Consider the following 54,090-nt stretch of genomic DNA (forward strand, 5'->3'; position numbering starts at 1 on the left):
GTAAATATAATTGTTCAGTTTATTGATAATAATTTACTTGTGCCATTAATCATTAATTCTAAGGTAGAAATAAACGCCTTCGTTTCAATCATGGGAATTATTGTTGGAGGCGCCGCTGCTGGAATTGCAGGAATGTTTTTAGCCATTCCTCTCTTGGCTATTCTTAAAATTATTTTTGACCGAATTGATTCGCTCTCCGCTTGTGGTTATCTCATGGGAAATCATGTTCCAAGGAAATTTGTCTGGAGAAAAAGAAAAATTACAACAGAAAATTAAAAATAACGTTATGCTAGCATAGCATTTATTAATTCCTTATATTCATAAAGCTTAAAAACTATTAGAAGAAAACTACCGAATGTCTTTATACAAAAAAATACTATTTTTTATTTTGCTGTGCTTCTGTTTACAAAGCGGATATGCTCAGGCAGATCAAAGTAAAAAAGAGCCAAAACAGCAAAAAGACACTACGGAAATCTATACTAAAATTAGAAATTATTCTAAAAAAAATAAATTTACGCAGACGATGCATAAATTGTTTTTTAGATCTAAAAAACCAAAGAAAAAAGAAGAACTGCTTGTACCTATAGATTCTACGAATTACGAAGGAAAAATTATTCGAAAAATCAATATTATCACTTTAGATCCTTTTGGACATTCTGTTGCTGATACAACACAAATGCCTAAAAACTGGGGAGAAAGAATGGGTAATCGACTTCACTTGAAAACTAAAAAATTTGCTATTTATAATTTATTGCTTTTTAAGAAAAACACTCCTTACAATACCTATAAAGTTCTCGAAACCGAGCGTTTGATTCGTGCTCAACGCTATGTTACTGCGGTTCGAATTTCCAATCAAAGTGTTGGACAAGCTTCAGATTCTGTAGATGTTACGATTCGTGTTTTAGATTCATGGAGTACTATTCCAAGATTTTCGATTTCTAGTAACCAAATGTCAATCGGTTTTAAAGAAAAAGACTTTTTTGGAACTGGACAGCAATTAGAATATCGTTTCACCAATCGTTTTGATGATGGACGAAATGCTAATGAAGCAACATATACAGTTCCAAATATTAAAAATACTTACATCGGTACGGTATTTCATTACAATATGGATTTGGACAATAATTATATTAAAAGTATAGATATTGAGCGAGACTTCTACTCTCCTTTGACTAAGTGGGCGGGCGGATTTTATATTGATGAAAGTTTTAGAAAAGACACTCTACAAGCGCCTGATCTGACATTTGCCTATCAACCAAAAAAATATACGTCTCAAGATCTTTGGGCCGGATATGCTTTTAAAATGTTTGAAGATCAAAATAAAGCGATAACAAACTTAATCACGACAGCACGTTTTCTAAATGTAAATTACAGCGAAACGCCTTCAGAAATTTATGACCCCGACCATTTTTATTCTTCCGAAAAACTAATCCTCAGCGGAATTGGATTGAATACTCGTAGATTTATAAAAGACAGCTATATTTTTAGGAATGGACAGACAGAAGACGTTCCTATAGGACGAATTTACGGAGTAACTTTTGGCTATCAGTATAAAAACACTTTTTGGAGGCCTTATGTTGGGGCACAGTTTTCTTTTGGAAATTATTATCGTTTAGGTTTTCTGAGTATGAATTTTGAAGCAGGAACTTTTTTTCATCAATCTAAAACCTATCAAACCTCATTTTTGTTTGAATCAAATTATTTCACAAAATTATACAGTATCGGAAATTGGAAAATTAGACAATTCGTAAATCCGAAATTAGTAATTGGAATAAACCGCGATGATATAATTGGAGATCAGTTGAATATAAATGAAGAAAACGGAATACCAGGATTTAACAGTTATCTGTACGGAACCAGCAAAGCTGTCTTGTCATTGCAGACACAAACATATTCTCCTCATTCCTTATTAGGATTCCGTATAAACCCATTTTTCAATTATTCTATTGCGGTATTAGGAAGTCCAGAAGTGGCAATGACTAAGAGTAAACCCTATTCTAAACTTACTGTAGGGCTTTTAATCAGTAATGACTATTTGGTTTTCAGTTCATTTCAGCTATCACTTTCTTATTATCCTAGTATTCCGCAACAAGGAGATAATGTTTTCAAAACAAATACTTTTGAAACCACCGATTACGGACTCCAAAGTTTTGAACTTGCTAAGCCTAGAGTAGTCAATTACAAGTAATTTTTTTTGTTTTTTTTATAAATCAACAAAAACATCAAAACATCTAGATATCAATAAATTAATCCTATTTACATTCTTAATTTATTCGACGAAATGCATTTTTACTCGACAAAATACATCTCTTTATTTTTTTTGGCACAGTATATGAATATCCCTTCAAGATTAACATTTAAAAAAACAAAAAAGATGAAAACGATAAAATTAGCAATCGCCGGATTATTTCTACTGGTTGCAAACGCCACACAAGCCCAAGTATCGATAAACGTGAATATTGGAAACCCACCTGCTTGGGGACCAGTAGGATATACAGAAATGGAATATTATTATCTTCCAGATATTGAAGCTTACTACGATGTTCGTGCCGCTCAATTTATCTATTTCGGAGGAGGAAGATGGGTAAGAACAACGTACTTGCCTAGACAATATAGAAACTATGATTTGTATGGAGGATATAAAGTAGTTTTGACAGATTATCACGGTAGAACTCCTTATACTTACTTTGATCGTCATAAAGTAAAATACTATAGAGGATATCACGGAGCTCCACAAAGACCTTACAAGCCAAGACCTGTATATGGATACAATGACAGAAGAGATTACAAACGTTACGACAAACACGATAAACACTACGACAAACACCATGACAAACACGATCGTCATGATCACGATGATGATCACGACCACGGACACGGACATGGAAGAAGATAATTGCTAAATTATTAGTAATCAGCTCAAGAGAGTATCAAAAAAATGATACTCTCTTTTTTTTTGATTATTTAACTTTGAAGTTTTGTTAAAAATTTGTAATTTGTATATAAATCATTGTAAAACAGACGGTTTTAACAAAATTAACCTTTGTTTAATGTGATTATGATATATATTTGCGCCGAATTTTAAAATCCAAAAAAGAAATTTATGAAAAAGAATGTTTATTTGCTTTCATTTTTAGCAATGTCACTGTTAATAGGTTGTGACGATAACAATGACAACAAAAACGATGGACAATCGTCAAATAACATTACCATTACCTCAGATCAATCTACTTTAAACCAAAGACTTGACCTAACTAATTCTGGGGTAATTTCGATCGAAAATGGTTCTCTCACAGGAAAAGCTGCAGAGACTGCCAACACTTCTTTTCCTTTAGTTCAAATTGCTGAAGTAAAACCGCCAGTTGATGCTAACGGGAGAACACTTCAAGCGAGCCATGTTACTGTAAACGGAAATTACGCTTATGTTTCTTATATCATGAGAGGCGATGCTTATTCTGGAGCTATTGATGTAATTGATGTTTCAGATCCATATAAGCCAAAATTGGTTACTTCTGCCCTTATTCCAAATACTGATATTACATCTCTGACTTTGTCTGGATCAAATTTAATTATTGGAGCCGCAAAAGATGTCGATAAAGACACACAACTTGCAGGGAATCCAGCAATTGTGTTTAACATGGCGTTAAGTTCTGGATTACTTACAGATAAATTTACTAACAATTATTTAGATAGTAGAGTTACAACAGATGTTGCTGCTAATGCTTCTAATTATTTTGCAGTAACGGGAGATAACGGAAGTTTATTCAAAATAAACAGTTCTACAAAAGTAATTGCAGGAAAAGTGGCTATGGCCGATTTGCGTTCTATTGCTTTAACAAGTGATAAAGTTGTAACTTTAAGTGGAACTAAAGGTGTTAACATTTATAATCAGTCAACTCTTGCTTTGCAAAAAAGTTTTACAACTTCTACTGATGTGAGTGGTGCAAAAAGAACAATGGATATTGATGGAACAAAACTTTTTGTTTCTGAAGGCCCGAACGGTCTTGGCATATATGATATCAACAGCGGATCTAAATTGCAGAGCATTGCAATTGCAACAGCTGGAGAAGATAATGTAACAAATGCCGTTTCTTTTAATGATGGTTACGCTTTTGTAGCAAACGGAGCTCTTGGCTTAAATGTTTATCAATCTGCAACACAGCTAAACTTATTAGGTTCTGTAGGAATTGCTGGTTCATCAAACTATGTAAAATCTAGCGGTAATTATATTTATGTTGCAAGTGGTACAGGTGGTTTGAAAATTATTAAAATGGAAAAACCAAATACAACTTTTGCAAACTGTACATCTTACATCATATACAATCAAGGTAAAGATCTGATTTTAAATTCTAACGACATAAAATCATACCAGGGAGCAACTGCTATTAATTCGGCAATTATTAATTCTGGTGCTGTTTTAACACATTGCGGTTCAATTGCAATTCTTAACAATTTGACTTTAAATAGTGGTGGTACTTTCAACATGACAGGAAGTTTGTCTCAAGGAAAATACCAGCAATCTAATCCAACAGAGTTGACTATCAATAGTAATGCTCTTCTGCAAATTGAAGGTTCTGTTGTAATCTGGGGAGATTTAAGATTAAATAGTGGTGCTAAAATCAATTTCATTGGAAATAATTCTTCTATAACTATTTACGGAAAAGTTACCAAAGGTAGTAATGTGACTATTACAGGAAGTTACAAAGATACTGAGAACAAACTGAAATAAAATTTCAAAATACTTATATAAAAGCTGTTAGATTAGTTTCTAACAGCTTTTTTTGTTGCACCAAACCAAAGAAAGGTATAATTATTGAGCGTTAACAATTCATTTAAATAATCTTACATAAAATAATTACTATTTTTGGAATGATTTCCAAAAAACACCTAACATTTACCATGCGAAAAATACAGATTCAGATCTTTCTTTTATTTTTTATCGGTTTTCAGGTTTCATTTGCACAGCAGCCACAAAAACCAAATTCTGTTGAAATTTACAATCAAATCAAAAAGCTAAACTTTTTAGGTTCTGTATTGTATGTTGCGGCACATCCTGATGATGAAAATACTAGAATGATTTCGTATTTGGCTAATGATATGAATGCCAGAACCGGTTATTTATCATTGACGCGAGGTGACGGGGGGCAAAACTTAATTGGACCACAATTACGTGAATTACTAGGAGTTATAAGAACGCAAGAATTGATCGAAGCTAGAAAAATTGATGGCGGAGAACAGTTTTTCTCAAGAGCAAATGATTTTGGTTTTTCTAAGAATCCAGACGAAACTTTAGATATTTGGGACAAAGACAAAGTTCTTGCCGATGTAGTTTGGACAATCAGAAAATTCCAACCAGACATAATCATCAATCGTTTTGACCACCGTTCTCCAGGTACGACTCACGGACATCATACGTCTTCTGCGATGCTGAGCGTTGAAAGTTTCAAATTAACAAACGATCCAAAAATTTATCCTGAACAATTAAAATATGTTTCACCCTGGCAGGTAAAACGCCAATTCTTTAATCCGTCTTGGTGGTTTTACGGAAGCCAAGAAAAATTTGATGCTGCCAATAAATCTAAATTTACAAAGCTAGAAACTGGTGTTTACTACACAGGAATCGGAAAATCAAACCAAGAAATCGCTGCTTTAAGCCGAAGCCGTCATCAATCGCAAGGTTTTGGAAGCACAGGTGTTCGCGGTGAAGAAACGGAATATTTGGAACTTATAAATGGCGAAACTCCAAAAGAACGTGATAATTTATTTGACGGAATTGACACAAGCTGGAACCGTGTTAAAAACGGAAAACCTGTCGGAGACTTAATTTCTTCAATCATTTCAAAATATGATTTTAGCCATCCATCTGCAAGTATTCCAGATTTAGTTAAAGCTTATTCTATGATTCAAGCTTTAGACGATACACATTGGAAAGAGATTAAATCAACAGCAATAAAAAATATCATCGCATCTTGTTCTGGTTTGTATCTTGAAGCTGTTGCAAATGAACAAGAAGCAACTCCAGGAAGCACAATCAAACTTAGTCTTGAAGCCATCAACAGATGTTCTGTTGGAATGGAATTAATGAGTGTAACTACGCTACCAAACAATCAGACAACGGCTCAAAATATTGTTTTAAAAAACAACAACGATCAAAAAATCAATTTGCAATTACAGCTTCCAAACAATATTGAATACACACAGCCATATTGGTTAAAAGAAAAAGCAACAGTTGGAATGTACACGGTTTCAAATCAAGAAAACATTGGTATTCCTGACATCATAAGAGAGACAAAAGTTATTTTTAACGTAAAGATCAATGATGTAGAAATTCCGTTTGAGCGTATTGTTGTATACAAATACAATGACGGTGTAAAAGGCGAAATGTATAATTTTCTTGATATTGTGCCAGAAGTAACTACTTCTATTTTGGAGAGAGTTTTAATTTTTGGAAATACAAAAAGTAAAATGGTTCCAGTGAAAGTTCGCGCTGGAAAAGACAATGTAAAAGGAAATCTACAATTAGAATTACCTAAAAGCTGGAATGTTTCTCCAAAAGAAATTCCGTTTACTTTGGACAAAAAAGGGAACGAACAAATCTTTTATTTTGAAGTAACACCTCCTGTAAATCCCGAAGAAGTTATTATAAAAAGCGTAGCAATTGTTGACAACAAACGTTTTGACAAAGACCAAACAATTATCGATTTTCCTCATATTACCAAACAAATGGTCTTAAAACCAGCCGAATCAAAATGTATTAGAATAGATTTAAAAATTTCTGGTGATACTATTGCTTACATCATGGGTGCTGGAGACGAAGTTCCAGAGAGTTTGACTCAAATGGGGTATAAAGTTTCAGTTTTAAAACCTGAAGAAATTACACCAGAAAAATTAGATTCTTTCAGTACTGTAATTACTGGAATTCGTGCATATAATACTGTAAATGCTTTGGCAAACAAACAAAACATTCTTTTCAATTTTGTCAAAAGTGGTAAAAACATGATTGTCCAATACAACACAAACGGAAAATTGGTAACTGATAAAATTGCTCCTTATCCTTTAAAATTATCAAATGATCGCGTAACGGAAGAAAATGCTAAAATTACTTTCTTGGCTCCAAATCATCCTGTTTTAAATACACCAAATAAAATCTCTGAAAAAGATTTTCAAGGTTGGACACAAGAACAAGGTTTATATTATCCAAACGAATATGATCCTGCCTTCACTCCTATTATTTCGTCTCATGACAAAGGAGAATCTGCAAAAGATGGCGCTTTACTAGTTGCACCGTATGGTAAAGGATATTACATTTACACCGGTTTGAGTTTCTTTAGAGAATTACCAGAAGGTGTTTCTGGAGCGTATCGATTATTATCGAATATTATTTCTCTAAAACAGCCAATTGAAGCTCCAAAACAAGATTTAAAGCAATAAAATATGGAAGCTAAAAAAACAAAAAAATGGAAAAAAAGCTATACCTACGTTTTGGTCGCTAATGCAATTTATATTGCTATCTTTTTCTTAATCATGCAATTATACTCATAACCTATGCAGCTATTTGACTGGATCGTACTTATTGTTACACTATTGTTTATTGTTGGATACGGCTCTTGGAAAACCCGAGGCAGTAAAAACGTAGAAGATTTCATTTTAGGAAACAATGAAACACCTTGGTATACTGTAGGGCTTTCTGTAATGGCAACGCAAGCCAGCGCCATTACATTTTTATCTACACCTGGACAAGCATATCATGACGGAATGGGTTTTGTGCAATTTTATTTTGGTCTGCCAATTGCCATGATTGTCATTTGTTTGACTTTTATTCCGTTATATCATAAAAGTAAAGTTTTTACAGCTTACGAATTTCTAGAAAGAAGGTTTGACGTTAAAACCCGTTCGCTTGCTGCAATTTTGTTTTTGGTTCAAAGAGGTTTAGGAACTGGTTTGACTATTTATGCGCCAGCCATTATTTTGTCTGCACTTCTAGGATGGAATTTAACTGTAATGAACATCATCATTGGAGTTATGGTAATTATATATACTTTTTCTGGTGGTACAAAAGCAGTTAACGTTACACAAAAACAGCAGATGTTTGTCATTATGTCTGGAATGTTTATTACGTTTTTCCTAATTCTGCACTATCTTCCAAACGATATGACTTTCAACAGCGCATTGCACATTGCTGGTGCTAATGATAAAATGAATATTGTTGATTTTTCTTTTAATCCTGAAGAAAAATATACTTTTTGGAGTGGTATTACAGGAGGTTTCTTTTTGGCTCTAGCCTATTTTGGCACAGACCAATCTCAAGTTGGGCGTTATTTATCTGGAAAATCAGTTCGCGAAAGCCAGATGGGATTAATCATGAACGGATTATTGAAAGTACCAATGCAGTTCTTTATTCTTTTGACTGGAGTTATGGTTTTTGTATTTTTTCAATTCAATCCAGTGCCGTTAAATTTTAATCCGAATAATAAAATTGCTATTGAAAAATCAGCTTTTAAACAAGAATATCATGTTTTAGAAGAAAAGCTGGTGAAACTTTCGGAAGACAAAAAAGTGATTAACTTATTATATATAGATCAGCTGAATCAAGATTACGACAATCCTATTTTACGTAAAGAATTGGTTGCATTATCAAATAAAGAAAAAGATCTTCGCGATAAAGCCAAAGAAATTATTTCGAGAGCCGACAGTAATTCAGAAACAAATGACAAAGATTATGTATTCTTTCATTTCATTTTGCATTATTTGCCAAAAGGTCTAATCGGATTGCTATTGGCCGTTATTCTTTCGGCTGCGATGTCTTCTACAGCTTCTGGGTTAACCGCTTTGGCTTCTACAACAGCAATTGATATTTACAAACGAAATCAGAAAGAAGAAAAATCAGAAAAACATTATTTGCATGTTACTAAGTTTTTTACTCTTTTCTGGGGAATTGTAGCGATACTTTTTGCTTGTGTCGGAACTTTATTTGAAAATTTAATTCAGCTTGTAAATATTATTGGCTCAATTTTTTACGGAACTGTTCTAGGAATATTCCTTGTGGCTTTTTATACTAAAAAAGTTCAAGCAAAACCAATGTTTATAAGCGCTATCATAAGTCAGCTTACTATTTTTGTGATCTATTATTTTATGATTTATAGCCAGGAAAAATTGGGTTATTTATGGCTTAATTTCATTGGAGCTATTTTGACAATTGTATTAGCGCTTTTACTTCAGTTTTTGTTTTTCAGAGGAAAATCAGATGATAATGAATTAATTCTTGAATAAATTATAAATAAGGATATTTGTTAATTAAAATGGATTCTTCCAAAAAAATGCTGATGCCCTAGCGGCATCCTTTTGTGGTGGCGTTCACCACAAAAGATATAGCGTACAGCAGGAATTAGCTCCAAAAAATTTATAAAAGCAATTTCATTAGAATATAATTCTCCATTTATTGTAAGTAAAAAAGACTATTTTAGTAAGTTGTAAGACTGACCAAAACTAAACCAATCTTAAACTAGATAAATGAAGATTTCAGACGACTTAGAAAAGCTATTGCCTTTTGGATATCTATTTCTGATTTTAATGGGAATCCTAAAGGATAGTATATTTTATTACCAATTCGGGATTAATATATTGAGGTATTCTACAATAATGGATATATTAATTAGTCCAATTGCTGAATTCACTTCAAATCCGATTATTTTAGCAGCAATCACAATACTTTTTTTAGTTCATTTTTATCTTCCTTCCTTCTTGGCGAAGAATAAAGATTTGGCATTTGTAAAAAGATCTTTCGAATTAAAATCAACTGACGAATTATCTCCAGAAGAAACTAAAAGCTACTATAATGGTATTGCCATAAAATCTCTTGTAGTTTTTCTATTGTCCTTTTTTTTAGGTTACGGATTAGCTGGCGGATACTTTACTACGAAAAAGCTAAAAGAAAACAGATTAGATTACAGCTATCAGCTGGATTTTAATGAAGGCGAATCTAAAAATGTTTTTATCATTGGAAATAATAGCTTGTATTATTTCTACCTTGTTAAGGGAGACAAAAAAATAAAAATTACTCCTTTAGCATCCATAAAAAACATTGCGCTCAACGAGAACAAAATGATTGACTAAATTTTAGTTTCCTAAAAACGTTATGAAAGATCAAAAAAGATACAGCAACAAAACCAAAGCTGCTTTTATATTACTAATCGTAATGCTTATCATTCTGCTTGGTAACTTTAATACGCTGCGAAATTCCAAAAATGTGAACGATAATATCAATGCGATTTACAAAGACCGATTGGTTGTTGCGCATTATATTTTTCAATATTCAAAAGAACTTCATTTTATAAAGGCTGAAGCTGAAAAGTTGAATTTGAGCGACGTTATCAAAAAAGATGAAATTATTCAAACTCTTGATATTATTCATAACATTGACGATTTATACGCTAAAACAGTTTTAACAGACAAAGAAAAACAGTATTTTGATGCATTTTTACTTTCCTGCAAAGAAATAAACAAGCAAGTCGAAAACAAAAATTGGGGTAAAATTGCCTTTTCTAGCGCTGAAGCTTTAAAAACGCTTGAATCTCTTTCAGAAATTCAGATTGAAGAAGGAAAAGCGAAACTTGCAGTTGCAAATGCGATGTATAGCAGAAATAATGTACTAGGCCAGCTCCAGATTGCACTTCTTATTATTTTAGGAGGAATTACTTTCTATCTTTTGATTGTAAAGAAAATTAAGCAAAAAATTAAGATTCCAGAACCGCCTAGCATGAATTAGTTTAAGGGTTTATTTAAATTTCCTAGTTTCTTCTGAGATAAGAAGATCGTTTATGCTGGCAAATCTTTTCTGCATTAATCCATTTGCATCAAATTCCCAGTTTTCATTCCCATAGGCTCTAAACCAGTTTCCTTCAACATCCTGATATTCATACTCAAATCGTACAGCAATTCTATTATCGGCATGAGCCCAATATTCCTTTTTTAATTTGTAATTTTTCTCTTTTTTCCATTTTTCAGTTAAAAAAAGAATGATTTCATCACGCCCGTTTACAAACTTATCTCTGTTTCTCCATTCGCTGTCTATTGTGTAAGCTTTTGAAACCCTTTCTGGATCCTGACTGTTCCAAGCGTCTTCTGCTAATTGAATTTTTTCTATTGCTGTTTCATATGAGAAAGGTGGCAATGGTAATTTCTGTTCCATAATAATTAGATTAAAGTTTGAATAATTTTCTTAGTTTGCTCAATAAGCTGATTTGATTTAAAAAGTTGACTTTCTATAATGCAACTCTCAAAAAGCAGATATACGTGGTCTGACAAAAGATTATCATTTAAAATTTCATTAAAATAAACACGTAGATCAGCTTTATGGTTCTGAATTACGTCTAAAATTTTAATATTATCTGATTGAATTTCCGATAGAATATTTAGAAAACTGCAACCTCTATAATTTTCCTTTTTATTCATATAAATTAAGAAATCAAAAGAAGCTAAAATTTTTAGTTTCGTATCCTCTTCTTTTGAAGCAAACTTTTGTAATTCTTCAAACCAAAAGAAATGACGCTGATTCAAAAAGGCGACACACAAATCTTCCTTAGATTTAAAATGCTGATAAAAACTTGCCTTTGCCACTTTTGCCTCTTCAATAATTTGATTGATGCCCGTGGTATTATAGCCTTGCTTGTGAAATAAAATAAATGTTTTTTCGAGTATTCTTTCTTTTGGCAACATAGCATCTTAATTTATATCTTCAAAGGTAAAACATTTTTCATACAAACAGACAAGTCTGTCTGTGTTTATTGCAAAAAAAAATTCCAAAACCCGAAAGTATTGGAATTTAAAATTTTTTATATTGAAAATTTAACAACTTATCTGCTCCACTCAGCAATGCTATCTTTATTCAATTTTACGTAATCAGCATTATTTGCAGCTTCAGCAGATGCAAGAGATGCTTTTGCTGTTTCGATTGCGCCTTTTTTATCACCTTGTTTTGCTTGGATTAATGCTTTTAATCTTGATACATAATAAGGTTTATCTGAGCTCATATCAAGAGCCTTGTCTACATAATTTCTAGCAGTTTCGATATTTCCGTTTGATTGGAATAAATATTGAGATGCAGCAAAATAATCGTTCCAAGTTGGACCTGCTAAAGCTTTATCGATACTTGCAGTAGCAATTTTAGCAGTCGGAACTTCAAATTTTAAAGCAACATGAGAGTTTTCCCAAGCAATATCTATGTAACCAAAATTTGGATCTAAACCATTAATTCCTATTGTAAATGTTTCAACCGGCGTTGGCAATGCTTCTTCTTTTACTGTAGTTTTTAAAGCTACATAAGAATCGCTCCAGTTTTCTGGTAATCCCCAGTTGTCTGTAGAAAGATAGAAAATGATGTCCCAGCTTTCGATTCTAGGAACTGTGTAAATTGCATATTTTCCTTTCTTCAACGTTTTTCCGTCAATGATAACATCGTCGCTAAAGTTTATGATTGTATTTTCGTTAGCTCCTGTTCTCCATAGTTTCCCAAACGGAACTAGATTTCCAAACACAGCTCTCCCTCTTGCTCCAGGTCTTGAATATGTAACTTCAACATCTGTTAAACCAACAGTTTGTTTAATATATCCTTTTGGACTTGCCTGCGGAGTTTTTACTTGCGCTTCTGATGCTAATGGTGCTAAGATCAGAGCTAAAGCAATAAGTAATTTCTTCATTATTTTAAGTTTTTATTTTATTCAAATTTACAAATTCAATCAGCTAACAAATGTTAAATTTAATATAATTCAAGGACTAAACTGTGATATTTTTTCTGCATTTAATTCACTAAAATGATCGATAACCAAGTCTGCTTCAGACAAATCCTGAAGATGTGAATGCTCGCTCTTATATCCTACACAGAAAATTCCTGCACCTTTTGCCGCTTTCACTCCATTTGTACTGTCTTCAATAATGATGCATTCTTCTTTAGGCGCAATCGACAATGAAGCTGCATGGATAAAAATAGCAGGATTTGGTTTTGATTGTGGAAAATCTTCACCGCTTACAATATGCGTAAAATATTGGTGAAGCTTAAATCTTGTAAAAACGCGATCGATAGTAACTTTTGAAGCCGAAGAAGCTAAAATCAATTGCATTCCGTTGTTGTACAAATCTTTAATTAAATCTTCAACACCATCTAAAAGATGCAAATCTTCCTTAGTATCAAAAGCATTATTAAAAATAGTCCTTTTTCGCTGAATCAAATCTTCGACTTCTTGTTCTACAGCTGGAAAATAACTTTTTAAGGTTTGAAATGTATTTCTAGTAGAAAATCCTGTAAATGTGGTATACATTTCTTCAGGAACTTCGATATTCAATTCTGAAAATTGTAAATAATAAGCATAACGATGAACAGGTTCCGTGTCAACAATTACGCCGTCCATATCAAAAATTACTGTTTTAATCATTTTTTTTTAAGTTTCTGAGATACTAAGATTCTAAGGTTTCTCTCTTTTGCTTTTAACTTTGAGTTGTATTATTTAAGGTTCAGAAACATAAGATTCAGTCTAGCAACTAAAAAAAACTTAGTACCTTAGAATCTTAGCATCTTAAAACCTTATTTTTTAAGCAAATATCTAATCACCGTTTCTGCAGCGTGCAAACCAAATAATCCTGGCATATAGCTATTTGTTCCGTAAAACGATTTTTTGAAATTTTTCCCATCTGTAAGTTTTAAGCTTTTTTCATCTTGAATTTCAGAAGAGAAAACCACTTTAAGTTTATTAATTTTTACTTCTTTTAAACGCTTACGGATTGTTTTAGAAAAATAGCAATTTATTGTTTTTGAAATATCTGCTACTTTTACTTTAGAAGCCAACATTTTTCCGCCAGCTCCCATACTGCTGATAATTTTTACTCTTTTGCGTTTTGCAGCAATAATCAGATTTAATTTTGGAGTAATACTATCAATGCAGTCTAAAACATAATCAAATTCTGGAGAAACAATCTCAAAAGCACGTTCTGGAGAAAGAAATTCTTGAACGCGAGTTAGATTTAATTCTGGATTAATATCCATCAAACGATCGCCTACAATTTTAATTTTCGGCTGACCAACTGTTGAATGCAAAGCTGGTAATTGACGGTTAATATTGGTGATATCTACAACGTCTCCGTCTACAATTGTCATATTCCCTACTCCTGCTCTCGCTAAAAATTCAGCTGCAAAAGATCCAACTCCTCCTAGTCCAACGACTAAAACATTAGATTTTTGCAAATTTTCTAATCCTTCTTTAGTAAACAAAAGCTCAGCTCTTTCTGTCCATTCTGCCATATATTCTTATTTGTTGTTTTATTTTTTTGTTTCAAGTTTCGTTTTACTCATTTGTCAGGCTGAGCGGAGTCGAAGCCCATTATCAATTGTAGCGCCCTTCGACTTCGCTCAGGGTTCTTTTCGTCAAAAACACATTTAACTACTTAAAAACACTTTTATAATTACTTGAAATAACACCTTCTAATTCTTTTAAATTTAATTCTTTATATTCAGAAGCTAATTCATAAACTTGCTTAATCGATTCTTCAATAGTATCTGTTTCTAAGAAAAAACGATCATTTGGAACATTCTGAAAAACAGTTTTTAAATCTGGATTTTTTATTAAATATTTTCCAAACGAAAGATAAAATCCAGCCGCAATTAATTGTTCAGCCAATTGATTATTTTTTGAAAAACCATGAATAATCATTGGAACATTTATCTTCATTTTTTTCTTAATCGCCATGACTTCCTGAAAAGCAGCGACACAATGAATTACTACAGGCTTCTTATATTTTTCTGCTAATTCCAATTGTTTTTCAAAAACAGAAACTTGTAAATCAAAAGGAATTTCTATCCTTTTATCCAAACCGCATTCTCCTATAGCTAAACAATTTTGAGCTTGCAGTTTCTCTTCAATAATTTTCAAATCTTCATCAAGTCCATTTTCATCAATATACCAAGGATGAATTCCGATGGAATAAAACGGAATAGTAGCATCAAAATCTTTTGGATATTGATTAACCAATTCTAAAACATCTGATTGATTGGTAAATTGATGCGTATGAAAATTAAAATATTCCATTAATGAAAAGCTTTTACACCTGCTTTGATTTCAATTTTTAAATCATTTTCCTGTGGCACAAGCGGACAAGAATACTTGTAGTTATAAGCACAATACGGATTATAAGCTTGATTAAAATCAATTGCTATTGTATTTCCTTTCGGAATTTCTAAATCAATATAACGGCCGCCAATATAACTCTGTTTTCCGCTTGTTAAATCTGAGAAAGGTAAGAAAAGATGATTTTTATACTTTTCCTGAACTATAAGTTCTAAACTTTGATAAACAGACAACTGAAAAGCTTTCCCATTTATTTTAAAATTTAAAGTGCCATATTTTATATACTTTGGAGTATAGTTCCCAGAAGTTTTCATTTCAAAAACCTTCCCACCTTTAGCTTTCACCAAAGTAGCATTCACAAAATAAGTTTCAGAAATTGGAAAAAAATCTAAGCTTTTAAAAGTTTTTAAATCTTCAGCCATTAACGGACTTGTCTTAGAATCAGCAAATTCCGAATTGATTTTCTTTTGGAACTTTTGTGCATCAGCTTTATTAAACTTTTTTTGTGCAAAAGCAAAATTAAAAACCAACAATAAAGCTAGGACGTTTATAGTTTTCATCTTAGAAATTTTCTGCAAAAATAGTTCAAAAGTAACAAAACAACAACCACTTAACGAGACAAAGTTTCCTAACTTTGTGACGATAATTTATCAAACAAAATGCTCAAAACCGCTTTAACCCACTACATTAATAACTTTCGAGGTTTTACCAGAGAAGTTTGGATCCTTGCTATCATCACTTTTATCAACCGCGCTGGAACAATGGTTCTTCCTTTTTTATCTAAATATTTAAAAGAAGATCTTCATTTTACATACAATCAAGTTGGATGGATTATGGTAGCTTTTGGTTTTGGATCAATGCTTGGTTCTTGGCTTGGCGGAAAATTATCAGATAAAATCGGGTTTTACAAAATCATGATTTTTAGTTTATTTACTAGTGGAGTTTCTCTTTTCTTTGTACAATATATTACCACTTTCTGGGCACTTTGCGCTGCGATGTTTGTCCTTATGACCATTGCAGATATGTTTCGTCCTGCCATGTTTGTGTCTTTAGGAGCTTATGCCAAACCAGAAAATCGAACTCGCGCGTTAACATTGGTGCGTCTTGCCGTAAATTTAGGTTTTGCTGCTGGTCCGGCACTTGGTGGTTTAATTATTATGGGAATGGGGTATTCTGGTTTATTTTGGGTTGACGGAGCTTCATGTATCATTTCGATTTCAATTTTTGCTCTATTGGTAAAAGAAAAGAAAAAAGCAACTCATGACGACAAAACAGAAAGTGCTTCAGATGTAAAATCGGTTTTTCATGATAAGATTTTCTGGGTTTTCTTATTTGTGAGTTTTATCACGGCGATGATTTTCTTTCAGCTATTTACTACTCTGCCTTTATATCATAATGAAAAATTTGGCTTAAGCGAATTCCAAACCGGTCTTCTTATGACTTTGAACGGGTTATTGATCTTCTCTCTCGAAATGCCAACAGTTGGTTTTTTAGAACGAAAAGCTTTTCCGAAGATCCGAATCATTATAGTTGGGTCTTTTGTAATGGCAAGTAGTTTCTTTTTACTTCTTATTAACTTCTGGGCAGGAATTCTTGTTGTTAGTATGGTTTGTATCTCTATTGGTGAAGTTCTTACTTTTCCTTTCTCTAATGCATTTGCTTTAAGTCGTGCGCCTCGCGGACAAGAAGGACGATATATGGCGCTTTATACTATGAGTTTTAGTCTTGCTCATATTATAAGTTCTAAACTTGGCTTTGAGATTATCACAAGATTTGGCTACCAAATTAATTGGCTTTTTATGGCCTGCATTGGAGTTCTTGCAACTGGATGCTGCATTTGGATTAAAAATGCTTTAATCAACGAAAAAGCTTTATAAACAACTTTTAACTTTTTAAAACCTTATTATTCAATTTATTACCATTAAATTTGAATAGCTTTTTTGCGTCCGAAACTTAAATCAAACTTAATTTTTAGTTAAATAACTATTTTTATAGTTGTGTAACTAAAAAAATAGTTGTACGTTTGAATTAAAATTAGAGAAGATGCAGAAGTTAACAAACAAAGAAGAAGAAATTATGATGATTTTATGGAAGCTAAAGAAAGCTTTTGTAAAAGAAATTCAAGCTGAAATAACCGAAGATCAGCCACATTACAATACATTATCTACTATTGTACGTAATCTGGAAGAGAAGGGATATGTTGGACACAATGCATTCGGAAACACACATCAATACTTTCCTATTGTGCCGATTGAAGATTACAGAAAAGGATTTATGAAAACCGCTATTGATAATTACTTTAATAGTTCTTATAAAAGCATGGTTTCCTTTTTTGCTAAAGAAGAGAAAATTTCAGCAGATGAATTGCGCGAAATTTTATCGATGATCGAAAATAAAAAAGAAGACAAATAATTCGGATTATGGAAGCACTTTTCATTTACATTATCAAATCAAGTGGCTTAATGCTTTTGTTCTATTGCGCTTACTTTTTCTTATTGCGCAAAGAAACATTCTTTAACAGCAACAGATGGTTTCTTTTGTCTGGTTTAATTGTATCGGCAATTTTACCGTTACTCACTTACACAAAGGTAATATGGATAAATGCTGCTCCCGAATTTAATACCGATTTTCAGAATATTGTATCAAACGCATCTCCAGACGAATCTTCAGAATTTAATTGGAACTATTTCCTTCTTGGACTTTACGCTTTGGGCCTTTTGATTTTTCTAATAAAATTGGGAATCGATTTTTATAGTTTGAATTCCATTATTAAAGGAAAAAAAATCAAACAGCAAGCCGATTTTAAATTCATAGATATAAACGAAAATATTGCTCCTTTCTCCTATTTTGAATATATCGTGTACAACTCATCACTGTATACAGCTTCAGAATTAGAAAGCATAATTGAACACGAAAAAGTGCACAGCGATCAAAATCATACATTCGACGTTTTGATTTCGAGAATATTCAGCATTATTTTCTGGTTTAATCCGATTGTCTGGTTTTACAAAAAAGCAATAACTCAAAACTTAGAATTTATTGCCGACAGCGAGGCTGCGAAAAAACTTTTAGATAAAAAAGCTTATCAATACACGCTTTTAAAAATAACAACACACGAAAACTGTGTTGCAATCACTAATCATTTTTATCAATCATTAATCAAAAAACGAATCGTCATGTTAAACAAAAATCAATCAAACAAAAGAAATTCTTGGAAGTATTATGTTGTAATACCAGCTCTTGCTGCATTTGTACTATTATTTCAAATTGAAGTAATTGCAAAAGAGAGGCCACAAACTTTAAAAACAGTTTCGAACGAAATTGAATCTGTTGATATTTACAAAATCCAAAAAAACACTACAGATTTAGAATTAAAAAGAATCAAAGAGCAATTAAAATCGATTCATAATGTTGATTTTGAAACTTCTAGAGTTAAAAGAAACTCAGCGAATCAGTTAACTTCCCTTAGAGTTGATGTTAGTTATGAAAATCAAAAATCTCAATCTATCCAAACAGGTGGAAAAGTTGCCATAAAAGATTTTGGGGTAGTTGTTGTTACAGGAAAAAATGGTGCAAAAAGAGCGGGCATTAAAACGTATGATGAAAAAATCACCGTAAACAAAGTCACTATGGATGATAAAGCTAAAAACGCTACAGAAATTAAAAATACAATTACTAATACAGAAACCCATGTTAACACTAATTCTATTACTAGTACAAAAACTGACAGTGATACTAATTCAGATATTAGCACTACTGTAATAATAAACAAAGACAATAACACTAAAGTTATTACAACCGGCACAGCAGTTACTGTTTCTAATGGCACAAAAACGAATGTAAAAATATCTAGCCCACTGATAATTGTGAATGGAGAAGAAATGCCTTCTAGTTTTGATTATAACAGTATTAAACCAACTGATATTGAATCTGTAAATGTTTTAAATGGAGCTAATGCGACTGGACAATATGGAGATAAAGCTTCAAACGGAGTAATTGAAATTGTAACCAAGAAATAACACGTTTCTAATTTTAAATAGAAAAAAATGCAAAAACTAACCAACAAAGAAGAAGAAATCATGCATATTTTATGGAAGCTTAAAAAAGCTTTTGTAAAAGAAATCCAAGCAGAGATTTTAGAAGATCAGCCACATTACAATACTTTGTCGACTATTGTTCGTAATCTGGAAGAGAAAGGTTATGTTGCTCACAATGCTTTTGGAAACACACATCAATATTATCCAGCTGTAAGCATCGAAGATTATAGAAAAGGCTTTATGAGTACTGCAATTGACAATTATTTTAATAGTTCTTATAAAAGTATGGTTTCGTTTTTTGCTAAAGAAGAAAAAATTTCGGCAGACGAACTACGTGAAATATTAAATATGATCGAAAATCCAAAAGAAGGTAAATAACCAGAATATTATGGAAGCACTTTTTATTTTTATCTTAAAATCAAGCGGGTTACTAGCAATGTTTTATTTTGCTTACATTTTTTTACTTCGCAAAGAGACTTTTTTTAATAGTAGTCGTTGGTTTTTAATCGCTGGGTTAATTACTTCTGTTGCACTTCCTTTCGTCGTTTATACCAAAGTAATATGGGTTGAAGCTCCGCCTGCGCTTGCTCCTACTCCAATTATTACAACTACGGAAAATGCTGTAAAAAACATTCCAACTTCTAGTCAAGACGCCATTGCTTACACACATCAATATAAACCAACAACGGTTACGATTGTTGAGGATGAAAATTTTGAAATCAACTGGAGTTTAGTTCTAGCTGTAGTATACGGAACTGGCTTCTTGGCTTTTATGATCAAATTTGCTCTTGATTTTTACAGTTTAAACGCTGTTTTGAAAGGAAAGAAAATTGAACAGCAAAATGATTTTAAATTCATTGATGTAGATGAAAACATTGCTCCCTTCTCCTATTTCGATTACATTGTATATAACTCATCACTATATACAGCTGCAGAATTGGAGAACATTTTAGAACACGAAAAAGTGCACAGCGATCAAAAACATACTATAGATGTTTTAATCTCTAGAATTTTCTGTATACTATTTTGGTTCAATCCAATTGTTTGGCTTTACAAAAAAGCAATTTTGCAAAACCTAGAATTTATTGCTGATAGCGAAGCTTCTAAAAAAATTGCAGACAAAAAAGCCTATCAGTACACACTTTTAAAAATCACAACGCATGAAACTTGTGTTGCAATCACCAATCATTTTTATCAATCATTAATCAAAAAACGAATTGTTATGTTAAACAAAAATCAATCAAACAAAAGGAATTACTGGAAATATTCGGCAGTAATTCCTGCTCTTGGCGCATTTGTTCTTTTATTTCAAATAAAAACCATTGCACAAGAAAAGAAACAAAATGAAGCTGCTGTTCAAAGAGATACAATCAAAGATTCTGATGAAACAATCAAAATAACAAAAAATACAACCGACAAGGAATTAAACGAACTTCCTGGAAAGTTAAAAGCAAATCATAATCTTGACGTTGAGATTTCGGATGTAAAACGAAATACCAAAGAAGAATTGACTGCGATTCAGATCAAAGTAAAATCTGATTCTGGTAAAAAACAGACTATCAAAATTGATGGAGATGAAGCTATAAAAGATTGCGAACTGGCAATTGGAACAGATGAAAATGGAGCAAAATCAATCAACATTAACACAGACAAAAACTTTAAAGTACCTGTAATAATTAGAAACGAAAGAGTTATTGTTCGTAATCATGAAGATTCTGATGTAGCGGCTCCGGTTCCTCCAACGCCACCAACATTTCCTTCAGGGCCACTACCTCCTGCTCCTGCTGTTGACATGTCAAAAATGCCAAAACCTCCTGTTGCTCCTAGAAATCCAAAAGATAAAGTAGCTATGCAGAAGTTTGAAAAAGAAATGGAGGAATTTGAAAAGAAAATGGAAAAATTCCAGCCAAACATTGATGCTATGTCTGCTTACGGAGATGCCGTTAGCGAAATCATGTCTAAACGTGAAGCTATTTTTGAAAAAGAAATGGAAAAGTATCAGGTCGCAATGGAAAAATTCAATGCTCAAATGGGAAAATTCAGCTATGACTTTAAATTTAACTTCGGAGACGATTCACAAGACTACGAAAGTAATATGAAGCAATACGAACAAGATATGAAACAGTATGAGCTTGATATGAAACAGCATGCAAAAGACATGAAGCAACATGCGAAAGACATGAAACAACATGAAAAAGATATGAAGCAGCATGAAAAAGACATGAAAGAAATGGAAAAGCAAAACAAAAAACCGTAATTGCATCATTTTGAAAATGTAAAAAAACCAGTGTTTAGGCACTGGTTTTTCTATTTAAAACTTCATTTAATATGTAAAAATCTCGCAAATGAAAAAATATACTTTAATTTTCCTTTTGGGCATTAGTTTTTCAATTTGGGCACAAAAGAATGCTACTGAAAAAAATATTTTTATTGCTATGGATAAGTCAGCTTCTATCCTTTCTGGTAAATCAAAAGCAAATTCAATTTCCATCGGTATTGTCAAAAACGGCAAAACATATACAAGACATTACGGCGAAATTGATAAAGGAAAAGAAAACACTGCCAATAATAATACTGTTTTTGAAGTTGCATCTATAACCAAATTATTTACAGGCTTACTTGCTGCACAAGCAGTTTTAGAAGGAAAATTAAATCCTGACGATGATATTAGAAAATATATTACTGGCTCTTATCCGAATTTAGAATACAATGGAACACCAATTAGAATTAAAGATTTAGTTTCGTTTAGAACTGGTTTTGACAAAGATCTTCCAGATAACTCTGAATTACGAAAAAATCGAAATGATAGCAACTATCTAGCTTTCAAAAAAATGGATGAATCCTATAGCCGTGAAAAATTCTTTGAAGATCTTAAAACCATAAAATTAGACACTTTACCTGGAAGTAAATTTAAATATAGCAACGGAAGTCTTAATTTGACAGCGCATATTTTAGAAAATGTTTACCAGAAAAGTTACGAAACACTTTTAAAGGAAAATATTTTTTCAAAATTAAACATGCAATCAAGCGGTATAAATTTAAATCCTAATACTGCAATCGCCAATGGTTATAATTTAAAAGAAGTTTTAATGCCAACTATTTCAGATCATCTTTGGGGAGCTGCAGGAATGCTAAAATCTACTTTAGGTGATTTAACCAAATTCATTGCTTATGAATTAAATACAAAAAATAAAATTGTGCAGGAATCCCAACGGAATTTATTAAACAGTCTAACAACTTGGAATGGTTATTTTTGGGATTACATTCAGGTTGATGAAAATGGGAAAAACTGCTGGAAGCATGGTGGCGCATTTGGGACTCAAAATATGCTGGTTATTTATCCAGAACGTCAGTTAGGAATTTCAATTATTGTAAACATAAGTGACGAAAATACCGCAAATGCACTAGGCGAGGCAATTGTTAAGCTTTCTAATGATTTATTGAGTGAAAACAAAAAGCAAACTGGTATCTATGGCTACAAAATTATCGATGACAATGTTGTTTTTGTTTATGAACATGACAAAAAATTAGATCCTAATTTAGTAAAAAGTGTCTCAATTGCAGGTTCGTTTGACAAATGGAATCCAAATGACCAAAATTTTCAAATGATTCAGAAAAACAAAAATGCATTTGAATTGTTGGTTCCTAAATCACAATTTGAAAAAGACAAAATGCATCTTTTTAAATTCGTTATCAATAAAACGGGATGGATAGAAGCGCCCAAAAAGGCTATAAATCGTGAAACTGATGGCGACGAAAACCTGATTCTCAGAATTTAAATACTTTCTTCATTTTACTGCCAAAAGACTTTGTTTCAACCACAAAGTCTTTTTTTTGTATCTTTGCCGAAACAAATCTACTATGTATAAATTATTAGCCAAACTAAATAAACTACTTTTGCCAAGCTTTACCAAACAAGGTTTAGATATTTCTAAAGCAAAGAAATGGCAAATGGCAATTATTGGTTATCGAGCCTATGTTACAAAAAAAGCTTTAGGCAATTAATTTAGAATACATTTTATTTATCCGACAGAAGCAAAACTTTTTATGATTCTGTCATACTTTTTATGAAAAACAGAGACATCAGCTTATCTCCTGTTCCAGCAGTATTATTAGCAATTATCAGCGTGCAATTCGGAGCCGCGATTGCGAAGACACTTTTCCCTACAATCGGAGCAGCAGGCACAGCATCCATGCGTATTGGCATTTCGGCAATAATTTTATTATTAGCTTATCGAACTAATTTAAAAACCATAACAGCAAAACAATGGAAACTTGTAATTCCTTATGGTTTATCATTAGGAGCTATGAATTTAATCTATTATTTCGCAATAGAAAGAATTCCAATTGGTCTGGCTGTAACCTTAGAATTTGTTGGTCCATTAATACTTGCAATAGCAGGTTCTAAACGTTTGGTTGATTATTGCTGGGTATTGCTTGCTGCCATCGGTATTTTGTTAATTGCTCCATGGTCAAGTAACCGCTTGGATCCTGTCGGAATTATATGCGCTCTTTTAGCAGGAGCTTTCTGGAGTGCTTATATTGTTTTAGGAGGCAAAGTTTCTAAAATTATGAATGATGGAGATGCAGTAACTATAGGAATGTTATTTGCGGCACTTTTGGTTTTGCCTTTTGGTTTCTTAGAAAGTGGCTTAAATAATCTTACACCAAAACTATTCGGAATGGGCGTCGCTCTTGCCCTTTTATCGAGTGCAATTCCGTTTACCTTAGAAATGAAAGCTTTAGGAAAACTTCCGCCACGAACTTTTAGCATTTTAATGAGCTTAGAACCAGCAGCAGCTTCTATCTGTGCTTTTATTTTTCTAAAAGAGAGTTTAAATTTTAACGAAATTATCGCTGTAGTCTGCGTTGTTATCGCTTCTGCAGGAAGCACTTTGACTGCAAAAAAATAAGATTAAAAAATCTCAAAATTAAAATTCCAAATCCCAATTTGCTTGGAATTTGGAATTTTCAAATTGGAATTTAAGTCACTTATTTTTTAGGAAGTAAAACCGCATTAATAACATGAATAACACCATTTGACTGATTTACATCGGCAATAGTAACTTTTGCTTTATTACCGCTCTCGTCGCTAATATATAAGTCATTTCCCTTCATCCAAGCTGTTAATGTTCCGCCATTTACCGCTTTTATAGTTGCTTTACCTTTGCCTTCTTTTATTGCTTTTGCAATATCAGAAGCATTCCATTTTCCCGAAACAACATGATAAGTTAGAATGTTTTGAAGCATTTTTTTATTCTCTGGTTTAAGTAATGTTTCAACGGTTCCTTTTGGCAATTTATTAAAAGCTTCGTTTGTTGGAGCAAAAACGGTAAAAGGACCTTTTCCTTCTAAAGTCGTAACTAAATCGGCCGCTTTTACTGCAGCTACTAATGTTGTGTGATCTTTCGAATTAACAGCATTTTCAATTATGTTTTTATTTGGATACATTGCTGCACCACCAACCATTACCGATTTTTGCGCATTTGATGTAAATGCAAATCCTAAAGCTAAAATTGCTGCAGCTAAAAATTTTCTAGTTTTCATATATAAATGATTTTAAGTTATAAGCTCATTTACGGTGATAAACTTGTTTTGGTTTTCATATAAAAATTAATCATAGATCAAAAAACGCTGATTTTCTATTAAATCATCAGCAAAACAAGTACTTAAAGTATTCTTATACTTTTTTATAATTTTCTAAAGACATCTAACTTTTGTTTCTATTTTATTATTAAATTTAAAATCAAAACTTACTAATCATGAAAAATTTACCTCAAAAAATCAGAAGTAAAAAACTAAGTTCGAGAGTTGATTTAACCGCAATGGTCAGTGTTTCTTTTTTGCTGGTTGTATTTTTTATGGGTTTTAAGGAATTATCAAAGTCTGAAACATTGAGCCTTTCTTTTCCTGAAAACTATGTATACATAGAAGATATTGGATGTGTCAAAACTGATCGATTATATACAATATTATTAGATAAAAACAATAAAATTATAACGTATTCTGGAATATTAGAATTTCCAATTGAAGAACCAAAAGAATTTGAATCTGGGAAAAATGAAATTCGTCAAGAAGTCTTCCGTAAGAAGAAAGAAGTTCGTGAACATATGATTTCCGTGGGAAACCCTAATAACGATGTAATAGTAATTATCAAACCAAGCAAAAACTCAAACTATGGTAGTTTAGTAAATATAGTGGATGAAATGAAAATTGCCAATATCGAAAACTATTCAATAGTAAATGAATTCACACTAAAAGAGTCAAAATTATTGGCTTCAAATTAATTTTACTGTGTTGCAACTATAAATCAGAAAAATTATGAAAAACCTACCTCAAAAAGTCAGAAGCAGAAAGTTAAATTCGAAAGTAGATCTAACTGCAATGGTTAGTGTTTCTTTTTTACTGATTATATTTTTTATGGTCGCTCTCGAGTTACAAAAATCTAAAGTTATGGATTTAAGCCTGCCGTATTATGATCCAAAATGGGATAATACTATTGTTTGTGGCAGTGGAACAGAAAACAGAACCATTACAGTTTTATTAGATGACAATAATGAAATTGTTACTTATTCTGGACTTTTATTTTATACCACAAAAGCTCCAAAAAAACTTAGTTATGGAAAAGATGGAATTCGTAAAGAATTAAGAATAAGAAAAAAAAATATTCTTGAGTATTCTGCCTCACTGGGAAAACCAATGAATGGACCAATTGTGATTATAAAACCAAGTAAAAAGTCCAATTTTAAAAACCTCGTAGATATCTTAGATGAAATAGCAATAGCAAAAATTGAGACATATGTCATTGTTAATGATTTTACTCCAGAAGAAGCAAAATTACTAGCTTCAAATTAATACCAGTAAATATTATTTTTAAAAAGATTCTCGAGTCCGCTCGAATTGACAATAGTGAAATAACTCGAATCTAAAACATTACAAACAAAAAAATCCCACATTTCTGTGGGACTACCTGTTTAATTCTTAATAAATTTCATACTTGAGCTTCCTTTGTCAGATTTTACCCTTATAAAGTAATTACCTACTCTAAGTTTAGAAATATCAATATTTGAAGCTGTTTTTGCATTTGGAACCGCAAGTACTATTTGTCCTAAAACATCATAAATTTCAAATGATAGTATTTCGATATTTAGGTTCTGTGAAATATTTAAAAACTGATTTGCCGGATTTGGATATAAACTTAAATATCTCGAGAAATCAAAATCCTGAGTCGCCAAAGTACTTTTAAAAGTTGAAGTTGCTTTATTAGTTAAAATTGGAAAATTATAATCAAAATAAATATTCGCATCATTAGTAAACGAATCTCCAACTTTTAATGTCGGGTTTGTTTTTATTTTAAAAGCGATATACCCATCATTAATAGCGTCATCAAAAGGCAGATTAATATTTTCAAAAATAAATTCAACTTTATTTCCTTCTGAAATTTTAGTCACAAAAGAATGGCTAGAACTTGTTGGAATCAAAGTTGATATATCAAATTTAGATAAATCAATCATATCTTTTACTACGATGTTTTGAGCCGCGTATGTACCTGTATTTTCAAAGCGAATCATGTAATGAACATACTTTCCTATTAGATCTGGAGTTATAACAGAACCCTCTAAGCAGATTTTATCGTTTGGATCAAGTGAGCCCAATACAGTTTGATATAAAGTAAAGGTGTTATCTTCTGGTATATCGTCATTGTTCTGAGAATTAATTGAAGCAATAAATTTTAAAACATCCCCATTATTAACAGAAGGAACATCTGTTGGTTTATTGGTAACTAAACTAAATATTATTTCTCTCCTTTCAAATGGCTTTAAATTCGTAAAACTCCACTCCATATTATCCACAGATTTCACTGTAAAAACTGGATTTGAAGAAGAATATTCTAATATTCTATCATCAAAAATCAGCTTTATTAAACCTGACTGCGTCATAGTCCCTTTATTGCTATAAACTAATTTATACTTAGCTGTAAAACCAGGACGAGCAGCTTCAATAGGAATCAGGACAATCTCTAAATCCGGATGCATACCATTTGCTGTAATACATAGCTCCTGAGTTAACGGGCTTGTCAAATCTTTAGAAAAAGTTATATTAAGTTCTGCAGGATTTACTGTATAATAATCTGGTTTTTCTAATTTTGGTGTTACTGTATAATTTCCTTCAGCAAGAGAGATAGAATAAGAGCCAAAATCATTAGATATTACTTCTCCGACAATATTGCCGCTAACAGCCAATCTTAAATTCGGAAACAGAACATCATCCAAACCGCAGCCATTCGTATTTTCGTCATAGCGACTCACTCCATTTATAGTGTAAAAATCTCCCCCAGGGACAAAAGAACAATAACTGTTTACATTACAATTTATATAACCAAGCTGATTTACTAAGTCCTGAGTTGTTTTTAACTTAAAATCATCTGTGCATATATATTTCAGATTAGGGCATTTCGAAATATCCAAATATAATTTCTTATCTGGTGATCCATTCTTTAATGACAAATTTATTAAATCTGAATTTTCGCTTATACTTAAACTTGTAAGCTTCTTAAATTGATTTACATCAAGTGAAATTAGTTTATTTCCATATAAAACCAATACTTCAAGATTTGGACAATCTATTATATCTATAGCTGGCAGTATATTGTTTTCAGCCTGTATCGAAACTAGCTTAGATAAGTTATTTAACTTCAAAACAGTTAATTGGTTACCAGCTACACCTAAAAATTCAAGTTTTAAAAGATTACTTAAATCTAAAGAAGCAATCTTATTATAATTGAGACTAAGAGATTCTAAATTGTCTAATCCCGTAGATTCAAATGAAGTAATTTGATTTGCAAAGCAATATAATTTTTTAAGTTTAGGCAAAACTCCAAATTTTATTGTCGCCAATTTATTATAGGAGCAGTCCAACTGTTCAAGATTTACTAAATTACTCACATCTAAAGCTGTAAGTGCGCTTTCACTACAAATAACTGATGTCAATCCAGTTAAGCCGTTAACATCCAGAGAAGTAAGTTTTGTTTCTCCGCAATCCAATGTTTTGAGATTAACTAACCCTCTTAAATTTAAATTATATAACGAAGAATTTGTACCGCAATTAACATCTGTAAGTTTAATTGAAGAACTTAGATCTAAAAGATTTATATAATTATATGAACAATTTAGTGTCGTAAGTTCAGTTTGACTACTAATATTTAAAGACGTTAAATTATTGTTATTACATATTAATGTCTCTAATTTTCTTAAAGTTGCTAAATTTAAACTTGAAATCTTATGCTTGGAACATATTAATGTTTTAAGATTAGTGAATTTAGATATACCTTCTAATGACATAATAAATCCATTAGCTCCATCACCGTGAACATCAATATAACTTATTTGAAGAGCTTCACTTTCTTGTATTTCACCATCATTATTCGCGTCAATTTTTATGATATTGCCATCTAGATCTCTGATAATTGCTGTATTATTAATTATACCAGGAGTTCTTAATAGCATATTTTTAAACCTCAGATCAGGAATATTAACATTTTGAGCATTGAAAATATTAGAGAAGAATAAAAAAAGAATTAAAAAGTAAAGTTTTTTCATATTAAGAAATTTTGAAACAAAAATAGTTTTTTAACAGACTTATACAACTTTGATTGTTAAAATTTCTCGAACAAATTAAAAATAAACAAAAAAAGTCCCACATTTCTGTGGGACTTTCTATTTATAAAAAAGCTAAGAATTATTTTTTCTCAGTTTTTTCCATTTTAGCTTTTAAAGCAGCTAATACATCATTGTTATCACCTAAAGTCGCAGCTGGTGCGTTAGTAGATGCAGATGCAGTAGTTTCAGCAGCAGCTTTCACGTTTTTCTCTTCTTCTTCTCTGAAGATAGCAGTGTGAGAAGCAACTACTCTCTTGAATTCTTTGTTGAACTCAATTACTTTGAAATCAGCTGTATCACCTTTTTTCAATTTCTTTCCGTCTTCTTTTTCAAGGTGACGAGTAGGAATGAAAGCAACGATATCATCTCCGAATTCTACAGTAGCTCCTTTGTCAACGATTTCAGAAATCTCACCGTTGTGGATAGTTCCTACAGCGAAAGAATCTTCGTATTGATCCCAAGGATTAGCAGTAGTTTGTTTGTGACCTAAAGATAATTTACGTCCTTCAACATCTAACTCTAATACAACAACATCAAGTTTTTCACCAACGTTTACAAACTCAGATGGGTGTTTGATTTTCTTAGTCCAAGAAAGGTCAGAAATGTAGATTAATCCATCAATTCCTTCTTCTAATTCTACGAAGATACCAAAGTTTGTAAAGTTTCTAACGATACCTGTATGTTTAGAACCTACTGGGTATTTAGAAGTAATGTCAGTCCATGGATCTTGAGTCAATTGTTTGATACCTAATGACATCTTACGATCTTCTCTGTCTAGAGTTAAGATAACTGCTTCAACAACATCTCCAACTTTCACGAAGTCCTGAGCAGAACGTAAGTGAGTTGACCATGACATTTCAGAAACGTGGATTAAACCTTCAACACCTTCAGCAACTTCGATAAATGCACCGTAATCAGCGATTACAACTACTTTACCTTTAACTTTATCACCAACAGTTAAGTTAGCATCTAAAGCATCCCATGGGTGAGCGTTTAATTGTTTCAATCCTAATTGAATTCTTGTTTTCTCATCATCGAAATCAAGGATTACAACGTTTAATTTTTGGTCTAATTCAAGAACTTCACTTGGGTGGTTGATTCTACTCCAAGAAAGGTCAGTAATGTGAATTAATCCGTCAACACCACCTAAGTCAATGAACACACCATAAGAAGTAATGTTTTTAACAACACCTTCTAATACTTGTCCTTTTTGTAATTGACCGATGATCTCTTTTTTCTGTACTTCAATATCAGCCTCGATAAGCGCTTTATGAGATACAACAACGTTTTTGAATTCGTGGTTGATTTTTACCACTTTGAATTCCATCATTTTGTTTACATATACATCGTAGTCTCTAATTGGCTTAACGTCAATTTGAGATCCAGGTAAGAACGCTTCGATACCGAATACGTCAACAATCATACCTCCTTTAGTTCTACATTTAACAAAACCATTAACGATTTCTCCAGTTTCATTAGCTGCAATAACTCTATCCCAAGATTTGATAGTACGTGCTTTTCTGTGAGATAATACTAATTGACCTGTTTTATCCTCACGGATGTCGATTAATACTTCTACTTTGTCACCTACTTTTAAGTTTGGGTTGTAACGAAATTCGTTTAAAGAAATAACACCTTCAGATTTAGCATTGATATCAACGATAACGTCTCTATCTGTAATTCTAACTACAACTCCTTCAACTACTTCTTCTTGATCTGTAGCGATGAAAGTTTTTGATACTAGTTCTTCAAACTCTTGTAAGTTTTTTTCATCTACTGCATCGATTCCTTCTTGGAAGTTGTGCCAGTTAAAATTTGCTAAAAACTCTTCTTGTGATTTTGTTTGTTCAGACATGCTGATAAAAAAATTTGTATTCTGTTTTTCTCGAGTTTCTCTATGCGATAGAAAATACAGAAGTTGTTTTACATAAATGGTTGATTCCTAATGGAAACTCTTCTCTGCCAAAAGGACTGCAAAATTAATACTTTTTTCTGAATTAACAAAACAAAACCGATATGATTATCAGTTGATTATTAAGAAGCAGAAGATTTGAGGTTTCAAAAGACGTTTAGTCCCGCTATCCGTTGCAATCTTTTGTGCCGAACCCCGTCACAAAAGGATTTCCACTTCTATCGGGGCTAGGTTAGGAAGTCTCGTTTTCATAAGAGCCTTGAAAAGCGAAACCCGACAGGTTTTAAAAACCTGTCGGGTTTACTATGTGTAACTATCTTTGTCAAAATTCAAAAATTTATCAAAGATTACTTTAAATCTTAATGACTCAAATTCTCAATCTCCTTAGGATCATGTTTGTGCTTAAACAAAACAGCAAAAGCAATAGCAATTACCAAAGCATAAAGTGCAAACGAAAGCCAGATAGTATGCCAGTCTTTCATTAAAACTGGATTTGTAAAAATTCCATCTGTAGAAATTGAATTTCCTTGGCTCTTTACAAATTCTACCATCTTTTCATTTGAAGCGTCTGTTTGCAAAAATCCAGCTAATTCTGTTGTATTAGCAAACGATTTTGTAAAAAAACGATCAATTGCCCAACCAGAAGTCAAACTTCCTAAGACTGCTCCTACTCCATTGGTCATCATCATAAATAAACCTTGCGCAGAAGAACGAATTTTAGAATCAGTATTACTTTCTACGAATAGTGAACCTGAAATATTAAAGAAATCAAATGCCATTCCGTAAACGATACAAGAAAGGATAATCATCCATAAACCATTTACAGGATCTCCAAAAGCAAATAATCCAAAACGTAAAACCCAAGCCAGCATACTAATCAACATAACTTGTTTGATTCCGAAACGTCTCAAGAAAAACGGGATTGCGAGAATAAACAATGTCTCAGAAACTTGAGAAATCGACATAATAATAGTCGAATATTTAATTACAAATGAATCTGCATATTTTGGAAAGTGCTTAAATTCATCTAAAAACACATCCCCATAAGCATTTGTCAATTGCAGTGCTCCTCCTAAAAACATAGAGAAAACAAAAAATAAAGCCATTTTGTAGTTAGCAAAAAGCTTAAATGATTCTAAACCGAAAGTTTCAATCCAAGTTGCGTTTTCCTTGATCAAACGCTGTGGCTCACATTTAGGTAATGTAAAAGCATAAATCCCCAAAATTAAAGCTCCAACTCCAGCAATATAAAACTGATATTCTGTTGCTTTACTTCCGCTTAGATTAGTAATCCACATCGCTACAATAAAACCGATTGTTCCCCAAACACGAATTGGAGGAAAATCTTTTACAATATTTTTGTTGTTTAACTTAAGTGAAGTATAAGAAATAGAGTTACTCAAAGCAATTGTTGGCATATAACAGCACATTGCCAAAAGCATTACAATAATAAAAGTATCTGGCGTTGTAACTTGTGCAATTCCAAATAAAACGGCTGCATACAAAATATGAAGAATTCCATATAGTTTTTCAGCGTTTACCCATCTGTCGGCAATAATCCCAGTTAATGTAGGCATAAATAAAGAAGCAATTCCCATGGTTCCAAATACTAAACCAAATTGTGTTCCTTCCCAATTTTTGGTTCCAAACCAATAATTTCCAATTGTGATAAGCCAAGCTCCCCAAACAAAAAATTGAAGAAAGCTCATAAAAATTAACCTGTTTTTAATTCCCATATAGTGAAATTGTCTTTAAAGTAAAAATGAAGCGGTAAAACTACCATTAAAAATAATATCTACAAAAAATTATATTGTTTTAACAACATCATTCACTAATTCTAAAACAGCTGCAAATTGTTCTTCTTTATTTAAGTAAGAATTATCAATTTCTATTGCATCATCAGCAATTACCAAAGGAGAATCTTCGCGATGCGTATCCATATAATCTCTATCCACAACATTTTTTAAGACTTCTTCATAAGAAACATTATCACCTTTTTGCTGTAACTCATCAAAACGTCTTTGTGCGCGAGTTTCTGCACTTGCAGTCATAAATATTTTAAGTTCTGCATTAGGAAAAACTACAGTACCAATATCACGACCATCCATAACAATAGCTTTATTTGTTCCCATTTCCTGCTGTTGCTCTACTAACTTAGCACGAACTTCTGAAACCGCAGCTACTTTGCTCACAAAATTAGAAACTTCGATAGTTCTAATCTGTTTCTCTACATTTTCACCATTTAAATACATCTCTGCAAAACCTAATTCAGCATTAAATCTAAATTCAAGTTTAATATCTGCTAATGCCTCAATCAAAGCTTCTTTCTTAAAAAAATCAGCTCCAATCAAATTATGTTGCATGGCAAAATAAGCAACAGCACGATACATCGCTCCTGTATCTACGTAAACATATTCTAATTCTTTTGCTAATTGTTTTGCAAGAGTACTTTTGCCTGTAGATGAAAATCCGTCGATAGCAATGGTAATTTTTTTCAATTTTTAATTTTTAAATTTCTATTCTTTTAAAGCTTCCTTGTTCTAATAATAAATACTCATTAAAATATCCGATTTAGAACTATCTATTAATTGAGCTATTCTTTCAAAATATTTCTTATTCACCATTGGGCAGCCATAACTATTGCAAATGTAGCCATCTTTCTCTTTATATGGAACATCATAATAGTAATGAAAAACAATATCTCGTTTGAAAGCATTATTATTTGTTTCATCTAATCCATATAACCTATAAGCCTTTCCAAACTTTCCGTAATAATGATTTCCAATAGAATATCTACCTAATGAAGTACTTAATGAATTTGGAATATTGCTAAAGCGAAGTTTTCCTTTTGTCCCAGTTTCAGAACCAGATCCATGCGCAACCAAACCTTTATCAATAATTTTATCTGCTTTTAAATCATAGACAAAAAAACGGTTCTTTCCCGAAGGAATTTTCATATCTATAAAAAAAGCAATCTTATCATTGTATTTTGAATCCTTACGAATTAGCTTTTTTATATCGGCAACATGAGTTTCAATTCTCTTATAGTCAGAAGATGATAACTTAACTTTATTTTTATCAGAAACAATAAAATATACAACTAGAATTGCAAGAACAAAAAGGAATATGACAATTACTTTTTTCATTGAATAATGATTCAGAAAAATTTCGAATTAATAGTAAATATCCATAAGAATATTTGACTTAGAACCGTCAATTATCTTTTCAATTCTTTTAAAGAACTGTTCATTGATCATAGGACATCCATGACTGTTGCTAATGTAATACTCTTGTTCTCCATAAGGAACTGCAGAATAATGATGCAGCACAATAGCTCTTTTTAAAGCATTATTATTACTTTCTTCTAAACCAGCCAATCTATAGGCTTTTCCAAAAATACCTTTATAAGTTTTTCCTACTGCATACCTTCCTAAAGCCGTGCAATTAGAATTTGGAGCATTACTAAATCTAAGCATTCCTTTAATTCCAGTTTCAGAACCAGAACCATGAGCCACAAGCCCTTGGTCTACAACTTCATTTTTTTTTAAATCGTAAACAAAAAAGCGATTCTTGCCAGAAGGAATCTTCATATCAATAAGAAAAACGGTTTTAGTATTATACTTATGATCAACACCAATCATTTCTTTTATACCCGCAATTCTGTTATTAATTCTTTCCATTTCTATTGTAGAAATAGTTTCCTCTTCTTTAAAAGAAAATTTTGATCCGGTAAAGATGCTTACTGTTATGAATAAAGCAATATAGAACAGCTTCATGCAATTATTGAAAATTTAATGTTAAACCAAAAAGACTTGTGTTAGCGGCCAATGTATATCTCGAATATGAATAATTAAATTTTAACTTATTCATTCTTAAACCAAAACCTAATGAAACACCCGAAAAATTACGCTGCTCATCAACTCTTAATTCTTCACCTCTTCTAAAATTATATCCTAAACGAAAATTGAATGCTTTTTTTGGAAAAAGCTCCACTCCAAATGCCACGTGCCTCAAAGCATTGTTTACAAATGAAACTTTTTCTGGACTTGTACTTCCGTCAATATTAGTTTCTCCTCGATTGGGATTAGAGAAAGAGATGTTCCATTGTTGAAGATTTTCCAACGAAAGATGCCAGCGAATTGGCACATGTTCTAATTCTTGCGAAATACCAGCAACGATTTCAAAAGGAAGATTCTCTTTAATTCCTGAATAAGTTGTAAACTGCGTTCCCATATTTCTAAACACAAGAGCAAAATTCAAATCATTCATTTCATTTACATATAGAAAACCCAAATCAACCGCTCCACCAATCGAATTATAGCTTTCAAGAGATGATGTTATCAATTTAGCACTTGCTCCAATGTAAAAATCGGTATAAGGAACATTGTATGCATAACCTAATGACAGAGCGCCTTCACTTCCTGTAAAGTTAGAAGTAGCTTGCCCGTTTTCATCATAACCTTCAAATGTTCCGTAGTTTACATAAGTGACACCGGCATAAAAAGTCTGAACATGCCTATCATAAGTATACGCATACGATGCAGTACCATAAGAAGCTTCACCGTAATAACTTCCGTAATTTAGTGCCAAATGATTATCCATGTCTGCATTTATAAGTGCGGGATTCGACATGGCCTGATTAACATCTTCGTCATATATCGTAATTATATCTCCTCCTAATGCTGCCTGTCTCGGCGAAGTAGTAAGATTTAAGAATTGATAAGTGTAACGCCCTCCAACTTGTCCGAAAGAACACGAACAAATTAAGATTATAAAAAATAAAACAACTTTTTTAAGCATTTGTTTTGGGCGCACCTATATGGGAATAACGTAACTGCAAATATAAAATTATATAACTCTTAAAATAAAACTATACACTAAATAAATTCCAATAAAAAAAAATTCCAAACTCCAATGGAAAAATTGGAATTTGGAATTTAAATATTTAAAAATTTAATTGACGTTTATTTCAATTCTTTAGCATTTTTAACTTTTTGATCAGTCAGAGCTATTGCTAAAACTTCGCTCATTTCCTTCACATAATGAAAAGAAAGGCCTTCTAAGTACTCCGCTTTAATTTCATCAATATCGCTTTTGTTTTCGTGGCAAAGAATAATTTCTTTAATTCCAGCTCTTTTGGCAGCTAATATTTTCTCTTTGATTCCGCCAACTGGAAGCACTTTTCCACGTAAAGTGATTTCTCCTGTCATAGCTAAACTTTTCTTCACTTTTTTCTGAGTTAAAAGCGAAACTAATGAAGTAAGCATTGCAATACCAGCACTTGGTCCATCTTTTGGAGTTGCTCCTTCTGGAACGTGTAAATGGATATTATATTTCTGAAACAATTCTGTACTAATACCTAATTTCTTAGCATTTGCTTTAATATATTCTAATGCAATTGTAGCAGATTCTTTCATTACAGTTCCAAGATTTCCTGTAATAGTCAATGAACCTTTTCCTTCAGAAATTAAAGATTCAATAAACAGAATATCTCCACCAACGCTTGTCCAAGCTAAACCTGTTACAACACCAGCAACATCATTATTTTCGTATTTATCACGCTCTAATCTTGGTACTCCCAAAATTGCTACAATATCTTCATCTGTAACTTTTTTGTTGTACTCCTCTTCCATAGCAACAGATTTCGCTGCATTTCTGATAACTTGAGCAATTTTAGTTTCTAAATTACGAACACCAGATTCTCTTGTATAGCCTTCAATGATTTTTTCTAATTGCTTTTTGCCAATAGTCAAATCTTTTGCAGTTAAACCGTGAGCTTCTAATTGTTTTGGAAATAAATGCCTTTTAGCAATTTCTACTTTTTCTTCGATAGTGTAGCCTGACATTTTAATTACTTCCATTCTGTCACGCAAAGCAGGCTGAATTGCCGCCATATTATTTGACGTCGCAATAAACATCACTTTAGACAAATCATATCCCATTTCAAGGAAATTATCGTAGAAAGCACTGTTTTGCTCTGGATCTAAAACTTCTAATAATGCTGAAGATGGATCACCGCTATTTCCGTTTGACAGTTTATCAATCTCATCTAAAATAAATACCGGATTTGATGTCCCTGCCTTTTTTAAACTCTGAATAATACGTCCAGGCATTGCTCCAATATAAGTTTTTCTGTGTCCGCGAATTTCTGCTTCATCACGTAAACCTCCTAAAGAAATACGAACATACTCACGTCCTAAAGCTTCAGCAACAGAACGACCAATAGAAGTTTTACCAACTCCCGGAGGCCCTGTTAAACATATAATTGGTGATTTCATGTCATTTCGCAATTTTAAAACCGCCAAATGCTCAATCATTCTTTTCTTTACTTCATCAAGTCCGAAATGGTCTTTATCTAAAACTTTCTGCGCATGTTTTAAATCAAATTTATCTTTAGAAAATTCGCCCCAAGGTAATTCTAAAAACAGCTCCAAATAATTACGCTGAATTCCGAAATCTGGCGATTGCGGATTCATACGACGCATTTTAGATAATTCTTTTTCGAAATGTTTCTGCGTTTTTTCGTCCCATTTTTTGGTTTTCGCTTTCTGTCCCATTTCGTCCATTTCCTCTTCCTGAGAAACGCCACCCAATTCTTCTTGAATGGTTTTCATTTGCTGGTGAAGGAAATATTCTCTTTGTTGCTGGTCTAAATCAAAACGAACTTTTGACTGGATGTCGTTCTTCAATTCTAATTTTTGAAGCTCAACATTCATGTAACGTAAAGTCTCTAAAGCACGTTCTTTTAATCCATTTATCGATAAAAGTCCTTGTTTCTCTTTTACGGATAAATTCATGTTTGAAGACACGAAATTGATCAAAAATGATTGGCTCTCAATGTTTTTAATAGCAAAAGTAGCTTCCGAAGGAATGTTTGGGCTTTCTTTTATGATTTGAATCGCTAATTCTTTTACAGAATCTAAAATCGCTGTAAATTCAGTATCATTTTCGTCTGGACGTTCTTCTGCAACTTCTTTGATGGTTGCTGTCAAATAAGGCTCTTCTAAAACAACTTCGTCAATTTCAAAGCGTTTTTTACCCTGAAGAATAACCGTAACATTTCCGTCTGGCATTTTAAGCACACGTAAAATACGCGCTACAGTTCCTATTTTATGAATATCATCTTTTGACGGATCTTCGTCTTCTTCATTAATTTGAGATACAACACCAATAATTTTCCCTCCTGCATTGGCGTCGTTAATTAGTTTGATAGACTTATCTCTTCCCGCAGAAATCGGAATAACAACTCCAGGAAACAATACAGTATTGCGTAAAGGTAAAATTGGAAGAGAAACAGGAAGCTCTTCATTATTCATTTCCTCCTCGTCTTCTGGCGTCAATAATGGAATTAATTCTGCCTCTGAGTCAAATTCTTGAAGTGACAGATTGTCAATAGTAAGTATTTTATGGTTTGACATAATAAAATATAAGTCGTTTTGTCATTAAAATTGTTGTGCTATCTGTAAAAGGAGTATTGCTTATTGAAGTTTTTACTGAAAACAAGTTTCGTTTTTCGATTACAAGATAGGGCATAAAAATAGACAATCATTATGCCAAAACCAAAAGAAGTCAGTTTTAAAAAATTATATTTTCACTTTTGGTGGGATCAAATTAAAAAAAAATAAAATTAATTTTATAAAAGTGTAACAAACAAAAAAAGGCACAGTCCTTTATAAAAACCAAAAGCCATTACTTGAGTCAAAACAACCAAAATATCGAAGAACTAATTGCGCTTTGTAAAAGCAACAATCAAAAAGCGCAATTTGAAATATACAATCGCTATTGTAAGGCGATGTATAACGTGGCTTTTCGTATTGTAAAAGACGAACATTTTGCACAAGACGTCATGCAGGAAGGTTTCTTAAAAGCTTTTACGAAAATCAATGACTATAAACAAGAAGTGGCTTTTGGAGCATGGTTAAAAAAAATAATCATCAATTATAGCATCGATTTTTATAAGAAAAACAACTCTTTTCAAGTAGAAGATTTAAGTAAACAGCTTTATAAAATCGAAGAAAACGATGGAATAATTTCTGAAAATATTGACTTAAACTCTTTAAAAGTAAAACAGGTTTTAGATACAATTCTGCAGCTGAAAGATAATTACAGAATGGTGCTGACACTTTTTTACATTGAAGGCTATGATCAAGAAGAAATCTGCGAAATTTTAAACATTACTTATGCAAATTGCAGAACGACTTTGAGCAGAGCCAAAGATAGTTTGAGAAAAAAATTGGAAGAGATATAAAATGAATTGGAATTATGAAAAATGAAAAAGACAACTTAGACGAATTATTCAGCAAGTTTGAAAATCAATGGGATGTTGAGGAATTAAATTCTGATCATCAGATGGATTTTCTTCAAAAGCTAAACAAAAAAGAGCCTAAGAAACGATATTGGTTCGTAACTGCTATTGCCGCTTCGATTGTATTGATGCTTGGAGTCTCTCTTTTTTATAAAAATGAAAAACCAAAAGAATTCAAATTTGCTTCTAAAGAGACTAAACGCACCGATTCTATTTTCAATATTCTAATTGACAACGAATTGGTTAAACTAAAAGAGAAAAATTCGCCAGAGAATCAGCAGATTATTGATGATGCGATGAAACAGATGAAAACTTTTGACGCTGATTATCAAAAAATCATAAATGAACTGCAAAAGAATGGTGAAAACAAACAGATTATTTATGCGATGATTAGTAATCTACAAACGCGCATCTCTTTTTTGCAAACCGTTCTAAAAAGAATTGAAGACAACGAAAAACTAAAAAACACCTCTAATGAAAAAACACTATAACTTACTCATCTTATTTCTTTTGATTCCTTTCTTTGGATTTTCAAATGATGACTCTTTTATAACAAAACAAAAAAATATTAAAAAAACCTATATCGTAAATTCGAATGCAGGAATTGATATTGACAACAAATACGGAAGCATCACTGTGACAACTTGGGACGAAGATAAAATTGATCTGGACATTACCATAAAAGTGAATGGCCCTAACGAAAATTGGGTAAACGAACGATTAAATAGCATTGATGTAGATATCACAGCTCTTAAAAGCATGGTTACTGCTGTAACTTCACTAGGAAGTTCTAATATTAAAAGCAAAGGAAGCAATAATAGTTTTGAAATCAACTATATTATTAAAATTCCAAAAAACGGAACAATTAAACTAGCCAATAAATACGGAAATATTTCTATTCCAAGTGCAGAATCTTCTACAGATATTGAATGTAAATACGGAAAAGTTACTTTGGGAAAATTAAACGGATCCAATAATCAAATTTCTATTCAGTATTGTCAGAATTCAAGTATTGATTTTATAAAAGCAGGAAATATTGACGCTAGATATTCTGGTCTAAAAATTAATGATTCTGGAAATTTGAATATAAATGCAAGTTATACAGATGTTAATCTAAATGACGGTCAAAATATTAAAGCGGACTGTAATTATGGAACATTTAAATTTCAAAAAATCAATTCTTTAAGCGGTTCAGGAAATTATTTGACTTTTGTTATTGGAGAAGTTTCAAGCAACTTTAGCTATGATACCAATTACAGTAAAATCAATATCGGAACAGTAACCGAAAAAGCCGGTAACATTGCAATAAACTCAGGATATACAGATATTTCAATTGGTTATATGCCAAACTATGCTTTTGACTTTGACATTTCGGCGAGATATTCGAATATTAAACATGATAATTCTCTAGAAGTTTCAGTTTCTGAAGTCAAAAGCAACAGCAAAAGAATTGCCGGTTTTTACAAGAAAAAAGGTCAAAACAAAATCAATATCAATTCCAACTATGGAAATATTTCGCTAACAAAAAATTAATCATCTAAAAATCAAATCAATGAAAAAGTCAATTTTACTATTCGCGCTAGCTGTATTTTTTACAAATAACACAGTTAATGCACAAAACAAAGTACAAGGTAACGGAAAGATAGTTACCGAAACAAGATCTACTGGAGATTATGACGGCATAAAAATAGCAGGTTCTTTTGATGTAGATTTAGTGTCTGGTAAAGAAGGAAAAATCACGATCAAGGGAGAAGAAAATTTATTAGCCGTTATCAAAGTTGAAGTTGAAGATAATTCACTAAAAATTTATGTAGAAAAAGGCACTCAAATCCGTACAAGTAATGGTAAAATTCAAGTTACCGTTACATTTGAAAAAATTTCTGAATTAAGTTTAGCTGGTTCAGGAGATATTAAGTCGAAAGACGTAATTAAAAATGATAATCTTGCAGTAAAATTGTCTGGTTCAGGAAATTTCAATCTGCCAGTTGACACAAATAACTTAGAATTGCATGTAAGCGGATCTGGAAATATCCATTTAAAAGGAACTGCAGATAAACTTACAACTAAACTTTCTGGTTCTGGCGATATTGACGCTTCGGCCTTAAAATCTAAAATTGTAGAAGCAAACGTTTCTGGTTCTGGAAATAGCAAAGTGACTTGTGCCGAAAGTATTACAGCAAGAGTTGCTGGTTCAGGAAATATAAAATACATAGGAAATCCTGAGAAAAGAGATGTAAAAGTTTCTGGCTCTGGAACTATTACAAAAGGTTAATTATTTAAAAAAATATCACGAATTACAAAAAAATCATCAATCAAATAAAATCCTTGCAATTCGTGATATTGTTTGTTAGAAAAGACGTTTCGATTAATTTGAAACGTCTTTTTTATGCACTCTTCTTAAAAGGAATATTGACGTTATAAAGAAAATTGCTAAAATCACAATTGCCGCACGCGGACTTCCTGTAATCTGATCAATAATTCCGTAAACACACATTCCTATTACAATTCCAATTTTTTCTGCTACATCATAAAAACTAAAGAATGATGCCGTATCTTCTGTTTCTGGCAATAATTTGGAATAGGTAGAACGAGACAGAGCCTGAATTCCTCCCATTACAAATCCAGCAACCGTTGCCATTACATAAAAATGCGTTGGCAATGTAATAAAATATGCCAAAGCACAAAAAACTGCCCAAATCGCATTTATAAAAATTAAAGTTGGAACGTTGCCAAACTTTTCAGAAGCTCTAGAAGTTAAAACCGCACCAACTACAGCTACCAATTGAATTATTAAAATACAAATAATCAAACCTATTGTGCTTTGCTCTTTGGTTTCCCATTGAATTTCTTGAGCTCCAAAATAAGTTGCTACAAGCATAACAGTTTGAACAGCCATACTAGAAACAAAAAAACCTCCTAAATAACGTCTTAACGGAATATTATCTTGTAATAAACCCCAAACCTTTTTTAACTCTTTAAATCCATTAAATATTACAGATTTTGTTAGCTTCTGTCCAGTTTCTTTGCTTCCTTTTGGCAAATAGTAATAAGTATATTGGCTGAATAAAATCCACCAAACACCAACCATTATAAAAGAATATCGCATAGCTTTCATTGCCGCTTCCCCTTCAGTGCCTGATATTCCAAAAAGTTTTGGCTTCATTATCATTGCTAAGTTGATGATTAACAAAATAACGCTTCCTATATATCCTAAAGAATATCCTTTAGCACTAATTCTGTCTTGCTGTTCTTCAAAAGCGATATCTGGCAAATAAGAATTATAAAAAACCAAACTTCCCCAATATCCTAACAATCCTAGAAAATAAAATGCTAATCCAACGTAAATATTTTCAAGATCAAACCAATACAATCCCATACATGATAAAGCCCCCATATAACAGAAAAATTTCATGAAGGATTTTTTGTTTCCGACATAATCGGCAATTCCAGATAATAATGGAGAAATGAAGGAAACTACTAAAAACGCAGCAGCTGTAATAAAACTAATTAAAGCCGAATTTTTAAGATGCATTCCGAAAACATCAATATAATGATCGCGATCACTGAACAAAGCTTCATAAAAAATTGGAAATACAGCAGAAGCAATCGTCAAAGTGTAAACCGAATTGGCCCAGTCATAAAATGCCCAAGCATTTAAAAGCTTCTTATCTCCTTTTTGTAGGTTTTTCATAGAAATGGTTTTGTTAATAGGCTACGAATTTATCTAATTTTTATCATAATCAAATAGAAATTATCTAATTCGTTCATTAATAAATTATAAACAAAAAAAGCTATTCGAGATGAATAGCTTTTTATTAGTGTAAAAATATATTTATTTGATAGTTCCTACTTTTAACGCAATTGCTTTTGCTTCTGGAATTAAAGCTTTAATATTTGCAATCCTTGTAGCATCAGAAGGGTGTGTACTCATAAATTCTGGTGAAGAAGATCCTCCAGATTTGGCAGCCATTCTGCTCCAGAAAGCAACAGCATCATCTGGATTGTAACCTGCGATTGCCATTAAAGTCAAACCAATTTTGTCAGCCTCACTTTCGTTGCTTCTGCTAAATGGAAGCATAACTCCTACTTCAGAACCAATTCCGTACGCTTGTGCAAATATTTGTTGTGTTGCTTCAGATTTTCCGCTTGTTGCTGCCCCTAAGGCTGCTCCACCAATTTGCTGCAATTGTGCTGCAGACATTCTTTGTGCTCCATGGTTTGCTAAAGCGTGAGAAACTTCATGTCCCATTACAGTTGCCAAACCAGATTCGTTTTGAGTAACTGGCAGAATTCCAGAATACACTACAATTTTTCCTCCTGGAAGGCACCACGCATTTACTTCTTTATTATCAACTAATTTATATTCCCAGCGATAATCTTTTAAGTATTGCGTCTGACCTAAATAATTTAAATATTTTTCTGCTGCAGCTTTTATCTTAAACCCTACAGTTTCTACAAGTTTTGCATCTGCTGTTCCCGTAATAACCTTATTCTCAGTTAAAAACTGGCTATATTGCTGAAAAGAAGATGGAAATAATTCGCTATTCGAAACAAAATTCAAGTTTTGTTTCCCAGTAATTGGATTTGTTGCACACCCTATCATAAGTGCTCCAAAAACCCCTAAAAACACATACTTTTTCATAATTTGAGCTATTTTAGTAACAAAAATACGATTAAAAAAGATAAAATGTTTTATACATTACGGCAAAAAAATATCAAAATTTAACTAGTCTCCAATAATATGCAGCTCATTAAACTCTTTATCAACAATCAGGAAATTATTTATATCAAAATTAATTTTATCAAATTCAATTTTTTCATTGTCAATTTCAATTTCCTTAACTTTAAATGGAAGTCCTATTAAATTGATTTTATATTTAGAATACGGAGTTTCGTATTTTCCTTCTTTGTGAAGCTGAATAATTAGCTCTTTTTCTTTCCCAATATTTCTCAGTGACAAATAGCTGTAACGTCCCTTCTTATAATCATAACCATCTTGGGCGTCTTCATAAACTGCCGACTGTTCTTTGCCGTTTTTATAATAAACATCAAGTGTAAGCTCATCAAATTCTAATTCGCCTACATATTGCTGAACCGGATATTTAGGAATAATAGCACCAGCTTTTACAAAAACCGGAATCTCATCAAATTTACTATCAATCCAAATTTCTCTTCCACCAATAAAAAGCTCATTTGTCCAATAGTTATACCATTCTCCTCTAGGAATATACATACGTCTACCTACAGCGTTAGGTTCAAGAATTGGGCAGACCAAAATTTGGTTTCCAAAGATAAATTCATCATTACGGTAATGTGTCTGCGTATCGTCCTGATCAAAATAAACTAATGGTTTTAGCATCGGAACTCCTTCTTCAATATATTGCCAAAACATGGTATATAAATAAGGAAGCAATTGATAGCGAAGGCTAACAAATTTTCTAGTGATATTAATTACTTCTTCGTCAAAAGACCATGGTTCTTGATTTCCGTGATCTCCTGAAGAGTGTGTTCTACAAAACGGATGAAAAACGCCTAATTGAATCCAACGAGCATACAACTCGCCTGAAGGCTGTTCTGCAAATCCACCAATGTCAGAACCTGTGAATCCCATTCCTGAAATAGACATTCTCTGCACTTGTATATTTGCAATCCATAAATGTTCCCAAGTTGCCACATTATCTCCTGTCCAAGAAGAAGTGTATCGTTGCGCTCCAGAATAAGCCGATCTTGTAATTACAAATGGACGTTTTGGATAAGCAAATCGTTTCACTCCATGATAGGTTGCTCTTGCCATCTGAGTTCCGTAAATATTATGGGCTTTTCTATGACTGCAAGGATTTCCATCGTAAAAATGGCGAACATCCATCGGAAATGTTTTATTTGGAACTTCCATTACTGCAGGTTCATTCATATCATTCCAAACTCCTTTCACACCTATTTCTGAAACTAATTCTTTAAATAAACCAGCCCACCATTCTCTAACTGCAGGGTTTGTATAATCTGGAAAATTACATTCACCTGGCCAGACTTTTCCTTTCATATAAGGTCCGTCGGCTCTTTTGCAGAAATAATCTTTCTCTAAAGCTTCTTTATAAACCCAATAATCTTTGTCAATTTTGATTCCCGGATCTATAATTACAACAGTTTTAAAACCATCTTCGGCTAATTCAGCGACCATTTTTTTTGGATCTGGAAAATAGTTTTTATTCCAAGTAAAACATCGAAAACCATCCATATAATCAATGTCCAAATATATGGCATCGCAGGGAATTTGAAGTTCCCTGAATTTTGAAGTAATTTCTTTCACTTTACTTTCTGGATAGTAACTCCATTTACATTGATGATAGCCTAAAACCCAAAGTGGCGGTAATTCTGGTTTTCCTGTTAAATCGGTATAAGTAGTTACAACATCTTGCATTTGTGGGCCATAAATGAAATAATAGTTCATTTCACCACCTTCTGCCCAAAAACTGGTAATATTTCTTCTTTCCTGACAAAAATCAAAGAAAGTTCTAAAGGTATTGTCAAAAAATATTCCGTACGACTGTTTGTTATGTAAGCCAATGTAAAACGGAACAACTTTATATAAAGGTTCCTGATCTTTTTGGTAAGCATATTGATCTGTAGCAAAATTTTCTACTCTCTTGCCCTTAAGATTCATTTGAGTGGCTTTATCTCCAAGACCATAATAACATTCTCCGTCTTTAGAGTATTTACTCATTTTTACAATATTTCCGCCATATTCGTAGCTTTCTTCCCAATGAAAACCAAGCTCATCTTCCAGAATTAGAAAATCGTTTAAATCATAAATGGAGAGACGAAGATCTGCTTTTTGGATTTTGCATTTTACTTTGCTTGTTCTAATCTGGAAATACGTTTCTTCCTCAGTCAGTTCCAAAAAATTATAACCGTGAAGCTGCGTTTTATCAATAGCGTATGAGAAGTCGTTACTGAAATAACCTTTTGTAGTAAAACGAAATCGGATTAAACTATCTCGAAGAATAGTAACTTTTAAAATTACTTTGTTATCCGTGTTAAAGAAAATAGAATCTCCTTCATGTTCATAAGAGACAATTTTTGATGGGTATAAATCGCCTTTGTATTCTAATGATGTGTTTGTAATCATATCTCGAATGAATTAATTTAACATTTTCCTTCTATTCAAACATACAAAAAAAGTTCGTAACACCCTATGAATAAAAGGTTTATTAACGAAAACGTTTTTTCTGAATGAGTTTCAAATTACAAAAGAAAAAATCAACAATTTGATAATTTTGAAACGATATAATGACAAAATCTCACTTCAAGATTTTTTATTCAATCAAAGAATACATAGTAACACTTAAAGGCGGTAAAATTAATGCTGCAGAAAAATCTCTTCCATCATAACCGATTGTTTCAATTTTTAATGCTTTAGAATTTTCGACACCGCCTCCACCATAAATTACAGCATCACTATTAAAAATCTCTTGCAATTTTCCTTTTTTAGGAATTCCTATTCTGTAATTTTCTCGAACAACTTGAGTAAAATTACAGACCACAATTAAATTCTCATCAGGATTATTTCCTTTACGGATGTAAGATAAAATCGCATTTTGATGATCTGAATAATTAATCCATTCAAAACCATCACCTCTAAATTGCTTTTCATACAAGGCAGGCTGAGACTTATACAATTGATTCAAATCTGTAATCAATCTTTTTATTCCAGAATGAAAGTCATATTGCAGCAAATGCCAGTCTAAACTTTGTTCGAAATTCCATTCAGAAGTTTGACCAAATTCGGCTCCCATAAACAAGAGTTTCGTTCCGGGATGCGTAAACATATAGCCATACAAAAGTCTCAAATTTGCAAAACGCTGCCATTCATCGCCAGGCATTTTATAAATAAGCGAATTTTTACCATACACCACTTCGTCATGCGAAAACGGAAGCATGAAATTTTCAGTAAAAGCATAAGTCATCGAAAAAGTCAATTCATTCTGATGGTATTTCCTATAGACCGTCTCTTTTTGAAAATATTTAAGAGTGTCGTGCATCCATCCCATCATCCATTTCATTCCAAAACCTAAACCTCCTATGGAAGTGGGTCTTGAAACCATAGGAAACGAAGTGCTTTCTTCTGCAATAGTCTGAACTCCATTAAAATTAGAATAAATTACTTCGTTAAATTCTTTAAGAAAACTAATTGAGTCCAAATTTTCTCTTCCTCCAAAAATATTAGCTTCCCATTCGCCATCTTTTCTAGAATAATCCAAATAAAGCATAGACGCTACAGCATCAACACGAAGTCCATCTATGTGATAATTCTGAAGCCAAAAAATAGCATTGCTTATTAAGAAAGCTCGAACTTCATTTCTTCCATAATTGAAAACAAGGCTTTTCCAATCTGGATGATATCCTTTTCTGCGATCAGGATGTTCATACAAATGAGAACCATCAAAAAAACCTAAACCGTGCGCGTCATCTGGAAAATGTGACGGAACCCAATCTAAAATTACTCCAATTCCTTCCTGATGCAATCGATCCACCAAAACCATAAAATCCTGTGGTTTACCAAAGCGTGAAGTCGGTGCAAAATAACCCGTTAATTGATATCCCCAAGAAGGATCATACGGATATTCCATAACAGGCATAAACTCAACATGGGTAAAACCAGTTTCTTTTACGTATTTGACTAACTCATCTGCGAGTTCCAAATAAGTTAAAAACCGATTATGCTCTGCTCTTTTCCAAGATCCCAAATGCACTTCATAAACCGAATATGGTTTGTCTAATGCATTATATTCCTGACGTTTCTGCATCCAATTTTGATCTTTCCACTTATAATCCAAATCCCAAACTACAGAGGCTGTGTGAGGAGGTTTTTCGCAATAACGAGCAAAGGGATCGGCCTTTTCCGTAATTACACCATTGATATTGGATTGAATTTTATACTTATAAAGCGCTCCTTTCGAAATATCAGGAATAAATCCTTCCCAAATTCCCGAAGAATCCCAGCGTACATTTAAATTATGTTCACCCTGTGTCCAATAATTGAAATCGCCAACTACAGAAACAGATTGAGCCGTTGGAGCCCAAACAGCAAAATAAACGCCTTTAACTCCGTTCACCTCAGTTAAATGAGCTCCTAATTTTTCATATAATCTGAAGTGTTTGCCAGCTTTGAATAAATCTATATCAAAATCGGTAAAAAGAGAATGTGCGATTACTTTTGTCATATTTGGTTTTTATGGCGATTGGAATTTGGAATTTTTATATTGTTTTTTCAGATTTTATTCAATTCTAAAATTATCAGAAAGAGTAACTCCTTTTTTAATAACTACGATTCCATCTTTTATGCTGTACAATTCATTCGTAAAATTGTCCAAATGTTTACCTCCGCTAATATGAACATTATTTCCAATACGGACATTTTTATCAATCAAAGCGTTATTTATAAAGCAGTTTTCGCCAATTCCGACATGAATTTTATTAATACTGCTTTCTTGATTTAATTCTTCAAGATCTTGATAGAAATCATTTCCCATTACATAACAGTTCTCCAAAACAGTTCCTTCTCCTATTCTTGAGCGAATTCCAATTACAGAACTTTTGATTTCTTTGGCATTGATTATACAGCCTTCAGAAATTAAAGATTGATTGATAATCGAATTTCTAAATTTAGAAGGCGGTAATAATCTCGGCCTTGTAAAAATTTTATTCTCGTTATCAAACAAATTGAACTCCGGAATATCTGCAGTTAAACCAATATTAGCTTCGAAAAATGATTCGATATTACCAATATCAGTCCAATAGCCTTCATATTGATAACTCAGAATTTTATGCTTTCCAACAGATTGCGGAATGATTTCTTTACCAAAATCTTTTGTTTCTTGGTCTGCCATTAATTCTTCCAGCAATGATTTATTGAAAATATAAATCCCCATCGAAGCTAGATATTTTTTGCCTTTTTCCTGCATTTGCTCACTCACTTCAGATTCCCACTCTGGCAATAACGAAGCGTGTGGTTTTTCGATAAATGCATGAATATTGTTTTCGTGATCTGTTTTAAGGATTCCAAATTCAGGAGCATCTTTAGCATTTACAGGCAAAGTTGCAATAGAAATTTCAGCATCAGCAGCAATATGCGCTTCCAGCATTTCATTAAAATCCATTTGATACAATTGATCTCCTGAAAGAATTAAAGCGTGATCGAAATCGTGTTTTAAAAAATGCGACATACATTGTCTAACTGCATCTGCCGTTCCTTGAAACCAAGTTGGATTATCTGGAGTTTGTTCAGCTGCCAATATATCAACAAAAGACTGACTAAAAATACTGAAATTAAAAGTGTTTTTAATATGAGCATTTAGTGATGCAGAATTAAATTGTGTCAAGACAAATATTTTAAAAATATCAGAATTGATACAATTCGAAATCGGAATATCAACCAAACGGTATTTTCCTCCAATCGGAACCGCCGGTTTTGATCTTGTTTCTGTCAATGGAAATAAACGTGAACCTTGTCCACCTCCTAAAATAATGGCAACTACATTTTTCTTTTTAAATTTCATCTTGCTGAATTATTAAGTTGTATATTTCGATATATTCTTGGCAAACACTCTCCCAGGAATGATCTGCTGACATTCCTCGTTTTAAAACTTTGTTGAAATTGATTTTATCCTCATACAACCTAACTGCACGATTTATTGAATAGCATATATCGGCCACAGATGCCTGATCATGGCAAACCCCGTTTCCTTCATCTCCAAAATCAATAACCGTATCTCTTAATCCTCCCGTTCTTCTAACAATCGGAATTGTTCCGTATCGCATCGCATACATCTGATTCAATCCGCAAGGTTCTACCCTAGAAGGCATTAAAATATAATCTGAACCCGCATAAATCAAATGCGCTAAATCTTCATTATAACCTATAAAAACATTGTAATTTCCTTTATAATCATTCCTTAACTGAGTCAACTGTGATTCAATTGCTGCATTTCCTGATCCTAAAATCAAAATATTAATTTCTTCGAAATGTTCTGACAAGGCCAAAGCAGAAGCATGCGGAAGCAAATCGCCTCCTTTTTCCTCAAACAATCTACCAATAAAGCTAAACAGTGGTTTTGAAGGATCTAAATCAAATTCCTCACACAGTTTTTCTTTATTTTTCTTTTTTCCTACTTCAAAATCTTCAATCGAATAATTTTCTGCAATCATTTGATCTTTCATCGGGTTCCAAACCTCAATATCAATTCCGTTTAAAATTCCTTTTGATTTGTTTCGTACAGAATTAAACAAAGATTCTAAGCCATTGGCAGAAATATTAATTTCATTTAAATAACTTGGAGAAACGGTAGTTACCGCGTTCGCACATTTGATACCTACCGCCAAAGAATTTATCGAATTGTTCCATTCTAAAAATCCAACATGTCTCAAATCAAATTCTGGCAGATAATATAGCTTATCAAAACCAAACCATCCTTGATACAAACCATTATGAATTGTTATGGCAGTTTTCACATCTTTTAAATTCTCATATTTATAAGCAAACTGAAGCAAAAAAGGAATAACCCCTGTATGATGATCATGGCAGTTAATAACATCTGGAATTTTATTTCGCGCTATAATCCAATCGAGTGTTGCAATTTGAAATGATAAAAATCTTTCTATATCATCTTCATAGCCATAAACATTCGGGCGATTAAATAATTCATCAATTTCTATTAGATACAGTTCATATCCTAATTTATCCGTGGTTTCCTTTAAGACACTAAACGGAAAATGAAAATTTCCTAATTTAACTGTTCCCCAATGAACACATTCAAAATCATTTTCACGTCTAAACTTTGTGTCATAACAAGGAATTACAACTCTAACATCATGTCCTGCAGATTGCTGATATTTAGGCAATGCGCCAACTACATCTCCCAAGCCTCCAACCTTCGCAACAGGATAACATTCTGCACTAATATGAAATATTTCCATTCAAGAAATTAATTTATGATTATAGATAAGAAGCAATCATTTAAATGCTATTTTTATGCTTTTTAAATTTAGCAAAAAAACAAGCAAAATCCTTCTTTTAAATCAGTTTTATTGAAATGGCAAAAAAGGCAATTAATCCTACTAAATCATTAAAAATTCCGAAGATTATTATAATTTCTGCGAAAATTTGTGCTTTTATATCAACAAAATTAGTAACAAAGTTTGCGGCAAAGATTTTTACAAGTCCAATAAAGCACAAAGTTCCAAAACGCGAGTTGGAAATGGATTCAAAAAGTCAGCAAAAGTTAGTTTATGTTCCTGCTATTGACAAAAGTGTAGTCACTTATATATATGGTAAAAGCCAACGAAAAATATTATTGGTTCACGGCTGGTCAGGAAGAGGAACTCAACTTTTTAAGATTGCCGATGAACTACTAGCAAATGGCTATTCTACAGTTAGCTTTGATGCGCCTGCTCACGGAAAATCAAAAGGACAAACCACAATAATGTCTGAATTTATAGCTTCTATATTAGAAATAGAAAAACAATTTGGCCCTTTTGAAATTGCAATAGGGCATTCTTTAGGCGGAATGTCTGTCCTTAACTCTATCAAAGACGGACTTAAAGTAGATAAAGCAGTAATAATAGGAAGTGGTGATATAGTTCAGGATATTTTAGATGAATTTATATTTAAATTAGGATTGAAGAAAGAAATTAGCATACATCTAAGAGATTATTTTGAAAGTATGTACCAAGTTAAAATGGATGATTTTTCAGCTTATAAAGCTGCTCAGAAAGTAGAAATCCCAGTTTTGGTTATGCATGATAAAGACGATCCTGAAGTTTCTGTTAAAGCAGGAATGCATATTCATGAAAATCTTAAAAATGGTACTTTGTTTTTGACTGAAGGACTTGGGCACCGAAAAATCTTAGGAAATCAGAATGTTATTAAAAAGATTTTAGATTTTATTAAAAATGCTTAATTTTAGTTATACAAAAAAACTAATTATCAATATTTTAAATTTAAGCAAAATGAATTTATTTAGTGAAGATGAAGATTGGGAAGCTAAATTGAAGCCTATTTTAAAAAAATACAAAAGCAAGAAGCATCCGCTTGAATATCAAAATACTTATCAATTATTAGTGATGGTTATTCTCTCTGCGCAAGATTCTGATGCCAATATAAATACAATAGCCCCAAAATTATTCGAAAAATATCCAACATTAAAAAGTATATCGCAAACAGATATAGAAACTTTTACATCACACATTACTAAAGTTCGAAATTATACCACAAAAGCACAATGGATTCTAGATATAGCAAAAACTATTAAAGAAGATGCAAATATTCCTTTAACAATGTCAGGTTTGACAGCGCTAAAAGGTGTCGGTAGAAAATCTGCGAATGTTATTCTAAGAGAAACAAATAAACCCGCAGAAGGAATTATTGCTGACTTACATGTTATTCGTGTTGCTCCGAGAATTGGAATTATAAAAGAAAGTAAAGATGGAAATAAGGTAGAAAAAGACTTAATGCAAATTCTTCCTAAGAATATTTGGTCAGAAATAGGAATGGCAATTTCTTTTTTAGGAAGAGAAACTTGCAGACCAAAACCAAAATGTATTGAATGTCTTTTAGCAGATATCTGCCTCTATTACCAAACAGAAGTAGTGTAAACTATTTTCTTCTAGTATCAATTAAAAAAATAATCTTCCAAGAATCTTTTTCTTTAAACAATGTAAAGGCATTCACTCCTGTATGACTTAGTTTGTCATTTACATAAAATTCATACGGAGTCCAAACATGTGCCATACTTCCATCAATCTGAATATTGTAGCTTAAAATTTTCTCTTGAAATTTCATACTTGCAGGAATTGAAGCAATAGATTTGTAAAATTCTTTCGCACTTTCATTCGACAATTTATTCCCTTTTACAGTGCTTTCGCTAATGGACTGCAATATCATTTTATCTGCACAAACTAACTTAATCTTTGATGAATCTCTCTGGTGAAACCCTTCAAAAAAAGATTCAATGCATTTTTGTACTTCTTGTTTTTGAGCATTAGAAGATAATCCCAAAAGAAGAAAAAAGAAAATTATATACGTTTTCATCGCTTAAAAAATTTAAACACCAAATTGAGAGAAATGATGGTCTAAATGTTTTGCAAACATATTATTCCATTCTTTAGAAGATAATTTACCAAAAGAAAGTGATTCTTTCCCTTCAAATTCTTTTTCACCTAATTCTTGCGTTTTTTGAATATAGGTAATCAATCTGTTTTTTTCTAGCACAAAATCACGATCTCCTTTAATAATAAATTGCGGAGATGTACTAAGATTTCTTGGATAAGGCGATTCGCTTACTACTTTGTTTTTAGCTAATAGTTTTAAAAGAAGCTTCATAAAAACATTTGGTTTAGGATGAATAGTATCATAAACCATTTCATACGTTACATTGCAGTGAGCTAGCATTTGGTCAACAGACATTTTTCCCCAAAGTGGCTGAGAATCCGTTTTAAGCTTATTAATTCTAGTAACAAATCGATCACAATCTTCTTTAAGAAAAACATTTTGCATAGCTGAAAGTAATAGTTAAAGTTAAATACAGAAGTAAAAATATAAAATTTCTGATTAAAACAGCTTTTAAGGTTTAATATTTTAGAATATTGATAAAGAGAAAACCTATTTCAGTTTAGAGCAAAAAAAAACTTCAATCAACAAAAGCTAATTGAAGTTTTAGTACTCAGAGCGGGACTTGAACCCGCACGAACATTGCTGTTCACTGGATTTTAAGTCCAGCGTGTCTACCAATTTCACCATCCGAGCATAATGTGGTACCTCCAGGGATCGAACCAGGGACACATGGATTTTCAGTCCATTGCTCTACCATCTGAGCTAAGGTACCATTTTTACTTATATTTCTATAAGTAAAAGTTTGAATAAAAAACCCCGTTCAAAAAACAGGGTTTTTCAAAAGAAAGGCGACGACATACTCTCCCACAATGATGCAGTACCATCTGCGCAGGCGGGCTTAACTTCTCTGTTCGGGATGGGAAGAGGTGAGCCCCGCCGCAATAACCACCTTAAGGC

At 32.3% G+C, this 54,090-nt stretch carries 48 protein-coding genes, 2 tRNA genes and 1 rRNA gene (1 of these 51 running past the window's edge); 24 read left to right on the forward strand and 27 right to left on the reverse strand.

Going from position 1 to position 54,090, the window contains the following annotated elements:
• The 8 genes from JI750_RS13970 to JI750_RS14005 form a co-directional block, all read left to right on the forward strand.
• Positions 1-276, forward strand: the 3' end of a protein-coding gene (locus JI750_RS13970) for an AI-2E family transporter (RefSeq protein ID WP_202002953.1). The gene continues 825 nt to the left of window position 1, outside the view; the window shows 276 of its 1,101 coding nt (coding positions 826-1,101); its start codon lies beyond the left edge, outside the window; its stop codon occupies positions 274-276.
• 79 nt (positions 277-355) lie between these two features.
• A complete protein-coding gene (locus JI750_RS13975) occupies positions 356-2,188 on the forward strand; it encodes a BamA/TamA family outer membrane protein (protein WP_202002958.1) in 1,833 nt (610 codons plus the stop codon).
• A 186-nt stretch (positions 2,189-2,374) separates the two neighbouring features.
• Positions 2,375-2,896, forward strand: coding sequence for a hypothetical protein (locus JI750_RS13980; protein WP_202002961.1), 522 nt, complete (start codon positions 2,375-2,377; stop codon positions 2,894-2,896).
• 207 nt (positions 2,897-3,103) lie between these two features.
• On the forward strand, positions 3,104-4,729 hold the full coding sequence (locus JI750_RS13985) for an LVIVD repeat-containing protein (RefSeq protein WP_202002964.1): 1,626 nt from the start codon (positions 3,104-3,106) through the stop codon (positions 4,727-4,729).
• A 170-nt stretch (positions 4,730-4,899) separates the two neighbouring features.
• The gene (locus JI750_RS13990) at positions 4,900-7,431 is read left to right on the forward strand and encodes a PIG-L family deacetylase (RefSeq protein ID WP_202002967.1); all 2,532 of its coding nucleotides are present in this window, start codon (positions 4,900-4,902) and stop codon (positions 7,429-7,431) included.
• A gap of 114 nt (positions 7,432-7,545) precedes the next feature.
• Positions 7,546-9,270, forward strand: coding sequence for a sodium:solute symporter family protein (locus tag JI750_RS13995; RefSeq protein ID WP_202002970.1), 1,725 nt, complete (start codon positions 7,546-7,548; stop codon positions 9,268-9,270).
• 240 nt (positions 9,271-9,510) lie between these two features.
• Complete coding sequence (locus JI750_RS14000) at positions 9,511-10,113, forward strand: hypothetical protein (protein ID WP_202002973.1); 603 nt, start codon at positions 9,511-9,513, stop codon at positions 10,111-10,113.
• Between the two features lie 22 nt (positions 10,114-10,135).
• Positions 10,136-10,765 (forward strand): MCP four helix bundle domain-containing protein, encoded by a 630-nt coding sequence (locus tag JI750_RS14005; protein WP_202002976.1) that lies wholly within the window; start codon positions 10,136-10,138, stop codon positions 10,763-10,765.
• A 9-nt stretch (positions 10,766-10,774) separates the two neighbouring features.
• Here the strand turns inward: JI750_RS14005 and JI750_RS14010 are convergent, their stop codons facing one another.
• The 7 genes from JI750_RS14010 to JI750_RS14040 all read right to left on the reverse strand — a co-directional run bounded on the left by JI750_RS14010 (position 10,775) and on the right by JI750_RS14040 (position 15,673).
• The gene (locus tag JI750_RS14010; protein ID WP_202002979.1) at positions 10,775-11,188 is read right to left on the reverse strand and encodes a nuclear transport factor 2 family protein; all 414 of its coding nucleotides are present in this window, start codon (positions 11,186-11,188) and stop codon (positions 10,775-10,777) included.
• Between the two features lie 5 nt (positions 11,189-11,193).
• Complete coding sequence (locus tag JI750_RS14015; protein ID WP_202002983.1) at positions 11,194-11,715, reverse strand: TetR/AcrR family transcriptional regulator; 522 nt, start codon at positions 11,713-11,715, stop codon at positions 11,194-11,196.
• A 137-nt stretch (positions 11,716-11,852) separates the two neighbouring features.
• The gene (locus JI750_RS14020; RefSeq protein ID WP_202002986.1) at positions 11,853-12,695 is read right to left on the reverse strand and encodes a DUF2911 domain-containing protein; all 843 of its coding nucleotides are present in this window, start codon (positions 12,693-12,695) and stop codon (positions 11,853-11,855) included.
• A gap of 69 nt (positions 12,696-12,764) precedes the next feature.
• Positions 12,765-13,427: an HAD family hydrolase gene (locus JI750_RS14025; protein ID WP_202002989.1), complete on the reverse strand. Its 663-nt coding sequence runs from the start codon at positions 13,425-13,427 to the stop codon at positions 12,765-12,767.
• A gap of 149 nt (positions 13,428-13,576) precedes the next feature.
• Positions 13,577-14,290 carry a tRNA threonylcarbamoyladenosine dehydratase gene (locus JI750_RS14030; RefSeq protein ID WP_111368980.1) on the reverse strand — a complete coding sequence of 238 codons (714 nt, stop codon included), beginning with the start codon at positions 14,288-14,290 and terminating at the stop codon, positions 13,577-13,579.
• 139 nt (positions 14,291-14,429) lie between these two features.
• Positions 14,430-15,074 (reverse strand): TatD family hydrolase, encoded by a 645-nt coding sequence (locus JI750_RS14035; RefSeq protein ID WP_202002991.1) that lies wholly within the window; start codon positions 15,072-15,074, stop codon positions 14,430-14,432.
• Positions 15,074-15,673, reverse strand: coding sequence for a DUF1684 domain-containing protein (locus tag JI750_RS14040; RefSeq protein WP_202002994.1), 600 nt, complete (start codon positions 15,671-15,673; stop codon positions 15,074-15,076). Before JI750_RS14040 ends, JI750_RS14035 begins: the two co-directional genes overlap by 1 nt.
• A 99-nt stretch (positions 15,674-15,772) precedes the next feature.
• Here JI750_RS14040 and JI750_RS14045 point away from each other — a divergent pair, with 99 nt between their 5' ends.
• The 8 genes from JI750_RS14045 to JI750_RS14080 all read left to right on the forward strand — a co-directional run bounded on the left by JI750_RS14045 (position 15,773) and on the right by JI750_RS14080 (position 24,063).
• Positions 15,773-16,990, forward strand: a complete 1,218-nt coding sequence (locus JI750_RS14045) for an MDR family MFS transporter (protein ID WP_202002997.1) — start codon at positions 15,773-15,775, stop codon at positions 16,988-16,990.
• A gap of 166 nt (positions 16,991-17,156) precedes the next feature.
• On the forward strand, positions 17,157-17,525 hold the full coding sequence (locus JI750_RS14050; RefSeq protein ID WP_066034576.1) for a BlaI/MecI/CopY family transcriptional regulator: 369 nt from the start codon (positions 17,157-17,159) through the stop codon (positions 17,523-17,525).
• Between the two features lie 8 nt (positions 17,526-17,533).
• Positions 17,534-19,132 carry a M56 family metallopeptidase gene (locus tag JI750_RS14055; RefSeq protein WP_202003000.1) on the forward strand — a complete coding sequence of 533 codons (1,599 nt, stop codon included), beginning with the start codon at positions 17,534-17,536 and terminating at the stop codon, positions 19,130-19,132.
• A gap of 27 nt (positions 19,133-19,159) precedes the next feature.
• Positions 19,160-19,528, forward strand: a complete 369-nt coding sequence (locus JI750_RS14060; RefSeq protein ID WP_202003003.1) for a BlaI/MecI/CopY family transcriptional regulator — start codon at positions 19,160-19,162, stop codon at positions 19,526-19,528.
• 10 nt (positions 19,529-19,538) lie between these two features.
• Entirely contained in the window at positions 19,539-21,407 is a 1,869-nt protein-coding gene (locus tag JI750_RS14065; RefSeq protein WP_202003005.1) for a M56 family metallopeptidase, read from the forward strand.
• 88 nt (positions 21,408-21,495) lie between these two features.
• A complete protein-coding gene (locus JI750_RS14070) occupies positions 21,496-22,929 on the forward strand; it encodes a serine hydrolase (protein WP_202003008.1) in 1,434 nt (477 codons plus the stop codon).
• Between the two features lie 82 nt (positions 22,930-23,011).
• Positions 23,012-23,155, forward strand: a complete 144-nt coding sequence (locus JI750_RS14075) for an SsrA-binding protein (protein ID WP_111368963.1) — start codon at positions 23,012-23,014, stop codon at positions 23,153-23,155.
• Between the two features lie 62 nt (positions 23,156-23,217).
• Entirely contained in the window at positions 23,218-24,063 is an 846-nt protein-coding gene (locus JI750_RS14080) for an EamA family transporter (protein ID WP_202003011.1), read from the forward strand.
• A gap of 79 nt (positions 24,064-24,142) precedes the next feature.
• Here JI750_RS14080 and JI750_RS14085 read toward each other — a convergent pair whose 3' ends face one another.
• The gene (locus JI750_RS14085; protein ID WP_202003014.1) at positions 24,143-24,697 is read right to left on the reverse strand and encodes a fasciclin domain-containing protein; all 555 of its coding nucleotides are present in this window, start codon (positions 24,695-24,697) and stop codon (positions 24,143-24,145) included.
• Positions 24,698-24,912: 215 nt separating this feature from the next.
• Between JI750_RS14085 and JI750_RS14090 the strand changes: the two genes are divergently transcribed.
• Positions 24,913-25,437, forward strand: a complete 525-nt coding sequence (locus JI750_RS14090; protein ID WP_202003017.1) for an ExbD/TolR family protein — start codon at positions 24,913-24,915, stop codon at positions 25,435-25,437.
• A gap of 34 nt (positions 25,438-25,471) precedes the next feature.
• Positions 25,472-26,005: an ExbD/TolR family protein gene (locus JI750_RS14095; RefSeq protein ID WP_202003019.1), complete on the forward strand. Its 534-nt coding sequence runs from the start codon at positions 25,472-25,474 to the stop codon at positions 26,003-26,005.
• 119 nt (positions 26,006-26,124) lie between these two features.
• Here JI750_RS14095 and JI750_RS14100 read toward each other — a convergent pair whose 3' ends face one another.
• The 8 genes from JI750_RS14100 to lon all read right to left on the reverse strand — a co-directional run bounded on the left by JI750_RS14100 (position 26,125) and on the right by lon (position 38,139).
• Positions 26,125-28,749 (reverse strand): DUF7619 domain-containing protein, encoded by a 2,625-nt coding sequence (locus tag JI750_RS14100; protein ID WP_202003021.1) that lies wholly within the window; start codon positions 28,747-28,749, stop codon positions 26,125-26,127.
• A gap of 139 nt (positions 28,750-28,888) precedes the next feature.
• Complete coding sequence (rpsA, locus tag JI750_RS14105) at positions 28,889-30,664, reverse strand: 30S ribosomal protein S1 (RefSeq protein ID WP_012024823.1); 1,776 nt, start codon at positions 30,662-30,664, stop codon at positions 28,889-28,891.
• A 416-nt stretch (positions 30,665-31,080) separates the two neighbouring features.
• Positions 31,081-32,457, reverse strand: coding sequence for a nucleoside permease (locus tag JI750_RS14110; RefSeq protein WP_202003022.1), 1,377 nt, complete (start codon positions 32,455-32,457; stop codon positions 31,081-31,083).
• Positions 32,458-32,526: 69 nt separating this feature from the next.
• Positions 32,527-33,219: a (d)CMP kinase gene (cmk, locus tag JI750_RS14115; RefSeq protein ID WP_202003024.1), complete on the reverse strand. Its 693-nt coding sequence runs from the start codon at positions 33,217-33,219 to the stop codon at positions 32,527-32,529.
• A 42-nt stretch (positions 33,220-33,261) separates the two neighbouring features.
• Positions 33,262-33,867 carry a murein L,D-transpeptidase catalytic domain-containing protein gene (locus JI750_RS14120; protein WP_202003026.1) on the reverse strand — a complete coding sequence of 202 codons (606 nt, stop codon included), beginning with the start codon at positions 33,865-33,867 and terminating at the stop codon, positions 33,262-33,264.
• A 27-nt stretch (positions 33,868-33,894) separates the two neighbouring features.
• Positions 33,895-34,497: a murein L,D-transpeptidase catalytic domain-containing protein gene (locus JI750_RS14125; RefSeq protein ID WP_202003028.1), complete on the reverse strand. Its 603-nt coding sequence runs from the start codon at positions 34,495-34,497 to the stop codon at positions 33,895-33,897.
• A gap of 4 nt (positions 34,498-34,501) precedes the next feature.
• Positions 34,502-35,521 (reverse strand): type IX secretion system protein PorQ, encoded by a 1,020-nt coding sequence (porQ, locus tag JI750_RS14130; RefSeq protein ID WP_202003031.1) that lies wholly within the window; start codon positions 35,519-35,521, stop codon positions 34,502-34,504.
• 164 nt (positions 35,522-35,685) lie between these two features.
• A complete protein-coding gene (gene lon / locus JI750_RS14135; RefSeq protein WP_202003033.1) occupies positions 35,686-38,139 on the reverse strand; it encodes an endopeptidase La in 2,454 nt (817 codons plus the stop codon).
• A gap of 275 nt (positions 38,140-38,414) precedes the next feature.
• On the opposite strand from lon, the gene JI750_RS14140 reads away from it, so the two are divergent.
• The 4 genes from JI750_RS14140 to JI750_RS14155 are packed head-to-tail and all read left to right on the forward strand — an operon-like array spanning position 38,415 to position 41,298.
• Positions 38,415-38,969, forward strand: a complete 555-nt coding sequence (locus JI750_RS14140) for an RNA polymerase sigma factor (protein ID WP_202003035.1) — start codon at positions 38,415-38,417, stop codon at positions 38,967-38,969.
• Between the two features lie 14 nt (positions 38,970-38,983).
• Positions 38,984-39,517: an anti-sigma factor gene (locus JI750_RS14145; protein WP_202003037.1), complete on the forward strand. Its 534-nt coding sequence runs from the start codon at positions 38,984-38,986 to the stop codon at positions 39,515-39,517.
• Complete coding sequence (locus JI750_RS14150; RefSeq protein WP_202003039.1) at positions 39,501-40,559, forward strand: hypothetical protein; 1,059 nt, start codon at positions 39,501-39,503, stop codon at positions 40,557-40,559. Before JI750_RS14145 ends, JI750_RS14150 begins: the two co-directional genes overlap by 17 nt.
• Before the next feature lie 19 nt (positions 40,560-40,578).
• Positions 40,579-41,298 (forward strand): head GIN domain-containing protein, encoded by a 720-nt coding sequence (locus tag JI750_RS14155; RefSeq protein WP_202003041.1) that lies wholly within the window; start codon positions 40,579-40,581, stop codon positions 41,296-41,298.
• A 93-nt stretch (positions 41,299-41,391) separates the two neighbouring features.
• Here JI750_RS14155 and JI750_RS14160 read toward each other — a convergent pair whose 3' ends face one another.
• From JI750_RS14160 to JI750_RS14185, 6 genes are all read right to left on the reverse strand, one after another.
• Positions 41,392-42,717, reverse strand: coding sequence for an MFS transporter (locus tag JI750_RS14160; RefSeq protein ID WP_202003043.1), 1,326 nt, complete (start codon positions 42,715-42,717; stop codon positions 41,392-41,394).
• Positions 42,718-42,858: 141 nt separating this feature from the next.
• The gene (locus JI750_RS14165; protein ID WP_202003046.1) at positions 42,859-43,668 is read right to left on the reverse strand and encodes a M48 family metallopeptidase; all 810 of its coding nucleotides are present in this window, start codon (positions 43,666-43,668) and stop codon (positions 42,859-42,861) included.
• An 84-nt stretch (positions 43,669-43,752) separates the two neighbouring features.
• A complete protein-coding gene (locus tag JI750_RS14170) occupies positions 43,753-46,152 on the reverse strand; it encodes a glycoside hydrolase family 31 protein (RefSeq protein ID WP_202003048.1) in 2,400 nt (799 codons plus the stop codon).
• Positions 46,153-46,339: 187 nt separating this feature from the next.
• On the reverse strand, positions 46,340-48,247 hold the full coding sequence (gene glgB, locus JI750_RS14175) for a 1,4-alpha-glucan branching protein GlgB (protein ID WP_202003051.1): 1,908 nt from the start codon (positions 48,245-48,247) through the stop codon (positions 46,340-46,342).
• Positions 48,248-48,301: 54 nt separating this feature from the next.
• Positions 48,302-49,582, reverse strand: a complete 1,281-nt coding sequence (locus JI750_RS14180) for a glucose-1-phosphate adenylyltransferase (RefSeq protein WP_202003054.1) — start codon at positions 49,580-49,582, stop codon at positions 48,302-48,304.
• Positions 49,572-50,999, reverse strand: a complete 1,428-nt coding sequence (locus JI750_RS14185; RefSeq protein WP_202003057.1) for a glycogen synthase — start codon at positions 50,997-50,999, stop codon at positions 49,572-49,574. Before JI750_RS14185 ends, JI750_RS14180 begins: the two co-directional genes overlap by 11 nt.
• A gap of 116 nt (positions 51,000-51,115) precedes the next feature.
• On the opposite strand from JI750_RS14185, the gene JI750_RS14190 reads away from it, so the two are divergent.
• Positions 51,116-51,982: an alpha/beta hydrolase gene (locus JI750_RS14190; protein WP_202003061.1), complete on the forward strand. Its 867-nt coding sequence runs from the start codon at positions 51,116-51,118 to the stop codon at positions 51,980-51,982.
• A 49-nt stretch (positions 51,983-52,031) separates the two neighbouring features.
• Positions 52,032-52,676, forward strand: coding sequence for an endonuclease III domain-containing protein (locus JI750_RS14195; protein WP_202003063.1), 645 nt, complete (start codon positions 52,032-52,034; stop codon positions 52,674-52,676).
• Between the two features lies 1 nt (position 52,677).
• On the opposite strand, the gene JI750_RS14200 is transcribed toward JI750_RS14195, so the two are convergent.
• From JI750_RS14200 to rrf, 5 genes are all read right to left on the reverse strand, one after another.
• Positions 52,678-53,112: a nuclear transport factor 2 family protein gene (locus JI750_RS14200; RefSeq protein ID WP_202003067.1), complete on the reverse strand. Its 435-nt coding sequence runs from the start codon at positions 53,110-53,112 to the stop codon at positions 52,678-52,680.
• Between the two features lie 12 nt (positions 53,113-53,124).
• Positions 53,125-53,577 (reverse strand): DUF1569 domain-containing protein, encoded by a 453-nt coding sequence (locus JI750_RS14205; protein ID WP_202003070.1) that lies wholly within the window; start codon positions 53,575-53,577, stop codon positions 53,125-53,127.
• A 163-nt stretch (positions 53,578-53,740) separates the two neighbouring features.
• Positions 53,741-53,826: transfer RNA gene (locus tag JI750_RS14210), tRNA-Leu, on the reverse strand.
• Positions 53,827-53,832: 6 nt separating this feature from the next.
• Positions 53,833-53,905, reverse strand: a tRNA-Phe gene (locus JI750_RS14215).
• 71 nt (positions 53,906-53,976) lie between these two features.
• Positions 53,977-54,086, reverse strand: a 5S ribosomal RNA gene (gene rrf, locus JI750_RS14220).
• Positions 54,087-54,090: the final 4 nt, after the last annotated feature.

It is taken from the genome of Flavobacterium tagetis, assembly GCF_016735615.1.
Lineage (GTDB): Bacteria > Bacteroidota > Bacteroidia > Flavobacteriales > Flavobacteriaceae > Flavobacterium > Flavobacterium tagetis.

Bases quoted from the DNA above. Each gene is read 5' to 3' on its own strand.
- JI750_RS14040 (WP_202002994.1), bottom strand. From the start codon at position 15,673: ATGAAAACTATAAACGTCCTAGCTTTATTGTTGGTTTTTAATTTTGCT.
- JI750_RS14025 (WP_202002989.1), bottom strand. From the start codon at position 13,427: ATGATTAAAACAGTAATTTTTGATATGGACGGCGTAATTGTTGACACG.
- JI750_RS14190 (WP_202003061.1), top strand. From the start codon at position 51,116: ATGGCAAAAAAGGCAATTAATCCTACTAAATCATTAAAAATTCCGAAG.
- JI750_RS14065 (WP_202003005.1), top strand. From the start codon at position 19,539: ATGGAAGCACTTTTTATTTTTATCTTAAAATCAAGCGGGTTACTAGCA.
- JI750_RS14015 (WP_202002983.1), bottom strand. From the start codon at position 11,715: ATGTTGCCAAAAGAAAGAATACTCGAAAAAACATTTATTTTATTTCAC.
- JI750_RS14050 (WP_066034576.1), top strand. From the start codon at position 17,157: ATGCAGAAGTTAACAAACAAAGAAGAAGAAATTATGATGATTTTATGG.
- porQ (WP_202003031.1), bottom strand. From the start codon at position 35,521: ATGCTTAAAAAAGTTGTTTTATTTTTTATAATCTTAATTTGTTCGTGT.
- JI750_RS14155 (WP_202003041.1), top strand. From the start codon at position 40,579: ATGAAAAAGTCAATTTTACTATTCGCGCTAGCTGTATTTTTTACAAAT.
- JI750_RS14185 (WP_202003057.1), bottom strand. From the start codon at position 50,999: ATGGAAATATTTCATATTAGTGCAGAATGTTATCCTGTTGCGAAGGTT.
- JI750_RS14195 (WP_202003063.1), top strand. From the start codon at position 52,032: ATGAATTTATTTAGTGAAGATGAAGATTGGGAAGCTAAATTGAAGCCT.
- JI750_RS14060 (WP_202003003.1), top strand. From the start codon at position 19,160: ATGCAAAAACTAACCAACAAAGAAGAAGAAATCATGCATATTTTATGG.
- JI750_RS14000 (WP_202002973.1), top strand. From the start codon at position 9,511: ATGAAGATTTCAGACGACTTAGAAAAGCTATTGCCTTTTGGATATCTA.
- JI750_RS14090 (WP_202003017.1), top strand. From the start codon at position 24,913: ATGAAAAATTTACCTCAAAAAATCAGAAGTAAAAAACTAAGTTCGAGA.
- JI750_RS14030 (WP_111368980.1), bottom strand. From the start codon at position 14,290: ATGGCAGAATGGACAGAAAGAGCTGAGCTTTTGTTTACTAAAGAAGGA.
- JI750_RS14205 (WP_202003070.1), bottom strand. From the start codon at position 53,577: ATGCAAAATGTTTTTCTTAAAGAAGATTGTGATCGATTTGTTACTAGA.
- JI750_RS13980 (WP_202002961.1), top strand. From the start codon at position 2,375: ATGAAAACGATAAAATTAGCAATCGCCGGATTATTTCTACTGGTTGCA.
- JI750_RS14035 (WP_202002991.1), bottom strand. From the start codon at position 15,074: ATGGAATATTTTAATTTTCATACGCATCAATTTACCAATCAATCAGAT.
- JI750_RS14055 (WP_202003000.1), top strand. From the start codon at position 17,534: ATGGAAGCACTTTTCATTTACATTATCAAATCAAGTGGCTTAATGCTT.
- JI750_RS14020 (WP_202002986.1), bottom strand. From the start codon at position 12,695: ATGAAGAAATTACTTATTGCTTTAGCTCTGATCTTAGCACCATTAGCA.
- JI750_RS14110 (WP_202003022.1), bottom strand. From the start codon at position 32,457: ATGGGAATTAAAAACAGGTTAATTTTTATGAGCTTTCTTCAATTTTTT.
- lon (WP_202003033.1), bottom strand. From the start codon at position 38,139: ATGTCAAACCATAAAATACTTACTATTGACAATCTGTCACTTCAAGAA.
- JI750_RS14010 (WP_202002979.1), bottom strand. From the start codon at position 11,188: ATGGAACAGAAATTACCATTGCCACCTTTCTCATATGAAACAGCAATA.
- JI750_RS14120 (WP_202003026.1), bottom strand. From the start codon at position 33,867: ATGAAAAAAGTAATTGTCATATTCCTTTTTGTTCTTGCAATTCTAGTT.
- JI750_RS14075 (WP_111368963.1), top strand. From the start codon at position 23,012: ATGTATAAATTATTAGCCAAACTAAATAAACTACTTTTGCCAAGCTTT.
- JI750_RS14165 (WP_202003046.1), bottom strand. From the start codon at position 43,668: ATGAAAAAGTATGTGTTTTTAGGGGTTTTTGGAGCACTTATGATAGGG.
- JI750_RS13975 (WP_202002958.1), top strand. From the start codon at position 356: ATGTCTTTATACAAAAAAATACTATTTTTTATTTTGCTGTGCTTCTGT.
- JI750_RS14145 (WP_202003037.1), top strand. From the start codon at position 38,984: ATGAAAAATGAAAAAGACAACTTAGACGAATTATTCAGCAAGTTTGAA.
- JI750_RS14170 (WP_202003048.1), bottom strand. From the start codon at position 46,152: ATGATTACAAACACATCATTAGAATACAAAGGCGATTTATACCCATCA.
- JI750_RS14180 (WP_202003054.1), bottom strand. From the start codon at position 49,582: ATGAAATTTAAAAAGAAAAATGTAGTTGCCATTATTTTAGGAGGTGGA.
- JI750_RS14200 (WP_202003067.1), bottom strand. From the start codon at position 53,112: ATGAAAACGTATATAATTTTCTTTTTTCTTCTTTTGGGATTATCTTCT.
- JI750_RS14160 (WP_202003043.1), bottom strand. From the start codon at position 42,717: ATGAAAAACCTACAAAAAGGAGATAAGAAGCTTTTAAATGCTTGGGCA.
- JI750_RS14100 (WP_202003021.1), bottom strand. From the start codon at position 28,749: ATGAAAAAACTTTACTTTTTAATTCTTTTTTTATTCTTCTCTAATATT.
- JI750_RS14005 (WP_202002976.1), top strand. From the start codon at position 10,136: ATGAAAGATCAAAAAAGATACAGCAACAAAACCAAAGCTGCTTTTATA.
- JI750_RS14150 (WP_202003039.1), top strand. From the start codon at position 39,501: ATGAAAAAACACTATAACTTACTCATCTTATTTCTTTTGATTCCTTTC.
- JI750_RS13995 (WP_202002970.1), top strand. From the start codon at position 7,546: ATGCAGCTATTTGACTGGATCGTACTTATTGTTACACTATTGTTTATT.
- JI750_RS14045 (WP_202002997.1), top strand. From the start codon at position 15,773: ATGCTCAAAACCGCTTTAACCCACTACATTAATAACTTTCGAGGTTTT.
- JI750_RS13985 (WP_202002964.1), top strand. From the start codon at position 3,104: ATGAAAAAGAATGTTTATTTGCTTTCATTTTTAGCAATGTCACTGTTA.
- JI750_RS14125 (WP_202003028.1), bottom strand. From the start codon at position 34,497: ATGAAGCTGTTCTATATTGCTTTATTCATAACAGTAAGCATCTTTACC.
- JI750_RS14080 (WP_202003011.1), top strand. From the start codon at position 23,218: ATGAAAAACAGAGACATCAGCTTATCTCCTGTTCCAGCAGTATTATTA.
- rpsA (WP_012024823.1), bottom strand. From the start codon at position 30,664: ATGTCTGAACAAACAAAATCACAAGAAGAGTTTTTAGCAAATTTTAAC.
- JI750_RS13990 (WP_202002967.1), top strand. From the start codon at position 4,900: ATGCGAAAAATACAGATTCAGATCTTTCTTTTATTTTTTATCGGTTTT.
- JI750_RS14070 (WP_202003008.1), top strand. From the start codon at position 21,496: ATGAAAAAATATACTTTAATTTTCCTTTTGGGCATTAGTTTTTCAATT.
- JI750_RS14085 (WP_202003014.1), bottom strand. From the start codon at position 24,697: ATGAAAACTAGAAAATTTTTAGCTGCAGCAATTTTAGCTTTAGGATTT.
- JI750_RS14095 (WP_202003019.1), top strand. From the start codon at position 25,472: ATGAAAAACCTACCTCAAAAAGTCAGAAGCAGAAAGTTAAATTCGAAA.
- glgB (WP_202003051.1), bottom strand. From the start codon at position 48,247: ATGACAAAAGTAATCGCACATTCTCTTTTTACCGATTTTGATATAGAT.